Genomic DNA, 52,662 nt, shown 5'->3' with positions numbered 1-52,662 from the left:
CTCTGATGTAGAAGTGTTCTTTCGCACGGTAACGGACGGGTCCGCGCGGGACGGTGGCGTCGACTTCTTTGGCAATAGCGGATCGATAAAGTTCAACCCCGGCGAAGTGCAAAAAATCATTACCATCACGCACACGGGTGATTTCCCTGATGAATCCGACGAGAATTACACACTGGAACTTCACAGCGCCGAGAATGCTGTTCTGGCGGGCGGCGAACCGACCCTGACCGCGATCGGCATCATTCGCGACGATCACGGCGGTGACAATGATCTGGCGCTCTTTGTTTCGGACCCGCGCATTCTGGAAGGCAACGGCGGGCGCAAACAGGCCGTCTTTCAGGTGGAACTGTCCGATCCCTCTACCGAAGATATTACGCTTGATTACACAACCATCGACGGCACCGCGACAGAAGGCGAGGACTATATCGGAGTAAGCGGTAAGGTCACATTCAAAGCTGGTCAGACCATCACATCGGTCGCGGTGGACATCCTTGGCGACAGAAAAATCGAAACCAGCGAGACCTTCTCGCTTTCCGTGACGCCCAACGGTTTTATCAAGAACGGGACGGAAGACTCCATTGGTGTGGCAACGATCACACCGGATGAAATTGTCGGTGGAAAAGGCAAGGACACGTTAACCGGCACGGACGACAAGGACGCGATGTACGGGTTTGGCGGCGCAGACAAAATCTTTGGCTACAGCGGGTCAGACTATCTGCATGGAGGTGCAGGGCGGGACCGGCTCTTTGGTGGCAACGGCAACGATAAAATGCTGGGCGGAGCGGGATTTGATGTGCTGGAAGGCGGCGCTGGCAAAAATATTCTGGTCGGAGGCGGAGGCTTTGACCGTGTTTCCTACTCCGGCAAAGAGGGTGTCACCGTCTCGCTGTCTGCAAAAGGATTTCAAGACACGGGCGTATCCAGGGACAAGCTGAAGTCGGTTGAAGGAATAATTGGCGGTCGGGGTGACGACCATCTGTTCGGAGACAAGGGCGCCAACCATCTGGCCGGCGGTGGCGGCGGCGATGAGTTGGTCGGACGGGGCGGTGCGGACACTCTCAACGGCGGCGCAAAGAACGACGTGCTTTCGGGTGGGAATGGCAATGACCGCCTGATCGGTGGCAACGGCAAGGATATGCTGAACGGCGGAAGCGGGAAGGATGTCCTCATCGCGGGTAAAGGTCGCGACGAAATGTCTGGCGGCGGCGGAGCTGATAGCTTCCTGTTTAAGGGTTCGGTCAACGAAGGGGTAAATGTCATCGTTGATTTTGAGGATGGCAGAGACGAAATTGTCGTCGAGAACGCAGCCTTCAGGGATGTGACGATCAAAAGTGCAAATGGCGGGGAGGACACCCGTATCATCTTCGACGATGGCACGAAAATTATTCTGGAAGACGTTGAAAGTGCGCTCATCAGCAGGGCGGATTTTGATTTTATTTAGGGCAACCGGACCGGCGGCTGATGGTTCGGCGGTCGCCGGTTGGTCCGTTTCTAAAAACACTGGCGGAATGTCGGTCGGACACGCTCGCTTAACTATTAGTAATGCCAGCTTTTTGGAGGACTTCTTTTGCCGTTATCAACCTTTGGACTTGAAACATACACGCAATCGCAATTCACGACCGGCCCTTTTCACTTTTACATTTCGATCGACCTTGGTGTTGTTTCAGCGACAGAGCTGGACGGCGCGACGATTGTTTTAGTCAACGGAAGCGAAATGGAGCAGGCAGTGTCTGCCTATTTCCGGCGAGAAGGAATGCGTTACGAGCCTATTCCCGCTTTTGACGTCGAAGAAGCTGTTTCGCTGTTTGAAGGAGGGGCAAGTGATATACTGGTGGTCCCGACCTCGGCCATAGCTGATACGGATGCACTCGCCGTTGCGGGGTATACTATGCTGCCCGAACGGATCAGTCCGGAGCCTTCGACAGACAACACGCTTTACGTTTTTGCCTATGATGAAATTTTCGACCTCAGCGGCGTCAAACTGGTTCAGGCCGGTGGGATCGAGTTGGAAACGATCTCTGAACTGGGCGCTCATCCGGTCAAGGTTTCCCTGCCCGAATGGTACGCGGCGCTTCAAACCGGGGTCGTAGACGGGATCATTGTCCAAGGCGCGGCAGATCGCGACACGGTGCGCGCTGCCTTGGGGGATGAATTCAGCTTTTTTGCTGTCGGAGAGGCAGAACCGGTCGGACCAACCTCAGGGGATGATGATCTGACAGGCAGCCGCGGTGATGACACGATCAGATTACTGGGTGGAGATGATGTCTACAGCGCTGGCAAAGGCGCGGACACGGTTTGGGGCGGCGGCGGAGACGACGGACTCCACGGCGGTAAGGGTAAGGATGTTATAAAAGGCGGCAAAGGCGCGGACACGGTTTGGGGCGACGGCGGCCGCGACAAGATATTCGGCAATGGTGGCAACGACATCGTGCGCGGTGGTGCCGGAGGCGACGTGATGAAAGGGGGCGGCGGTAAGGATGTGCTTGAAGGGGGCAGGGGCGCAGACAGGCTCTTTGGCGGAGGCGGTTCCGACACCCTGAACGGTGGCAAGGGCAATGACGTTATGACCGGAGGCGCAGGCGCCGATGTGTTCGTCTATGCGTTTTCAGGTGGCAAGAACCGCGATACAATCAACGATTATCGGCAGGGCGTCGACGAAATCCTGGTGGAAAGCCTCGACTATACGGCGCGGGTTGTCGACGGGGACACTGTGTTGAAATTCGGATCCGGCCAGACGCTTACCCTTAAAGGGATTACCGACAAAAAGGCGTTGAAAGATGACATCAGCCTGATCGAAGAACCTGCCCCTGAAAGCGAGCCTTTTCTGGCTTTCGGACTGGGCGGTATTTTTGACAAGGGGATCAACGAGTCAGCCTATCTTGGCGCAGAGCGTTGGGCAGCAAAAACCGGAGAGTCCTTTCGTCAGATTGAAGCTGTGTCACAAGCGCAATACGAACCAATTTTACGCCGCGGTGCAGAGTTGGGAAACGACCCCATCGTTGCCGTGGGTGCGGGCTATGCTGATGCGATGGATCGGGTGGCGATCGGCGCGCCGGACACTTCATTCGCCATAATCGACGCGATTGTGGATCAGCCCAATGTGACGTCTTACACCTTTGCTGTGCATGAAGGGGCCTATTTGATGGGCATGTTCGCCGCCCTTGCCAGCGAAGCGCAGACTGTAGGGTTTGTTGGTGGAATGGACATTCCGCTTACCCGTCGCTACGCGACCGCATTTGAAGCCGGCGTTGAAGCGATCGACGACGAAATCGCCGTTTACGTCAATATGATCGGCACAACGCCAGCCGCTTGGAATGATCCGGTTAAAGGGGCAGAATTGGCCAAAGCACAAATCACCTTGGGCGCAGATGTGATATACGCAGTCGCCGGAGGCAGCAGCACCGGCGTGCTTCAGGCTGTCGCTGACGGGGATATTCTGGGTATTGGAAACGGCTATAATCTGAATTATTTACACCCCGGTAATATGTTGACGTCCATGTTGAAAAAAGTCGATGTGGTGGTCGAGGATGTGTTTGATCAGGGCAATTCCCTTGCACCGGGATTTCACGAAGTCGGTCTGTCAGAAGGCGCCATCGGCTATGCGATTGATGAATTCAATGAAACGCACCTGACAATCGAAATGCGCAACGTCGTTGATGACGCGATTGCCGATATCATCGCGGGCGCACTGACTGTTCCCGACTATCTGGACGGTGTCGTATAAGACGGGGAGTGCTCGGTTCGGGAGATGGATGATGCTTGAATGCGAGTTACTGTCCGCAAGTATCGAAGCATCGTATGGTGTCGTGGCTGACCGCCGCGGGTAAGGTAAAAATGGTGCCCGGGGGCGGAATCGAACCACCGACACGAGGATTTTCAATCCACTGCTCTACCCCTGAGCTACCCGGGCACGGGTTCCGAAAGGGTGCTTAGCCTTTCGTGGGTCGGGGCGTTTTAGGATAGGCTGGCAGGGGTGGCAAGTGCTTTCTTGCACCTTAATGAATTTTTGGGTCTTCCGCCGCAATATCCGAAGAGAAACCGTCTTCCTCATCAGTGTTTCCACCCGGAATCGCGTAGCTGCCGTTGAGCCATTTTGCCAGATCCACATCTGCGCAGCGTTTGGAGCAGAAGGGACGGTATTTCGGGTCGGTTTCCTTATCGCAGATCGGGCAGTTACTCATCAGGACAGCACCTCTTTCAGCGGCAAGCGTTCGCGTTTGCGTTGGAGTTCGAAATGGCCGAGTCCGGTCCAGCCCACCAGTGCGGTTTCAATGCCGTCGGCGCGGAATCCGGCGCGCAGGGCCTGTTCAACCTGGCGCTGGTCTTTGCGGGGCATGGGGGCGAAATCAACCACGATTTGCCCGCCAAGTCCGCGCAGACGCAACTGGCGTGGCAGATCCCTCGCAGCAGCGAGATTTGCCTTCAGGCCAGCAGCAAAGGAGGTATCCGCACCGGTGTTCACATCCACGGCGACAAGGGCGCTGGTGGGCTCTATGGCCATCCACGCCCCCCCTGACAGACGTGCAGGCGGGGCCAGCAGATCGTCAACCGCATCGCGAAATCCGAGCAATTCCAGCCCGCCGTGTTCTTGCATCACTTCGTCGGGATCGGGATCGACCCATTCGCGCCACGCCACCTGATGCGCTGTTTGTGCAGGGCGGATCAGGGCAGGGGGGCCGCCGGCTTCGCTTAAGACCGATTGGGCCGCTTCGCGCATGGCGCTGATGTCTTCAAAGATAGCATCATCCACAACACCTTCGGCCACGGACCGTACAATCAGGCCGAGACTTTCATCCGCACCATCAAGCGCGTCATGGGCAATTTCCAACAGGCGATCCCGTTCGTCCTCGTCGCGGATCTTGCGGGCGATGTTCAACCCGGGCGCGTCCGGTGTGACGATGCAATACCGGCTTTTAAACAACAGCTTGGGAGAGACCGGCGCGGCTTTGCCGCCCTCGGCATGGGTAGAGACCTGAACCAGCATGGTCTGGCCCGGAGGGATGCCTTTGGCCTGCCGCAGATAGCCCGTCTGCCCGTTGCCAAGATCCAGCATCATGCCGCTTTGCCCCTTCATCGGGCGTTGGGTCACGGCGCGGTAAATGGCGCCGGGGCGGGGGGCTGTAGCCTTCGCCGGATCGACCAGTAGATCGGTTAAAATGCCATCGTCGATCAGGGCGGCGCAATCGCGGCCCTCGATCTGGTCCAGAATAACTAGCCGGCCTTTTCTCATCGTATTCCAAATCCTGATAGCATGGCGGCGGTTTCCGCCAGAGGCAGCCCGACCACGTTTGAGTAAGAGCCGTTGATCGCAGGAATCAGGGCGGCGGCGCGGCCCTGAATGCCATAGCCTCCGGCCTTGCCCTGCCATTCGTCACTGTCGAGATATGCGGTCATTTCGCTGTCCGAAATCCGCTTGAAGCTAACGCGGGTCATAACCGCGCGGAGGATCAGACGTTCGCTGGATCGCACAGCAACGCCGGTGATCACCTGATGGCGGCGGCCCGACAGCAGGGACAGGAATCGCTCTGCCTCGGCGCGGTCACGGGGTTTTTCCATGATGCGGCGGCCAAGGGCAACGGTGGTATCAGCGCAGAGCACGACCTCGCCATTTTGCAGGGCAATCGCCTCGGCCTTGGCCACAGCAAGCCTGCGGACGTAGGCACGGGGCGTTTCATCCTTGAGCGGAGTTTCGTCAATGTCAGCGGGGCGTACTTCTGCCGGCGCGATGGAAATCTGCGCCAGCAGGTCCAGCCTGCGCGGGCTGGCGGATCCGAGTATCAGCCTCATGCGGTCAAACGCACGGCGGATTACTTGTAGCGATAGTTGATACGCCCTTTGGTCAGGTCATAGGGGGTCATTTCCACCTGTACCTTATCCCCTGCCAGAACACGGATGCGGTTCTTGCGCATCTTGCCAGCAGTGTGAGCAATAATTTCATGGCCGTTTTCCAGCTCTACCCGAAATGTCGCATTCGGCAGAAGCTCGACAACGACACCATCGAATTCGAGAAGTTCTTCTTTAGCCATGTTTTCTCCAGTATTGGTGGCCGGTTGTTTGGCCACCATTCATGCGGGGGTACATGATCCTAAAGCGGCAAAATATCAAGCGAAAAGGCCCCTGCGGGGCGAAGACTCCGCCGCTCGGTGCCATAAACCGCACAGTTGTAAAGATTTTTCGCAAAAACGCTGGGAAAAAATATGTTTCAGCGCCTTGTGTACCTGTGCTTTCAGGCGAATCTTATAGCATGCGGAGAGCCCGAGGCTCTCCGCAAGTGTGTTGGTTCAGGACAACAGCGAGAGCAAACGCTCGGCTGCTTCTTCAGAGGATGCGGGGTTCTGGCCTGTGACCAGCTTGCCCTCGGTGACAACGAAAGAGGCCCAATCCTCCCCTTTGTGATATTCGCCGCCATTGGATTTCAGCATGTCTTCCACAAGGAACGGAACCACGTCGGTCAGGCCAACACCCTCTTCTTCGGTATTGGTAAAGCCGGTGACTTTGCGCCCTGACACCAGCGGATTGCCGTCTACACCTTTGGTGTGTTTGAACACGGCAGGTGCATGACATACGGCCCCGATGGGGCGGTCGTTGGCAGCGAATGCCTCGATCAGGCGGGCGCTGTCGCTGTCTTCAGCCAGATCCCACAACGGACCGTGACCGCCCGGATAAAAGATCGCGTCAAAATCTTCGGCCGAAACGTCTGCTAGGACCTTGGTGTTGGCGAGGTCTTCTTGCGCAGCATCGTCCCCCTTGAATCGTTTGGTCGCGTCTGTTTGCGCATCCTCTGCATCGCTGGTGGGATCCAGCGGAGGCTGGCCGCCTTTGGGGGATGCGAGGGTCACGTCTGCGCCGGCGTCTTTAAAAACGTAATAGGGGGCAGCAAATTCCTCCAGCCAGAAGCCGGTTTTATTGCCTGTGTCGCCAAGTTCGTCGTGAGAGGTGAGTACCATTAGGATTTTCATAACATATCGCCTTTTGTGCGTGTGTTTTCATGGGATGGATAAGCCAGCGGTGCCGCCGGAGATTCCATCAATCCTAGGGTAACGGGTGAACGGGGGAATAGGTTCCGCATCGCCTCTCAAGAAAACGTGAGAGTTGCCGATGCGGGAAAGAGGCAAGCCGCAACAGGGTGCGGCTTGTCAGGGTTTGGCATCAGAAATCCAGATTTTCCACGCTCAGGGCGTTTTGCTGGATAAAGTCGCGGCGGGGTTCGACCACGTCGCCCATCAGTTTGGTAAACAGGTCGTCTGCATCCGCGATGTCTTCGACACGGACCTGCAACAGGGTGCGGGCTTCGGGATCGAGCGTGGTCTCCCAGAGCTGGTCGGGGTTCATCTCTCCCAGACCTTTGTAGCGTTGCAGGGACAGGCCCTTTTCGCCTTCTTCCATAACCAGAGACAACAGGTCGGTCGCGCCAAAGACGGGTTGGGATTTGTCCTTGCGGGTGAAGGTCGCGATGGAGCCGTAAACCTCTTGCAGGCTTTCGGTCAGGCCGCCGAGTTTACGTGCCTCGCTGCTGCGCAGGCATTTCCCGTCGAGCGTGTGGCTTTCTTCAACACCCCGCAGGATTCGGGCGAAACGCAGACCGTGGTCTTGGGTGATCCGGCCGGTCCAGCCCTGTTCGTATTCCAGCGAAACCTTATTCAGCCGTGCCGCCACAGCATCGGCAACGCCTTGGGCGTTTTCATCCACGCGGCCCGGCACCAGACCACCGGCAATGGCGGCCTGTTCCAGCACGTGACGGTTGTAATGGGTCGGAAAGGCGTTCAGCAGGAACTTCACCTTGCGGGACTCTTCAACCACGCGGGCCAGATCGGCGCCGGTGATGACTGTGCCGTCGGCCAGCCGCAGGGAGCTGCCTTCAACACCTTGATTTACAAGGTAATCTTCAAGGGATTGCTGGTCCTTCAGATAAACTTCGGACCGGCCCCGTGCCACTTTGTAAAGGGGCGGTTGGGCGATGTAGAGATAGCCGCCTTCGATCAGTTCGGGCATCTGGCGGAAGAAGAATGTCAGCAGCAATGTGCGAATGTGCGCACCGTCCACGTCCGCATCGGTCATGATGATGACCTTGTGATAGCGCAGCTTTTCGATGTTGAATTCGTCGCGTCCGATGCCGGTGCCAAGGGCGGTGATCAGGTTTGTGATCTGCTCGGACGACAGCATTTTGTCAAAGCGTGCCCGCTCAATATTCAGGATTTTACCCCGCAGCGGCAGGACCGCCTGATTTTCGCGGGAGCGTCCCTGTTTGGCGGAACCACCCGCGGAATCACCCTCCACGATGAAGACTTCGGATTTGGCCGGGTCCCGTTCCTGACAGTCAGCCAGCTTGCCGGGCAGTCCGGTGCCGCCAAAGGCAGTCTTGCGCCGTGTCAACTCGCGGGCTTTGCGGGCTGCTTCGCGGGCCAGTGCGGCCTCTACGATTTTGGAAACGATGTTCTTGGCCTCAACAGGGTTTTCTTCAAACCACTCGGCCAGTTTTTCGTTCATCAGACCCTCTACCGCAGGGCGGACTTCGGAGCTAACCAGCTTGTCTTTGGTCTGGCTGGAGAATTTCGGGTCCGGCACCTTTACCGACAGAACGCAGGTCAGACCCTCGCGGGCATCGTCACCGGAGAAGGAAATCTTCTCTTTCTTGGCAATGCCGCTGGACTGGGCGTAGTTGTTGATGGTGCGGGTCAGCGCGCCACGGAAACCGGCCATATGGGTGCCCCCATCCCGCTGGGGGATGTTGTTGGTGAAGGGCAGCACCATTTCGTTGTAGCTGTCGTTCCACCACATAGCGACTTCGACGCCGATGTCGTCTTTTTCACCAACCACATAGATCGGCTCGGACAGCAGGCCGGTTTTGGAACGGTCGAGGAATTTTACAAACTCCTTAACGCCGCCTTCATATTGCAGAATGCTTTCCAAATGCTCGGCAGGGCGTTCGTCCCGCAGGATGATTTTCACGCCGGAGTTCAGAAAGGCCAGTTCGCGCAGACGGTTTTCAAGGGTCTTGAAGCTGTAATCGCGGTTGGAGAATGTCTCGGTAGAGGCCATGAAACGCACTTCGGTGCCGGTCTCGCCGTTGGCATCCCCGACCACAGCCAGAGAGCGTGCTGTGTCGCCGTGTTCAAACCGTGCAGTGTGTTCCTTGCCATCCCGCCAGATGCGCAGTTCCAGCCAGTCCGACAGGGCATTCACAACCGAAACACCAACGCCGTGCAGACCGCCCGACACCTTGTAGGAGTTGCTGTCGAATTTGCCGCCCGCGTGCAGCTGGGTCATGATGACCTCGGCTGCGGAAACGCCTTCTTCTTCGTGAATGCCAACCGGAATGCCGCGACCGTTATCGCGCACGGAAACGCTTTCATCTGCGTGGATTGTGACCGAAACAAAGTCCGCATGTTTGGCAAGCGCCTCGTCGATGCCGTTGTCCACGACCTCGTAAACCATGTGGTGCAAACCCGAACCGTCGTCGGTGTCACCAATATACATGCCGGGCCGCTTGCGAACAGCCTCCAAGCCCTTGAGAACCTTAATGGAATCGGCACCGTACTCTTCCGGTAAAATTTGCTCTTCTGACATGGATACGCCTTCTGGGATTTTTCCCAATTTATAGCGGTTTACAGAAGGATTGTCACGCATATGCCACAAGATTTTGTGGTATTTGTCAGTTTCCGGCGGCCAGAGAAAAAGGCGCGTGGATGACGCGCCTTTTGTTATTGAAATGAAGGCTGCCGTTACTCCGCAATGGCGCTGTTGGTCAGTTTGTCAAGCGCGCCTGACATCTTGGAAATTACCTCCATGTCGCTATCCGCCCCGTGGGATTTAGCCATATCTGCGGGGTTTTCATAGGTCAGCAAAACGCTGCCGTCCTCTGTCTGATAGGCAAGCACGCGCAGGGGCAGGTCAAGCCCGATGGTCTGCTGCGCTTGCATCGCGGGGGTGCCGAGTTTGGGGTTGCCGAACATCAGCATCTGGGTCGGCCGCAGCTCCATATCGACGGATTTTGCACCCTCTGCGTGATCCACGCGGGCGAAAATCTTGGCACCGGCCCCTTCAACCGCTGTGGCCAGCCGGTCGATGGTCTCAGCGACGGAATGGGGTGAAGTTTTGGTAATCATCGGGTCTGCAACCGCGGCGCCGGCCAAAGGGGTTGCTGCAAGTGTAGCGGCGAGAACGAGATTTTTCATGATCAAACCTTTCTGTGTAAAGACCTGTCAAAATCTAGCGCGGAGGCCGGCAAAGCAAACTCACGCTTGCGCTAGGTCAGCGCAATCAGAACCCCGACACCGACCAGTGCCCCGCCGGACAGTTGGTTCAACCGCCGCACCGCCCGTGGAGAGGACAGGAACCGGCGCATCCGGTCCACCATCAGCGCCAGCACCAGATTTCCCAGTAAGGGCACCACCAGAGAAATCAGGCAGATCGCGACAATATCCAGCCCGGTTATGGTGCGGAAATCAAAGAAACCCGGCAACACGCCCATATAGAACAGGATCGCTTTGGGGTTGGAGAGGATCACCAGAATACCTGCAATGAACCCCGCCCACATGCCCGGACGGGTCAGGCGGGTGTTGCCTTCTTCCAGTGTCTGCATCGGTTTGCGCAGCAGGCTGATCCCCATGATCACGAACATCACAGCGCCGATATATTTCAGCACGATCATGAAATCCGCATAAATTGCGACCAGATAGCTGACGCCGAATACGGCCACCAGCGGCCAGAGCACATCGCCCACCACCACCCCCAGCGCAAGAGGCCATGCGCTGTGAAAACCGCCACTGATCGCGCGTGCAATCAACGCGACCCAGACAGGTCCGGGGGTCAGGAAAAGAAGGAAAATAGCGCCTGCGTATAACAGCAGGTCAATCGCGGAAATACTCAAGCCTCGCCCACCAGATAGCCGTCTACGTCAAAGGACCAAAACGGATTATGGGCATATTCCCACAGGTGGCCGTCCGGATCGGCAAACATGCCGGAGTAGCCGCCCCAAGCTGTTTTTATCGGGCGGGTCACTTCGACTGCGCCGGATTCAAGGGCTATGTCATAGGCGGAATCGACCGCAGCAGGGCTGTCGTAGTTGGTGGCCAGCGTAATTGCCCCCGTCGTGCGTGAGGCGATGGGCATCCCGATGTCACTGGTCAACGCATCGCGGTTGTAAAGCGACAGGAGCAATCCGCGCAATTTGAAAAACGCGATTGTGTCATTTCCGCCCGATGCTTCCTCCCAGCCGAGGGCGGAATAGAATGCGCGAGAGGCCGTGATATTCACGACAGAGAGGGTAATCATCGTTACACGCTGTGGAGTCATCAGTCGGCCTTTCGGGCAGGAGATAATAGGCGCCTCTGCGATCGCGAGGCGTGTTTGTCCGCCCCCGTGCCGCTGCTGCGCTGTTTCGGGTATCCCATCAGAGTCTCAATTATCAGTTAATGCGCTTCCACCACAGAAAGCCCGTTTTCTTCGCGCACTGCAAGACGCATTGCGCGGGTGCCGAAATCAGTGAACAACTCCGGCCCTGTTCCTGTCATCCAGGCCTGCGCACCAAGGGCGCAGATCTCGTCGAACAGGGCGGCGCGGCGGCTGGCGTCAAGATGGGCGGCGACTTCGTCCAGCAGCAGGATCGGCGGGGCCCCGAATTCCTGCGCCAGCGCACGGCTGTTGGCCAGAATAAGCGAGATCAGCAGGGCTTTTTGCTCTCCGGTAGAGCAATTACGCGCGGCAATGCCCTTGGCCACATAGACTGCTGCCAGATCGGCGCGGTGGGGGCCAATCAGGGTGCGTCCGGCCATCAGATCCCGATTGCGGTTCGCGGCAAAGGCCGTCGCCAAATCTGCGTCGGTTTCGGGCAGGGCGATCCCGTCGGCGTGGATCAGGGTGCAATGGGCTGCAGGAAAGGCAGAATCGGCCTTGTCTTGGGCGGCTTGCAGCAGGCTCAGGGCCTCGGTCCGGTTGGCGTGAATTTGTGCGCCGGCACGGGCCATCTGGGATTCGATCGCGCTGTACCATGCCGGATCGCGCACCTGATCCTTCAGCATCCGGTTGCGTTCGCGCATGGCTTTTTCATAGGTCAGGCTGGCCTCTGCATGGCCGGGATGAAAGCTAAGCGCGAGCCGGTCGAGAAACCGCCTGCGCCCTTCCGCCCCTTCCACCCAAAGCCGGTCCATCACCGGCACCAGCCAGACAACCCGCCCGACACGCCCCAGTGCGGCCTGTGATGTGGTCTTGTCGTCAATCCGCACCACCCGCGATCCGCTGCCTGTGAAAGTGGTTTCGATTTCGTGTGTCTGGTTGAGGCTCTGAAGCACGCCCGAGATTTTCCAGCCCACCGATTCCGGTGCGCGGGCCAGTTCATCCACCTTGGCAGCCCGCAGGCCACGCCCCGGCGAAAGCAGCGAGATCGCTTCAAGGATATTGGTCTTACCCGCCCCGTTCGCCCCGTAAATCGCAATCGGACGCCCGTCTGTTTCCAGACGGGTCATCTTGTGGGATCGGAAATGGGAAAGCGTCAGGCTTTGCAGCGCGAGTGTCGGGGCTGCGGGCAACTTACACCCGCATCGGCATCACGACATAGACCGCAGTTTCGTCGTTGCCTTCGCGCATCAGGGTCGGATCACCGGAAGAGTTGAACATGAACACGGCGTTTTCGCGGTCTACCTGGCCGGCAATTTCCAGCAGGTATTTGGCGTTAAAGCCGATTTCCAGACGTTCGTCGCCATAGGCCACGGCCAGTTCTTCTTCGGCGGCCCCGCTGTCCGGCGCATTGACCGAAAGGATCAGGCGGTCTTCGTCCAGTGCCAGTTTAACCGCGCGGGAACGCTCGCTCGACACGGTTGAAACACGATCTACCGCTTTGGCAAATTCTGCGGCGTCCACTTCCAGACGGCGTGTGTTGCCTTGGGGAATTACCCGCGTGTAATCGGGGAAGGACCCGTCGATCACTTTGGAGGTCAGGGTGATTTCCGGTGTGGCAAAGCGCACTTTGGTCTCGGAAACCGAAACGGCAATATCCGCATCGTCGTCTTCGAGAAGTTTGCGCAGTTCTCCCACGGTTTTGCGCGGGACAATCACACCGGGCAGACCGCTTGCATTTTCGGGCAGGGGCGCATCAATCCGCGCCAGACGGTGGCCGTCTGTAGCAACGCAGCGCAAGACTTTCTCGCCGTCCCGATCTGCGGCGTGCATGTACACACCGTTTAGATAGTAGCGGGTTTCTTCGGTCGAGATAGCGAATTTGGATTTGTCGAACAGACGCCGCAACACAGCCGCATTCGCTGTGAAATTGCAGTCGTAATCCGAGGTGGCCATAACCGGAAAATCTTCCTTTGGCAGTGTAGCAAGAGAGAAGTTCGAACGCCCCGCGCTAACCTCTAGCCGACCGGAAGCGCCATCGTCCATCAGGTCAACCATTGCACCGTCTGGCAGTTTGCGCACAATTTCATGCAGCGTGTGGGCACCCACAGTGGTCGAACCCGACCGTTCCACCATCGCAGGCGTCTTGTCCACGACCTCGATATCCAGATCTGTGGCGCGGAAGCTGGCAGTGTTGCCCTCGGCTTCGATCAGCACATTGGCCAGAATAGGGATCGTATTGCGACGCTCCACCACGGATTGCGCTTGTGACATCGCTTTTAGCAAAGCGCTGCGTTCAATACTGACCTTCATGTCCCGCTCCTCAGATTGCGTGGGTCGCAAACTCTACGCCAAATGGCTTCGATTTCAAGCTCTGTTTCACAAAGCACGGGATAGCGCAAAGGGTCAAGCGGAAGGCGAATCGGAAGGGCAAAAAACCCTGTAATCTTACGGGGATGCAACAGACGCACCAGCACTGGGGCGGATCGGGGCATACAGGCTTTGATATTTCCCTTTCAGCGCCACAAAATCTTCATAAGTTTTACGGTAAATCGACCGCAGCCCATTGGCCATGAGTATAGACCTGAACCGAACGGACCCCATTGATCCATGAAATTTTCTGCTTCCTGTTTTGCCGCGTTGTGCCTGTTTCTGTCCGGTTGCACCGAATCCGTTTCGCGGGATTCTTCTGCCGATATTCTTGCGATGGGTGATTCCCTGCTGGCCTCTCACGGGTTAAGCGGGAACGCCGTGTCCGATGTGCTGGAACGGGCGCTGGGCCGCGCTGTGATCGACCGCTCTGTGATGGGGGCGCGGATCATCTACCATTTGCCGGTTTCCGGCAGCGCGGGGCTGAATATCGGCAAGCAGTTTCGCGCGGGCGATTGGGACTGGGTGATTCTGAACGGGGGTGGCAACGACCTGTGGCTAGGCTGTGGCTGTGTGGTTTGTAAGGGCAAGCTGGACAAACTTGCGCGCAAGGACGGAAAGGGTGGCCGGATACCCTCCCTTATCGCTGATATTCGCAAGACCGGCGCCAAGGTGGTGTATGTCGGCTATCTGCGCAGTCCGGGGCTTGGCTCTCCGATCGAGCATTGCCGTGATGAAGGCGACGAGCTGGAGCGCCGGATCGCCCGCTTTGCTACCTTTGATGACGGGGTGCATATGGTCTCGCTCAAAGATCTGGTGCCCTTTGGCGACCGCAGTTTTCATGCGGCCGATATGATCCATCCCTCCCGCAAGGGCAGTGCCGCCATTGCCGCCCGAGTTGCCGCAGTGATCCGCAAAGACGGCTGAAACCACATGCCCTGAAACGACAACGGGCCGCCCGAAGGCCGCCCGTCTCAAAATTAACCACGATTTTCGCGTTGCGTCAGGCTTCGAGCATCCGGCGCAGCATTTCCACGTCCTCTGCGATCTGGCTGTCTACAGCCCGCAGTTCCTCGATCTTTTTCACCGCGTGAATCACGGTGGTGTGGTCACGACCGCCGAACCTGCGCCCGATTTCGGGCAGGGATTTCGACGTGAGGGTTTTGGCCAGAAACATGCCAACCTGACGGGGACGGGCCACCGCGCGGGCGCGTTTCGGGCTGAGGATGTCCGTCATGCGAATGTTATAATGGTCCGCAACCTTGCGGATGATTTCATCAATTGTGACCTTGCGATCGGTTGCCCGCAAAATATCCGCGAGACATTCCTGAGCCACATCCAGCGTTACTTCGCGGCCCACCAATGAGGCAAAGGCGTACAGTCGTGTCAGCGCCCCTTCGAGAACCCGCACGTTGGTGGAAATCCGGTGGGCCAGAAACTCCAGAACGCCAGAGGCGATGCTGACCTCGGGATAGTGCTGGGCTTGGGATTCCGCCTTGGTTTGCAGGATGCCCAACCGCAATTCGTAATCTGTCGGATGCAGGTCAACAACCAGACCCCATTGCAGGCGGGATTTGATGCGTTCTTCCAGACCGTCAATTTCCCCCGGCGCACGGTCGGCCGAGATCACGATCTGTTTGTTCTGATCCACAAGCGCGTTGAACGTGTGGAAGAATTCATCCTGTGTGCTGTCCTTGCCGGCGATAAACTGAACGTCATCCACCATCAGAATATCTACCGAGCGGAACAATTCTTTAAAGCTCATCGTGTCCTTGAACCGCAGCGCCTGAACGAATCGGTACATAAACTGTTCGGCCGACAGATAAAGCACACGGGCGTCGGGATTGCGGTTGCGGGCTTCCCAGGCGATGGCGTGCATCAGATGGGTTTTACCAAGGCCAACGCCCCCGTAAAGGAACAGCGGATTAAAGGTGACAGGTCCGCCTTCGGCCACACGACGGGCGGCGGCATGGGCCAGCTCGTTCGGTTTGCCGACAACGAAAGCGTCAAAGGTGAAGCGTGCGTCCAGAGGGGCGCCCGGCAGTTCGGGAGATCCGGTTGCGCGGGATTGGACCACAGGTTCTGCAACCTTTGGCGCCTTGGCAGCGGTGCTCGTTTGGGTGGCGGCCTTCTTTGCAACACCTGTTGCAAATTCAACGCGCGCCACATCGGCACCATGCTCTGAAAAGAGCATTTGTATTTTATCGGAATAGTTCCGCGATACCCAATTACCCAGAAATCCGGTGGGCGCTTTGAAACGGGCAATATTTGCTTCGAATCCTTCAAAAACCAGTGGTTCTATCCAGTTCTTATAAGCATCTGCCCCTAAATCATCGCGCAGCCGGTCCTGTACTGAGCCCCAAACATCAGTTTTCATTCTGTCCCCAAAAGTATTCAAGATTGCCGCCAGGCCAATCCTCTTGCCTTCCAGCCGTTCAGATCCCCGCGGTGACGGTTTTCATTCAGATCTCCTTCAAACCCTTCGGCAATATTCACACATTCCACTGTCTTGCCTTGCGCAGCAAAGGCCTCAGCGGTGAGTGATGCAGCAGCCATAGAACGGGCACCTGATCGGCACAGAAAAAGAATCCGGGACGGCGCAGCACCGTCCAACTGGTTTAAGAGCCCGTCCAGAAAGTCCGGGTTCTGTTGCATAGCGGGCAAGGTCATCCATTGAATCAGCAGCGGTTGTTTGCCCAGCTCAGAAAGATCGGGGAGACCCACAAAGGACCATTCGGCCTGCGTGCGCACATCCACCAATACGGAATCTTCGTGATCGCGCAGCATTTCCCAAGCCAGCATAGGTTCAACTTCTGAAACCTTGTTTGTCATGATGTGCCTGCCCCGATTCAAAGACTATTCTGTTCTTCGATTCTCCGCTGTGCGGTGAATCACTCGTCGTTGATAGCAACTGCGATGCGGAGCGGACAATGACTCTTCTCTGTTGACTCGCAAATTGATTTCCGAATCTGCACTTATGTAACATCCTGAAATAATTGGAAAAATTTCGATTTCGCACGCGAAAACACACCACTGGCGGGTGGCGTTTTTCATGTTTTCCCATCTCAGAAATGCCCCGGGTGCGAAGTCCGTGACTGTTAGATCAATCTAGTTGGCGTTACCGATTCCGGCAACGGGACCAAAAGCGGAACATCCGTGATAACACAGGGGGGGGGGAGGTGTGATCGAAATACACAGCAGAACCGCAACAGGGCGGTTCCTGTCGATCAGGCACAAAAAAACAGGGCCCAGAAGCCCTGCATCTTTTGTGTACGCCGATGGCAGCCCGGTTTAGGCGGCCATTGCTTTCACGCGTGCGGACAGGCGCGAAATTTTACGGCTGGCTGTGTTCTTGTGCAGAACACCCTTTGTGACACCGCGCATTACTTCAGGCTGAACAGCCTTCAGAGCAGCAGCGGCAGCAGCCTGATCGCCACCAGTGATCGCTTCTTCTACTTTACGCAGAAAAGTGCGGATCCGCGAGCGGCGGGCTTTGTTTACTTCGGTGCGGCGTTCGATTTGACGCGCACGTTTTTTCGCTTGTGGCGAGTTAGCCATTATAAATATCCTGATCTTACGGAGTCGAAAGATGAAACGCGCTTCTAGGACCAGTTTGCCAATAAGTCAACGGTCTGAAGCGCGAAAGTTTGCGGGTTACTTGCCTCGGAACTTCGCGGAGCGTTTTTCCATGAAGGCAGACATGCCTTCGGCTTGGTCTTCTGTGGCAAAAAGTGAATGAAACAAGCGGCGTTCAAACAAAATGCCTTCGCGCAGCGTGGTTTCATAAGAGCGGTCAACAGCCTCTTTTACGGCCATTGTTGCCAGTGTGGATTTCTCGGCAATCTTGGCAGCGGTGGCCATTGCGTCTTCCATCAGCTTCTTGGCCGGAACGATTCGACTCACCAGACCGGAGCGTTCAGCCTCTTCTGCGTCCATGAAACGGCCTGTCAGGTGCATTTCCATAGACTTTGATTTACCGACAAAACGGGTCAGCCGCTGGGAGCCGCCAATACCGGCAATAACCCCAAGGTTGATTTCGGGCTGGCCGAATTTGGCCGTGTCCGAGCAGATGATAAAGTCACACATCATCGCCAGTTCACAGCCCCCGCCAAGCGCATAGCCCGAAACGGCTGCGATGATCGGCTTGCGGCAGCGCAGGATCGCCTCTGTTTCGGCGGTGAAATAGTCTGACGAGAACATATCGACGAAAGACTGTTCGGACATTTCCTTGATGTCGGCACCGGCTGCGAAGGCTTTCTCGCTTCCGGTCAGAACGATGCAGCGCACTTTCTCGTTCTCTTGCATTACGCCAAGGGCAGCAGACAGCTCTTTGAGCAGTTGCTGGTTCAGGGCGTTCAAGGCATCCGGCCGGTTGAGGGTGATCACACCCACGTGGTCGTCGATGTCTACAATCAGGGTTTCATAGCCCATTAGAGCACTCACTTGCTGTTTCTCAGGCGCCCAGCCTTATCACGCCCAGCACGGGTTTCAAGCCTGCGGCCAAATCAGCGCTGGCAAGTGTTACAGTAGAAGCTCGACCGCCCCGACTGGACCACCCGTTTGATATTGCCCGCGCAATCGGGCGTCTTGCAGGGTTCGCCCTCGCGTCCGTAGACCGCAAAGCTGTGTTGGAAATACCCCAATTCTCCGTCTGTCTGCCGGTAATCCTTCAGGGAAGAGCCACCTGATTCGATGGCCTCGGCCAGCACCTGACGAATCGCTGGCACCAGAGAGGCCAGTCGCGCACTACTGATACCACCTGCTTTGCGCAGGGGGGAAATGCCCGTGCGCCACAACGCTTCGCAGACATAGATGTTGCCCAGCCCCGAAACGATGCGCTGATCCAGAAGGGCGGATTTGATCGGTGTGTTCTTCCCTTTTAACGCGGCTTTGAAATAGGCCTCGTCAAAACTGTTGCCCAAAGGTTCCGGCCCGAGCACGGCGAGCAGTTTATGTGCCTCGCCCAATTCGGTTGCAAACAGGTCCATCGCGCCGAACCTGCGGGCATCGTTAAAGGTGATCCGCGTGCCGTCTTCCATATCGAGCACGACATGATCGTGTTTTTCGGGGGCAGGGTGCAGGTGGTGGAATTCCCCCAGCATATCGCGCCCGTTGTCTGTGTTTGGCGGGGCAATCAGCATCCGGCCTGACATGCCCAGATGGATCAGAAGGGTTTCGCCCGTATCAAGATCCCCAAGAATGTATTTGCTGCGGCGGCGCAACCGTTCGATCCGCGCCCCCGTCAGACGGTCTGCCATACGTTCAGGAAAAGGCCAGCGCAGGTCGGGACGGCGCACGTCAGCCAGTGCAATGCGCTTGCCCACCATTGCAGGCTCCAGCCCGCGCCGCACTGTTTCTACCTCTGGAAGTTCGGGCATCGGCCTCTCCGTATTCGGTGGATAAACTGCGACAAACAACCATGCCGCATTTCCTCTGTTTCAATCACCCTATATATAGTCCGAACACAAGACCCGAGGGCCAGACCATGACCGAATCGCAAAAGACCACCCATTTCGGGTTTCAGACCGTAGATGAAGACGCCAAAGCGGGCATGGTACACGGGGTGTTTTCCAATGTGGCGTCAAAATACGATATTATGAATGACGCTATGTCTATGGGCATCCACCGGATCTGGAAGGATGCGATGATGGACTGGCTGGCACCGCGGGGTCCGCAAAAGCTGCTGGATGTGGCGGGGGGGACGGGGGATATTTCCTTCCGGTTCCTGAAACGCGCACCGCAGGCCCACGCAACCGTGTTTGATATGACACAAGGCATGCTTGATGCGGGGCGCCTTAGGGCCGAGGCCGAGGATATGGCCGATCATCTGGACTGGGTTTGCGGCGATGCGATGGCGCTGCCTTTTGCGGATAACAGTTTTGATGTTTACACGATTTCTTTTGGTATCCGGAATGTCACCCGCCCGCAGGAAGCCTTGAACGAGGCTTACCGCGTGTTGCGTCCGGGGGGGCGGTTGATGGTGCTGGAGTTCTCGCAGATACCGAATCCCGCGCTGCAATGGGCCTATGACCGCTACTCTTTCAATATCATCCCGCCGATGGGCAAGATCATCGCCAATGACGCGGACAGCTATCGGTATCTGGTGGAATCAATCCGCAAATTCCCTGATCAGGACAGGTTTCTGCAGATGGTAAAGGATGCGGGGTTTGAAAATGCCAAGTACCGCAACCTGACGATGGGTATCGCCGCGCTGCACAGCGGGTGGAAAATCTAATATGCGCGGACCTCATAATATCTGGCGGTTGATCCGCACAGGCGCCACGTTTGAACGCTCCGGCGCGATGAAAATGGCGCTTGAGGCGGTGGACGCTCCCGCACCCGTGCGCTTTGCCGCACGTATTCTCGGCTGGCCGTTTGCATGGCTTGGCCTGAAAGGGGATCCGGCCCAGCCGCCGATGCTGCGGGCGATTACAGCACTTGGTCCGGCCTACATCAAATTCGGCCAGTTGATGTCCACACGCCCCGATGTGGTCGGGGCTGAAATGGCGCGGGAGTTACAGGTCTTGCAGGACAAGATCGCCCCTTTTCCGATGGATGAGGCCCGTAACGAGATCGAACACGCGCTGGGCGCCCCCGTCGAGCAGGTATTTTCCGAATTTTCCGAACCAGTCGCTGCGGCCTCTATCGCGCAGGTGCATCATGCGCGTTTGCGTGACAGCGGGCAGGATGTTGCGGTGAAAATCCTGCGCCCCGGGATCGAGCGGGCCTTCCGCAAGGACATCGACGCCTTTCATTTCGCCGCCCAGATGATAGAGTTGCTGTCCCCCTCCAGTCGTCGTTTGCATCCGACAGAGGTGATCAACCATTTTGAATCCGTGGTGAAGGGCGAATTGGACCTGCGGATGGAGGCCAGTGCCGCCGACCAGTTCCACGCCAATACCGAAGGCGATGACGGTTTTCGCGTGCCCCGCGTGGTCTGGCAGCATTCTGCCCGTTCCGTGATGACGCTGGAATGGGTCGAAGGCATCGGCCTGAGCAATGTAGATGCGCTGCGAGCGGCGGGATATGACATGCCAGCGCTCGGCGCGCGGATTGTGCAGGTCTTTCTTAGCCACGCGCTGCGGGACGGTTTCTTTCATGCGGATATGCATCAGGGCAACCTGAAGGTGGGGCCGGACGGTGATCTCGTCGCGCTTGATTTCGGGATCATGGGGCAGATAGACGAATACACCCGCCGCGTTTATGCGGAAATCCTGATCGGTTTCATCCGCAAGGATTACCGCCGCGTGGCCGAAGTGCATTTTGAGGCCGGATATGTGCCTGCCCATCAGGACGTCGAAGCCTTTGCCCTTGCCCTGCGTGCAGTCGGGGAGCCGATTTTCGGTCAGGATGCCACTAAAATTTCAATGGCGCGGCTGCTGGCGCATCTGTTTGACGTGACAGAACGCTTTGGCATGGAAACCCGGACCGAACTGATCCTGTTGCAACGCACGATGGTGGTTGTCGAAGGGGTGGGGCGGTCGCTCGACCCGTCGCTGAACATCTGGGAAGTGGCAAAACCTGTTGTTGAAACCTACATCACCGACAATCTGGGGCCAAAGGCGATTGTCCGCGATCTGGGCCGGACCATGCGCACCTTGTCGCGGTTTGGACCGCAACTGCCGCAACTGGTGGAAAACGCCCTGTTGCGCACGGCCGCCCCGCCAGAGCCCCGCCGCCCTGTTTCGCGGTGGCGACAGATGGCGTGGTTTGTGCTGGGCGGCGCATTTGTGGCAATTCTTGTGGCGGCACTGGACTAGACCCGATTTGCATTTGCGGCGGCGGCTTCACCTGTGCAACACTCGCACGGGAATGCCCCAACTTGCGGAGAATTGCAGATGGCCTATCCGGTAAATATGGACGTCAAACCAGAGGTTTCCGCCCATTTCGATGAAGAGTCCAACACGGTCAGCTATATCGTCAAGGACCCGAACAGCGATCACTGTGCGATTATCGACAGCGTTATGGACATTGATTACGCCGCCGGACGGATAACCTATGACCATGCGGACGGGCTGATCTCTGAAATTACCCGCCGCGGGCTAACGCTTGACTGGATCATCGAGACCCACGTCCACGCCGACCACCTGAGTGCTGCGCCTTATATTCAGGAAAAACTCGGCGGTAAGATTGGCGTTGGTGAAAAAATCATGGAGGTGCAGGAAACCTTCGGAAAAATTTTCAACGAAGGCACCGCATTCCAGCGGGACGGATCGCAGTTTGATGCCCTATTTAAGGACGGGGACACTTATCAAATCGGCACGATGGAGGCTTTTGCCATCTACACCCCCGGCCACACCCCTGCTTGTATGGTGCATGTGATCGGCAATGCTACCTTTACAGGGGATACGCTGTTTATGCCGGATGGTGGCTCGGCGCGGGCGGATTTTCCGGGTGGTGATGCAGGCCAGCTTTACGACAGTATCCAAAAGGTATTGGCCCTGCCGGACGACATGCGCCTGTTTATTTGTCATGATTACGGACCCAACGGACGGGACATCAAATGGGAAACCACCGTGGGGGAGGAGAAGCGCCACAACATCCATGTGGGCAACGGCAAAACGCGCGAGGAATTCATCAAATTCCGCACCGAACGGGATGCGCAACTGGCGATGCCCAAGCTGATCATTCCCTCTTTGCAAGTGAACATGCGTGCGGGGGTCATGCCGACCGATGACGACGGAAACCCGATGCTGAGGGTTCCGGTGAACGGGTTGTAAGTTATTGTCCTACAATAATTTTACGGAAATCGGCGGGTGTTAAATCTGCGCCTCGAAATGTGTTAATTTTGGCCGGTTAATTAAAACAAACTCGTTGACTCCGGACCGACAGTTAACGCTAAGGTAGGCGGTGGACGGCGCCAACTGGGGCCGTTTGGAAGAACACCGCTCCAGCCAAGTAGCAGAGGCACAATGATTGAAATTTCCGGTCTGTCGAAAACCTTCGGGTCAGGCGCCAATGCTTTCACCGCCCTTGACGACATCAACGTAGAGATACGTCAAAACGAATTTTTTACCCTTCTCGGTCCGTCAGGTTGTGGCAAGACCACCTTGCTGCGCTCTATCGCGGGGTTTGTCGATCCCACCAGCGGGTCGCTGACCATCGAAGGGCAGGATGTGCTGCCGCTGCCGCCCTATGCGCGGCCTGTGAATACGGTGTTTCAGAATTACGCGCTGTTCCCGCATATGACCGTGGCCCAGAATATAGGGTTTGGTCTGGAAATGCAGGATCGCCCCAAGGCAGAGATCAAACAGGTCGTTGGCGAGATGCTGGAACTGGTGCAGATGACACCAATGGCCGACCGGATGACCAGCCAGATTTCCGGTGGCCAGCAACAGCGGGTGGCGCTGGCGCGCGCATTGGCCCCGCGCCCGAAAGTCCTGCTGCTGGACGAACCGCTGTCGGCGCTGGATTTCAAGCTGCGCAAGGAAATGCAGATCGAACTGAAACGCCTGCAATCGGAAACCGGCATCACATTTGTTTTTGTCACGCACGATCAGGAAGAGGCCCTGACCATGTCCGACCGCATCGCAGTGATGAGCACGGGCCGGATTTTGCAGATTGGCGGGCCGAAAGACATTTACGATCACCCCGCCGAACGCTTTGTTGCGGATTTTATCGGGGATACGAATTTTCTCGATGCGACGCTTCAGTCTGTTGACGGAGAGGTCGCAACCGTAACCCTGCCATCGGGCAAGTCTGTTGCGGCGCGGGCCGTGCAGGGCGGCAACCAGTCCGGTGCGGTTACTTTGGCGGTGCGTCCCGAACACGCCACACTGACCAAAGAGAGCGGTCTGCTCGACGGGGTTTTGCAAAATATCGTCTATTTTGGCACGGACACCCACTATCACGTAACGCTTGATGCGGGTTCGGCCTTTGTGGTGCGCAAGCAGAACCAGCCAAACGCGGGCGAGCGTTTTGAAGTGGGTGAAAAGGTCGGCATCAGTTTCGATGCGGGCGTCGGTCAGGTTCTGAGGGACTGATGGCACAGGCATCCGACACCCAAGCCACCCGCCGCCGCTGGCTCTTGCTGTCTCCGGCGCTGCTGATCCTTCTGTTCGCAGCCTCCGGACCGTTGCTGATCGTGGTAATCTATTCCTTCCTGACCCCGGGTGATTACGGCGGTGTCATCTGGAAGTTCTCTACCGATGCATGGTTCAATGTGGTGGTAGAGCGTGACTTTTTTGATGACACTTTATCTTTTTCAGACGCCCATCTGTCGATTTTCTGGCGGTCTGTGAAACTGTCTCTGATGACAACCTTGGTGGCCTTTATTGTCGGCTTTCCAACGGCTTATTTCATTGCGACACGGCCCAAAGACAAGCGCGACATCTGGATGTTGCTGATCATGATCCCCTTCTGGACGAACCTGCTGATCCGCACCTTCGCGGTGATGGAGATTATACGCAACGAAGGGGTGGTCAATTCGCTGCTGATCGGGCTGGGGATTATCGACCAGCCGATCCAGATGCTGTTTACGGAATTTGCGATCACCTTGGGCATGTTCTACGTCTATCTGCCGCTGATGGTGCTGCCGATTTATGCCGCGATGGAACGGTTCGACTTTTCATTGGTAGAGGCGGCTTATGATCTTTACGCCTCGCGCTGGCGGGTGTTGCGGCGGGTGATTTTCCCAATCGTGAAACCCGGTGTGATAGCGGGGTCGATCCTTGTGTTTGTGCCATCCCTTGGGGCCTATGTCACGCCCCGTGTGCTGGGCGGGGGCAAGCAGTTGATGCTGGGCAACCTGATAGAATTGCAGTTCGGGCAGGGGCGGAACTGGCCCCTTGGCGCAGCACTGTCGATCACCTTGCTGGCGATTGTGATGATCGCACTGATTATCTACGTCCGCGCCGCCGGTCGTGAGGAGATGTCCCATGGCTAAATCCCGCGCGTTTGATGTCCGTCGCCAGACCGGATTTGTGCCCATTGCGCTGTTGTGCTTTCTCGTGCTTTACCTGCCGATCATCCTGCTGGTGGTCTATTCCTTTAATGCAGGCCAAAGCATCGCGATCTGGGAAGGCTTTTCGTGGCAGTGGTATGTGAAGGCATGGCAGAATGAAAAAGTGCAGGACGCAACAATCCTGTCGCTGATCATCGCCACCAGCGCCTCTGTGATTGCCACCAGTGCAGCAGTGATGGCGGCACTGGCCACAACCCGCACCAGAGGGTTTCGTGGCTACACCTTTGTCTTTGCGCTGATCAACCAGCCGCTGATGATCCCCGAGATCGTTACAGCGGTGGCGCTGCTGATCTTCTTTGCCATGATCAAAGTGGCGACAGGCTACACCGGATTGATGTATCTGATTATCGCCCATTCCGCCTTTTGCATTCCTTTTGCCTATATGCCGATCCGCGCACGGCTTCAGGGGATGGACCTGAACCTCGAACAGGCGGGGGCGGACCTATACGGCACGCCTTGGCGGGTGTTCCGCCGTGTGACGCTGCCCCAATTGTGGCCGGGCGTTCTGGCGGGCAGTATGCTGGCCTTTGTCATATCGCTGGACGATGTGGTGATTACCGAATTTGTGAAATCCGCAGGGCAGGATACGCTGCCGACCTATATGCTCGGTCAAATGCGCCGTGTGATTTCACCCGAAGTAAACGCTATTTCGACAGCTTTGCTCGCGATTTCAGTCGCTCTTGTGATCGCGTTCTATCTACTTTCCAAGGGCGGACCACAAAAGAACAGGGAGTAACTGCCATGAAAACGTTGGTAACGACTATCGGAATTGCGGCTGCGCTGGGCGTGCCTGCTTTTGCAGATGGCGAGCTGAACATCTATAACTGGGGCAACTATACAAACCCCGATCTGATCAGCAAATTTGAAGAAGAGACCGGCATCAAGGTGACGGTGACGGATTACGACAGCAACGATACGGCGCTGGCAAAGATCAAGGCGGGCGGTCACGGGTTTGATATTGTGGTGCCTTCCGGCACATACGTTCCGATCTGGATCAACGAAGGGCTGCTGATGGAAGCCAAGCCCAACGAGATGGAAAACTTCAAAAACATGGACCCGCAATGGGTGGATGTCGCCTTTGATGCGGGCCGCAATTACACGGTGCCGTGGCAATGGGGCACTGTGGGCGTGACGGTGAACACCTCGGTTTATGACGGCGATCCGAACACTTCGGCCATCATTCTCGACCCGCCGGAGGAGCTGAAAGGCAAGATCAACGTTGTTCCCGAAATGAACGATGTGATGGGTATGGCGATTAAATATGTTGGCGGCGAACAATGTACCGCTGACAAGGACGTGCTGAAAAAAGTGCGCGATACGCTGATGGCGGCGAAACCGCACTGGCTGTCAATTGACTACGGTGCGATTGAGAAATACGCCAAGGGCGACCTGTCAGCCGGTGTGAACTGGAACGGCGCATCCTTCCGCGCCCGCCTGCAAAATGAGGACATCGTCTTTGGTTATCCGCAGGAAGGTTTCCCCGTCTGGATGGACAATGTGGCTATTCTGGCCGATGCGCAGAACCCCGATAATGCCAAAACCTTCATGAACTTTATTATGGCCCCAGAAAATGCGGCGCTGATTTCCGAGTTTGCCCGCTATGCAAACGGGATCAAAGGCTCCCAAGAGTTCATGCCCGCTGATATGGCAGATGCGCCGGAGGTGAACATCCCCGAGGATCTGAAAGGTGCGGCCTATGTCGCAGAGGTATGTCCGCCGGAAGCGACCAAGATTTACACTAAAATCTGGACCGAGCTGCAAAAATAAGACCCCGTTTCGGCGCATCCTGTGACGGGGTGCGCCGTTTTTTATTCAAAGGACCGATAGAATGGATCTGGTAATCCTGAATGGCCGCGTCATCACGTTTGACGGGCCGGACGCCGAAGCGCTGGCTATCAAGGACGGTGTGATTGCCGCTGTGGGCAGTACCGTTGAAATCAAGGAAATCGCGGGCACGGCCAAAGTGATCGACGCAGCGGGTGGCACGGTGTTGCCCGGCTTTATCGACAGCCATGTGCATCTGTTTCAGGGCGCGGCAGAACTGGATTATCTGAACCTTTACGGCGCTGAAGGCGTGGATGAAATCGCGGCGGCCGTGCGACCCTATGCGCAAGCCCGACCCGATGATCCGCTGCTCTTTGCCAGCGCCATAGACTATCACGCGATGGGCGACCGCCCGATCACCCGTCAGGATCTGGATGCGGCGATGCCGGACCGCCCGTTTGCGGCAATGGCCTCGGATCATCACACGGTTTGGGCCAATACCAAGGCGTTGGAAATGGCGGGTCTGTTGCACGGCGCAGAGGTGGATGAAGGGTCCGAAGTCGTGATGGCCAAGGACGGCACCGCCGCTGGCGAATTGCGCGAACCCGGTGCTTATAAGGCGGTCCTCGATTGCACCGCGCTGGGCGGACGAGAGATGCTGGGCCTGATGACCGGCGCGGACCCCGAACCTGCGGTAACGGCAAAAGAGCGGGCAGGGGACAAGGCGGTCATGCGGCGGGGGCTAGAGCATTGCGCCTCTCACGGGATCACCGGCCTGCACAATATGGACGGTAATTTTTACCAACTTGAACTGCTGGCCGCATTAGAGGAAGACGGGGATCTTTTGTGCCGGACCGAAGTGCCGATGCACCTGAAACACACCGACCCGCTGGACCGGATCGCAGAAGCCGCTGAAATGCGTGCGCGGTATAATGGCGACATGGTCTGGTCCTCGCGGGTCAAGATGTTCATGGACGGGGTGATCGACAGCCGCACTGCCTATATGTTGCAGCCCTATCCGGGCACTGACAGTTGCAGTGCGCCCCTGTTTTCGCCCGAACACTTTGACGAAGCTTGTATTCGCATTGACGCGATGGGGCTGCAAATCGCGGTGCATGCCATCGGGGATGCTGCCGTGCGCCAGACGCTTGACGGATATGAGGCGGCCCGCCGCGCCAATGGCCCGCGCGACAGCCGCCACCGGATCGAACATATCGAAACCGTGCATCCCGACGATATTCCGCGCTTTGCCGAACTTGGCGTGGTGGCGTCGATCCAGCCGCTACACTCTCCGCTTGGCGGGTTCTTTCCGCCTTATGAGAAGGGCAGTTTGCTGCATGATTTCCAGTATCAACACGCCTTTGCATGGCAGACTATTCGCAACAGCGGCGCCAAGGTGATATTCTCGACCGACTGGCCGGTGGTGCCGGTGGACGTGATGCCGACCATCCAGGGGGCTGTTGCCGGTGTGGATCTGCCCGATCACTGGCCCGATCAGCGCCAGAGCCTGCGGGACACGCTGGCGTCTTATACCCGCGATAACGCTTGGGTGGAGTTCAACGAGAACCGCAAGGGCCGCTTGCGGGCCGGTATGATGGCAGATGTGGTGGTGATGGACACCGATCTTGAAAGTGTGGCGCCGGAGGAACTGGGCAAAGCCCGTCCGGTTGCAACCATTTGCGGCGGGCGGATCACCTACCGCGCGTAACAGGCAGGGCCGGCGCTATTCCACCGTCTCAACGGGACCGCCGGCCTTGACCCATGCGCCGAAACCGCCTTCGATGTGGGCAACAGGCTTTAATCCCATTTCCTGTGCGACCCGCGCGCTTAGCGCAGAGCGCCATGCGCTGGCGCAATAAAACACGTAGGTTTTGTCCTGATTGAACACGTCCTTATGATACGGGCTGTCCGGATCAATCCAGAATTCCAGCATCCCGCGCGGGCAAGAAAATGCGCCCGGAATCTTGCCGCCCCGCTTTAGCTCTCGGTAGTCCCGCAGGTCCACCAGCACATGATCGGGGCTGTTCACCAGATCAAAGGCTTTGCGCGTGGGAATCGTGGTCACTTGGGTATTCGCCTCTGCGACCATATCCTTGACGTGTTTTGTGATGGTTTGAGGCATCTTAAACTCTTTCATCTGTCGGGCGATCCAGCCCTATTTGTTTACCGCAGGTTAACGGGTGGCGTGTCGCTGGCAAGCCCCGCTTTCACCGCTGTTTCGCGCTGCTGCGCGTGCCGGTGGGCCGTGCGCCTGACCTTGCGCTCCCGCCACATGGCAAAAACTCCGGACCCGAAAATAATCGCCATACCAAGGATCGACCAACCGTCCGGAATGTCTCCGAACAGCAACCAGCCAAGCGCAATTGCCCAGAGCAGGATCGAATACCGAAACGGCGTCACCACCGCGACTTCGCCCACCCGCATGGTCGCAACCGAGCAATAATATCCTACAAACAGAAAACAGGCCGCCAGTGCGAGCACCCCGAGCTCTGCCGGTTCTGTGGGCGTCCAGCTTTGCGTGACCAGCACGCCCACGGCCCCCGTCACCGTGATGACGCAGGCCGCCACGAAGGCCACGAAAAGGCTGGAAACCCCGATGCCAAGTTGTCGGGCCGACAGGTCGCGCAGGGTCACAAAACCGACCGCCAAAAGTCCGAGCAGCGCGTAGGCGTTAAAGTCCGACGTGCCCGGCCGGATGATGATCAGCACCCCGAGAAAACCAGCAAGGATTGCAAGAACCCGCTTACCGCCTATCGGCTCTTTCAGGAAGACCGCAGCGGCCAGTGTGATCGTCAGCGGCAGAATCTGCAAGATTGCCGTGACATTGGCCAGTGGCATATGGAACAGGGCCGTCAGAAAGCTGAGCGTCGCGCCGATTTCAGCCAGAGAGCGTATGGTGATCCAGCGCAGATCCCGCCGTGCTGGCAGGGCCGCCAGCGCCCCGCGCATATAGGCGAAACTGCCGATCAGAAGAATGGCAAAAATTCCGCGCAGGAAAATTGCCTGAAACAGCCCGATCTCGCTTCCTCCGAATTTCAGCGCCGCATCGTTGAGCGCAAACCCCGCCATAGACGCCGTCATCAGCGCCGCGCCTTGCATGTTTTCCGAGAGTTTCATCGCATTAACCTGTGAGTAGAAAAGGGCTTGGGGCTGTATCCGGCCGACCCTACCGGTAAATATTTTTCTTTCAAGCGGGGAGATGTGATAGACTGGAAAACGCAGGTTGTGTCAGGGCCAGCCGCCCGCGGATTTTGCACGGCGTTTCAGAAGGCCGGTCCGCGGAACGCAAGTTTCAGATTTCGCGCAGGTCAATTTCATTAAACCCCAACTGGAGGATAACATGCCCAATTTTCTTTTTGTATTTCACGGCGGCAAAATGCCCGACACCCCCGAAGAAGGCGCGCGCGAAATGGAGGCCTGGCAGAAATGGTACGCCGATATGGGCGACGCTGTGGTGGACGGCGGTGCGCCGGTCGGCAAAAGCAAGACTGTCAGTGCGAATGGCGTTGCCGACGACGGAGGATCGAATCCCGCTTCGGGCTATGCAATCGTTTCAGCAGACTCGATTGATGCTGCGGTGGAACTGGCCAAAGGCTGCCCTATTCTCAAAAGCGGCAGTGTCGAAGTCGCGGGATGCATTGATATGTGATCAGGGGCGTGGTCGCGCCGTTAGGCAACGCCAAGTGAAAGCAGCTGGATCAGGGTGACGACCCCGACAGGCTTGCCGTTTTCAATCACGAAGGCTGCGGAAATTTTGTTGCTTTGGAGAACGTGCAAGGCGCGCGCACAGGAACGTTGCGGCTCCAAATGGACTGATCCGGGTGTCATAAGGGCCGCCGCAAGCTTTTCCCACATCGCTTCTTTCATAGAGCCGGAGGAATTTGCTTCCAGATACCGACGAATATCTCCGTCGGTGATCACCCCTTTCAACACACCATTTGCATCAAGAACGCCGACGATGCCCAGTGTCTTGCGAGAGATTTCGCCAAGAACCTCAATAATCGGTGCGTCTTCCCGCACTGTGGGAAGGTCCGCTTCCTTAAACATAATGTCCTGCACCGGCGTCAGTGCCGCGCCCAGTTTGCCGCCTGGATGGAAGTCACGGAAGCTTTCCTCTGAAAAACCCTTCATCTTGAGCACGGTGACGGCCAAAGCATCCCCGATGGCCAGTTGCAACAGGGTCGAAGTGGTCGGAGCGAGGTTATGCGGACATGCCTCCGGTGCTTTGGGCAGGACCAGTGCTGCATCGGCAGAACGGGCCAGCGTGCTGTTTGCGCTGCCGGTTATGGCGATCACCGGAACACCGAAGCGGCGCGTGTACGCCAGCAGATCCGACAGTTCCCGTGTTTCGCCAGACCAGCTGAGCAACATCACCACATCATCCGACTGGATCATCCCCAAATCGCCGTGGCTGGCCTCGACCGGATGAACAAAATAGGCAGGCGTGCCGGTCGAAGAAAACGTGGCAGCCAGCTTTCGCCCGATCAAACCGCTTTTACCGACACCGGCAACAATCAGACGGCCCTTCATCGCAAACAGCAGTTCCAGCGCGGTATCCAACGCCGCCGATAATTCGGAAGAGCCGAGCTGGTCTTCCAGAGCCCGCAGCCCCACCAGATTGGTTTTAATCGCGTCTTTGATTGATACCGCTTTGTCCATTGGTCCACCCAAGCTGTGTTTGGAACTGTGGTTAGTGCTAATCAGTGTGGTGCACAACCCTCTGATCCTGCGCGATCAGAGTCCCGGTGAACAGTTTTTCAGCCGCAAAGTCATGGGGAACCTGCGCGGCGGTACGGCGACCGGACAGGGACAGACTGGTAAAGAAATCAAATCCGAAGAGATGAATTTCAGCAGCTTCTGAATGCGCGACAAGATCAATCAGCATGATACCGGTCGTAGGAGGCGCCTGTAACGTGGCGGCCATGCGATCCCATTCCTCCTTGGGGTGAAGATAAAATCCTTTCCGTTTTGCAAACCGCGCCCGAAGACGTTTGCGTTTCTTTGCCATCCACAACAAACGGTCCGGATTGCGTGCCTCAATAACGTCCTGCGCCACTGGCATTCCCAAAGCCAGCCAGTTGGTGCGCGACCCGTGACTGTCCGCTTGGGGCAGTGGGGCTGCATGCATGCGAATGACCAGATCGCAGCGATCGATGTTTTCTCCGTTGGATTGATTGCTCAGGCTACGGGCATTGCCGACAATCGCCACGGTCTTCCCGGCTAACTCTGCCTGCAAATCGTTAATACTACATGAATATTGCGCCAGAAATTTCTCGCCCGAAAAGATACGTTTTAACGCAAATGCAATCTGAGAGATCATAAAAGCCCGACCTTCTGCGCGATGTCATTAAAAAGCACCGTCGGATCAGCGGCAGAGGGATAAACCTGCTGTGCTGTCGTTGCCATGTCGTCTCCCCGTGCCAATGCAGCGGCAAGCGCCTCTGCCAAACCGTCTTTATCAGCGACTATACAGGACTCTTTCTCGGAGAGGGTTTCATATTCTTGCTTAAAATTTGAATGATATGGCCCGCTCAGAATGGCGCTGCCAGCTCGCAGAGGCTCGTAGGGTGTGTGCCCCCCGATGCCCTGCACCAGAGAACCGCCAACGAACGTTATTTTTGCAAGGGGATAAATCCGCTGCAGGCTCCCAAGTGAATCCACCACAGTGACTTGTTCCGGCTCGATATTCTCGCCGTAAATTCCAACCATCAACGCCCGGTCCCTGGCCGCTTTCATAACAACCGGGACGCGGTTTGGATGTCTTGGAACCAGTATTAAGCGTAAATTAGGATTTTGCGCGCAGAGTGTTTTGAAGGCGTCGAGAATCACAGGTTCCTCTCCCTCATGGGTAGAGGCCGCCAGCACAGTATTGTCACGATCATACCGCGTTTTCATACGCGGATCAGGAGGAGGAAGTGTAACCAGAGATTTGAAATTCGGAATGGTCCGGATGCGTTCCTGAGGGACGCCCAGCTTTGCAAAATTATCGGCTGTGCCGGCATCCTGCGCATAAATCTGATTGAAATGCCTCAACCCCAGTGGTTGTGCGCCAAACTTGGACAGTCTTTCTGCTGAACGGTCTGAAAGACGTGCGTTCAACATAATGGAGGGAATATTCTTTTTAGCCAGAGATGCGAAACGGTTCGGCCAAATCTCGCTTTCGATATTAACAAACCCCACAGGCGACCAATAAGCTAGAAAGCGGTTGATCGCGAAAGGAAGATCCAGCGGAGCCGACTGCAAAACCGTGGGAAGATCTGCCCAAGCCCGCGCGGCTTTTAAGGCTGCTGGATTGTTCGTGGTTATCAGCAGAGCGTGATCCGGAAAATCCCGCGCGAGGTAAAGCAGGAACGGCTTGATCGACGTTAACTCCCCCAGCGACGCCGCATGGAGCCAGATCACGGGTTTGCCGGACGCCTTTACAGTAGCAAAACCAAGACGGTTCTTCGCAGTTTCCACACTGCTTTGGCGGAGCAGAACTTGAAGAGCTACCCAAACCAGCAAGGGTAGAATGGCCACATATGTAAGAAGTTTGATCACAGCGTAAGGCACCGGTTTCTTTCAAGACAGTTCTGGCCGAATACGACGGGCGGTAGTGACGGTGTTACAGGTTTTTCCAACGACGATGCAACCAGTACCACTGGCCGGGGTTGGCATGTATCCGCGCAGCAATGCGTTCGTTGAACTCTGTCATCATCGTAACGGCGTCGGTGTGGGCAATCGGTTCTTCAAAAGTTATATGGATCGTGCGGCCGTCCCCATCCCGCAATCCAAATGCGGGCACCAGCGGCAGATCATATTTTAACGCCAGTTCGGCTGGAGAGGTCGTTGTAGAGGTCTTATGCCCTAAAAACGGGATTTTTTCAGCCCATTGCACGTATTGGTCTGCAAGAATTGCAAAGAAACCGCCCTTGCGGATGTGACGGACCATTTGAAGCGTGCCGGCATTGCTGCGCGGAACAATCGGTGCGCCGCCTTCGCGGATACCGCCAAGGAAGTGCGGCTCATACCAAGGGTTGGAATTGGGCCGGTAAACAGCTCCAGTCTCGAGTCCTTCAGACTTGAGGTAATGCCGGATTGCCTCCCACTGGCCGAAATGTCCCGAAACGATCAAGGCGCCCTTGCCCTCTGCGCGGGCCTGATGCAGCGCGGCCAGTCCGGGGCCGCTTGCGATAAAGCGGCCGGTTTTTGTCGCAAATTCCGAATTGTGCAGGATTTCGGTCAGGGTGCGCCCCATATTCCATCCGACCGCGCTTGCGATGCGGTTCCGTTCGGATCGTGGCATGTCCGGGTACACGCGGCATAATCCCTCTTCCACCCGCCTGCGGAAAGGTGGCAACCAGCGCACTGCAAAGCTGACAACGGACCCTGCAAGGGCACCGCGGGCGTCAAATGGCAAGAGTTTGGAGATGGCCAATAATGCGGCAACCGGCAAATATTGCAGGAAGTAGAACAGGGATTTCGGTTTTTCTGACGCCATGATACCGCGCCTTCTAATGGATGAAACGGCCCTTGGGAATGGGCATTCCCCCGGTTGGTTGCGGGTTGTTAAGCGTTTATCAACCTGTCAAAACTATAGTCGAACGAGCAGACGAAAAACAAACATGTTAGACCGACAGGCGAAAGCCCAAGATTTACTGGCGGAAATTTTCGGTTTCACCGATTTCCGCGATGGCCAGAAAGAAGTGGTGGACGCGGTTCTTGCCGGTGAAAACGTGTTGGCGATCATGCCGACAGGGGGCGGGAAATCCCTGTGTTTCCAATTGCCCGCGCTTTGTCTGGACGGGGTAACGGTCGTGATCTCGCCTTTGATCGCGTTGATGCGGGATCAGGTACGTGCGCTCAATGCGGTGGGTGTAGGTGCCGGGTCACTGACCTCGGGCAATAGTGAGGAAGAAACGGAGGAGGTGTTTCAGGCGCTGGAAGATGGCGCAATAAAATTGCTTTATATCGCGCCGGAACGGCTGGCCAATCCGGGCACGGTGATGCTGCTGCGCAAAATTAACACGCGACTGATCGCTGTGGATGAGGCCCATTGTGTGAGTCAGTGGGGCCATGATTTCCGTCCGGATTACTTGCGGATCGGCGCATTGCGAAACGAACTGGACGTGCCGCTGGCGGCATTTACGGCCACCGCTGACGCGCAATCGCGCGATGAAATTGTGAACCGGCTGTTTGACGGTGAGACGCCATCGACCTTTTTGCGCGGGTTTGATCGGCCGAACATCAACCTGGCGTTTCAGCCCAAAAACAGCCCGCGCCGTCAGCTGCTGGACTTCATCAGCGCGCGGAAGGGTCAGTCGGGCATCGTGTACTGTTCGTCGCGGAACAAGTGTGAAACTCTCGCGACAGCACTGCGGGCAGAAGGCCATTCGGCGCTGCACTATCACGCGGGGATGGAGCGTGAGGACCGGCGGCTGGCCGAAACCCGTTTCCAGCGGGAGGACGGGTTGATCGTCGTCGCCACGGTGGCCTTTGGCATGGGCATCGACAAACCGGACATTCGCTGGGTGGCCCATGCAGATTTGCCCAAGTCTATGGAATCCTATTATCAGGAGATCGGCCGCGCCGGTCGGGACGGGGCGCCGGCGGATACTTTGACGCTTTACGGTGCGGATGACGTCCGGTTGCGCCGCGCCCAGATTGATGAAGGGCTCGCCCCGCCGGACCGAAAGGAAGCGGATCATGGCCGTTTGAATGCGCTGCTTGGTCTGGCCGAGGCACGGCGCTGTCGTCGCCGCGTGCTTTTGCGCTATTTCGGAGATGAGATCGACGGCTGCGGAAATTGCGACCTTTGCGCCAATCCGCCAGAGATTTTTGACGGAACAGACGCGGTGCGCAAGGCGTTGTCGGCGGTGCTGCGCACGGGGGAATCCTTTGGGGCAGGGCATCTGATTGACATTTTGCGCGGTGTCACCACCGATAAAATCCGCCAGCGCGGTCATGACGCCCTGCCAACCTTTGGCGTCGGGACAGAGTATGACAAAGGGCAATGGCAGGCGATTTTCCGGCAGATGATGGGGTATGATCTGATCCGCCCCGATATGGAGCGTCACGGCGCCTTTCGCATGACACAGCGGGCGCGTCCAATCCTTAAGGGCGAGGAAAACATCGAGCTGCGCCGCGATACGATCCAGCGCCAGAACCGCAAAACCGGCAAGGTGCGGGCAATGGTTTCGGAAGAGGATGAACCGCTACTCTCGGCGCTCAAAGCGAAGCGCCGTGCTTTGGCAGAGGCTATTCAGGCACCGGCCTATGTGGTTTTTCCGGATGCCACCCTGATCAATATGGTAGAGGCCCGCCCTGCCACACTGGACGATTTTTCAAAAATTGCGGGGGTCGGTGCGGTTAAACTGGAACGGTACGGCGCGGCATTCCTAGAGGTGATGAACGGCGCGGCAGAGCAGGTCCATCCCGCACGTCGCAAACTGGCGGGACGGGACGCTGGTGATCTGTTCGACCGTTTGCAAGCGGCGCAATTGCGATTGGCGCGGGGTGAAAGCGGGATGGATACATACCTCAATTGTAGCAATTCGACACTGTCTAAAATTGCGCAGGCCCGTCCCGGCGATCTGGCTGCACTTGAAAGAATATCCGGTGTCGGCGCGGCCAAGGCCGAACGGTTTGGCGCGGCTTTTCTGGACGAAATTCATGCCGACAAAGCCGCTTAATTAGGCACAACCGGAATAAACTGCCCAAGCCTCGCAGGATCGAGGCACATCGCCGGTTTTTGACCATTCAGGGTTGGTCTTCCGGACGCATTTCCTGTAATAGCGGCCCATCAAATTTTGGAGACCCGATATGTTGGCCGTGCTCTCGCCCGCAAAAAAGCTCAACTTTGACCGGCCTGCAGAGCCGATGCCGGAAACCTATCCGGAGTTTCAGGAAGACGCCAACCGGCTGGCGGCGATCGCGCAACGGCTGAGCGTCAGCGATTTGCGCAGTTTGATGCACATCAGCGAGGATCTGGCCAAATTGAACAAGGCGCGGTTCGACGGGTTTGCGGCGCAATCCTCAGTGGAAAACGCAAAGCAGGCGATGTTTGCCTTTGCCGGAGACACCTATACGGGGCTCGAAGCCACAGGATTTGATCCGTCCGATTGTCTCTATGCGCAGGACCATCTGCGCATTCTGAGCGGTCTTTACGGCCTTCTGCGTCCTATGGATTTGATCCAGCCCTATCGCCTCGAGATGGGCAGCCGTTTGAATAATGACGCGGGGACAACGCTTTACGCCTATTGGGGTGAGAGGCTTTGCACGGCGCTGGACGCGGCTTCCAATGGTGCGCCTGTGGTTAATCTGGCCAGCAACGAATATTTCAAGGCGGCCAAGGAAAAGAAGATGACTTCGCCGGTGATCACGCCGTCTTTCAAAGAAGACCGCAATGGTGAACTGAAAATGATCGGTTTCTTCGCCAAACGTGCGCGCGGGGCGATGGCCCGATATATCATTAAAAATCGTGTTAAAACGGTGGATGGTTTGAAGGATTTCGATCTCGACGGGTATAAATTCCAACCGTCGCTTTCCACTGAAAACGCACTTACCTTTACCCGTAGCGCCGCCTGATCGGGTCTGGCAGACAGGCTTTGGCCGTCTGCTTATGGCTGGGATAAAGGTTATGTTTCCGAGCCTTAAGGGGGATAGCCAATATCATTCAACCTTAGCGGGAGTTATGCTCAGGACGCGTAGCGCCTGACCGCCTGTCGGTGTGTGCAACACCTTTTTAACCTTTTCGCAACAGCCGCAGGGTTCTGTGGTGTCTTCTACTTGGGGTAGTTGACTTTGAAACGGAAAGGCAAGACAAAATAATTAATGTCTTTATTATATTCTAATCGAAATTACCGGCTGCTTTTTTCGGCCTCTGCAATTTCTAATCTTGGGGACGGGGTTTCCGCACTGGCCTTTCCCTGGTTAGCCACCCTGATCACGCGGGATCCGGTTTTGATCGGTTACGTCGCTTTTGCGACCCGATTGCCTTGGCTGCTGTTTTCCCTGCCCGCCGGTGTCATGACCGATCGGGGGGACCGGCAACGGCTGATGGTTATGGCTGATCTGCTGCGGCTTTTGCTGACCTCCGGGGTGATTGCCCTGATCGCATTTTTGCCGGACCTGCCGCCAGACGATAAGGTGAACCTTTATATTATGGCGCTCTGCGGTCTGGCCTTCCTGCTTGGCTCGGCCGAGGTGGTGCGGGACAATGCGGCGCAGACGGCCTTGCCGTCCGTGGTGGCCCCCGGTGATCTGGAGCGGGCAAACGGCCAGATCTGGAGCGTCGAGCAGATCATGGGCAGCTTTATCGGCCCGCCGCTGGCGGGGCTGCTGATTGCCTATGCGGTGCCAGCGCCATTTGCGCTGGATGCGGTGACATTTGCAGTGGCGGCATGGGTTGTCTGGCTGATTGTGGTGCCGTCGCGGGTGAAACCTGTCAAACGCAGCATGGGCGTCGAGGCTTTGGAAGGTTTTAGATGGCTGGTGCAGCATCCCAAACTCATGCGGCTTGCCCTGATGTTGGGCGTGTCCAATATGCTGGCGGTGTTGGCCCTGACTGTGCTGGTGTTGTTCTCGCAGGAAATCCTTGGGCTGAGCGGTGTCGGACACGGTTTTTTGCTGACAGCCGGGGCTGCGGGCGGTGTTGTGGGCGGCATTGTCTGCCCTTCCATCGCGGCGCGTTTGGGGGCAGAGCGCAGCTTGCAAGTGGTGCTTTGCCTGTTTCCGCTCATGTTCATTCTGATCTATGTGACCTCTAATCCCTGGGTGGTTGCCCTTGCGTTGTTCATCGAAATGTTTGCCGCGCTGTTGTGGAATGTGGTGACGGTGTCCTATCGCCAGCGTTTGATTCCCGACGGTTTGCTGGGGCGCGTGAACAGTATTTACCGTTTTTTCGGCTGGGGCATGATGCCGGTGGGCGCGTTGTTGGCCGGATGGGTGGTTTCTGCGGCAGAGCCTGAATTCGGGCGAGAGATGGCTCTGCGGATGCCCTACGCTTTGGCGAGCTGCATTGCCATTACGCTGGCGGTCTACGGATTGTTGCGTTTGCGGCTTTGACAAAAGGGGGCGGCCTAGCCGAAATCCCCCTGACAGAACCAGTCCCCTGAACGGGTGCGCGTCTTTGTTTCAAACAACCAGAGCCGTTCGCCCGTGCGGGTTTCCACCTGCCAGTAATCCCGTGTGCCGCTGCGCCAGTTGGGATCGTCCAGCCACCATTCGGGGGAGATCCGTTCGGGGCCGCTGACGCTGCGGATGTGAAATTCGCGCCGGCGCCAGCGAAAGCAGGGCGGCGGTGGCATCGGACCGGAGGCTGGCGGAACAGTCGCAACAGCAGGTGGCGCGGCTTGTTCCTCCACAGGGGTGACGATTTCCGGCGGGAAAAGCGTCACGGGGCGGTGCAAATAGGTTTCGGGCCAGTCTTTAGCCGGTGCGCAATAGGCTGCGGCCATGCGGGTGGCGGTCTTTTCGGGAATGTGGCTGTCGGCGGGATGCAGGCGGGTCAGGCTGTCCAACCCGATCCGCGCGCCAAGCCGCCCCAGCAGATCGCTCATCGTGTCGGTATTGTCGCGGCGTTCGCGGGCGGCGGCCACCGCATCTGCATGACCTTTGTGCTGGATATTGGACAAAGGTTCAGTGACGAAAGCTTCGAGTCGCAGGGTGTCGATGCCAAAACCGGCCTCTATATCGGGCAGGCGCAGCAGCAGAAGCGGGCGGATGCGGTCGGAATCGTGGTTCGGTCGGGCCAGTCCGATTTCGATGATCTGGACCGTGTGATCCGTGCGAAAACACCACAGCCGCAACTGGCGTGCGCCCCGTCCGGCCTTGCGCAGCCGCTCACACAGGGGCGGCAGCAGGCGGTCCACTCCGGCGGTGATGTCGTCTTGCAGGCCGATCGGGTCCGGCAGGGACAGGCGGGTGGCAAAATGATGGGTCCGTTTCGCCGGAGAGACCGGTTCGGGATCCACCCCGAGCGCCTGATCCAGCCGCATCACCACATCACGGCCAAAACGGCGCACAAGGGCGGCGCGGGGCAGGCCGATCAGATCCGCGATGATGCGCACCCCCAGACGGTTGAGGTTGGTGCAATCCTCCTGTGACAGGCGCAGGGCCGCCACTGGCAACCGCGAGATCGCCGCGCGGGTTTCCCCCGGCTGCGCGATGTTGGGGGCGTCAGGATTGACGGGAATATGGGCTGGCGCAGCACCGCCCCGTTCCCAGTTGCGCCGCTTGAAGGCGCGGGAACGGGTGGCGCGGGCTTCCTGATCAATGGCATCACCGGAACGATGGGCAGCGGCGGATTCTCCGGCATAGCGGGCCAGCGCCCAGGCCGCCCCTGGCGTATCGGCAATCCCGAACCGTCCTGTCAGCCGCAGGCGGGCCAGATCCTGCGTGATGCTTTCGGCCATGCCGCTTTCGCCGCCAAACAGATGGGCGCAGCCGGTGATGTCCAGCAACAGGGACGCGGGCGGCTCACTCGCCACCCAAGGGGTGTATTTCCCCGCCCAGCGGCGCAAACCGGCCAGAAAAGCAGCCTCTTGTAGCGGGTTTTCCGGCGCGGTCTGCAACTCGGGGCAGAAGGCCCGCGCATCCGAGAGAGCTTGCCCCAGCTGCAGCCCTTCGGCAGCCGCCTCTGGCGAGAGACTGGAAAGCGACAGGGCATTGCCCTGTTGGGTCACAATCGCAAACGGGTGCAGCAAAGCCCCGCGATGGCTGCGCAGCACCCTTTCGGCGGCAAGATGGGGAAACCAGATGGACAGGATACGACGGATCGGCATGGGGCTAACAGAGTTATGTTCCTGATTTGTTCCTATCAAATTTCACAAAGAAGAGTCGAGATGATTCCTTTACAAAAACGGGAAGCAGCCTGTCGGGGAACGGTGTGTCAGGGCGCGGCGTCTTCTACATAGTCGCGCAGTTTTGCCACGCTCGGGATATGCAGGCTGCGTTTGACCCGCAACAGAACACCGGCTTTGCGCATCCGGCCCATTTCACGGGCGACGCTCTCGCGGGAGGAAAACACCACGGCGGCCAGTTCCGATTGGGTCGGGGGGCGGTCGATCAGAACGGAATCCCCGCTGCCGACCCGTTTTTCCACCAGATCAAGGATCGCATCCCGCAGTCGTTCGTCTGCGGATTTCGCGTTGAAGTCGATCACCCGTTTAGACAGGCGCCGCAAATGCCCGACCAGCAGCATCAGCAGTGTATAACTAAGGTCGGGGTTCTTGCGCACCAATGTCCTGAATTTTTCAGGCGAGATCCGTGCAATGATGCTGTCCCGCTCTGCGATGGCATCGCTGGAACGGGGGGCCTCGTCCAATGCGGAAAACTCTCCGATGCAGTCCCCGTTCGAGAATGTCAGCAACGAGACCTCCCGTCCGGCATCGGTGTAAACGGTGGCGCGGATAGAACCGTCGATGACGAAATAGACATCCATACTGTCCTTGTCGTCGGCGGAAATCAGAAAGTGGCGGGCACGGTACATTTTGACCGTCCACAGGGACGACAGCTCGTTCCATGATTCATCGCTTAAGCGGCCCAAGAAAGACGTGCTTGGAAATGTCAGCTCGTTTCGCTGCATGGTTCTCCCCAGTATTCCCGTCACTATGGCGTGGCTTTGGATTCGGGAATAGCACCCAATTGGTCAAAAACGTCTTAAAATTCAGGAAATGTCGCAATTAGACTTGCGGGGATGAAAAATGTGGTGAAATTTTCATGTATTATTTCACGCGGGGGGAATCATGCCGGATACGTCAGCACAGCTTTCTGCATCGCTCGGGGCCGATCTGCGGGCCTTGCGCAAATTGCGCAACGTGACCCTGACCGCGCTGGCAGAGGCTTCGGGGAAGTCCGTCGGCTGGCTCAGTCAGGTAGAGCGGGATATTTCCCATCCTTCCATCGAAGAACTTAAAATTCTTGCGCAGGCGCTGGATGTGTCCGTTTCGCTGTTTTTCGGGCAGGCGCCCGCCATTCCGGGGGAAGAAGGTTACGTTGTGCGCAAGGGCGCGCGGCGCCGGATCGGGACGACCAATAACGGTTTGGTCGAAGAGCTACTGTCCCCCGACCTGACGGATGATTTCGAGATGTTCCATTCCACATTCGAGGCTGGCGCGCAGATGGACCATTTTGAAAGCCGCCCCACCCAAGAGGTCGGTTATCTGATTTCCGGCCGGCTGCGGCTTTGGGTCGGGGCGCATCAGTTCGATTTGCAACCCGGTGACAGTTTTCGCATCCGCGGAGAGCCCTACCGCTGGGCCAATCCGTGGGATCAGGACGCGGTAGCAGTCTGGGCCATTGCGCCGCCGGTGTATTAATGCGCGTTCAGGGGAGGAACAGATGAAAACCGGATCATGCCTGTGTGGTGCTGTCACCTTTGAAGTCAGCGGGGATATGCGCCCATCGGTTGCCTGCCACTGCACCCAATGCCGCAAAACCAGCGGCCATTACTGGAGCGCAACACAGGTGCCGAGCGACAAGCTGACCCTGACCAGAGACGACAGTCTGCAATGGTATCAATCCTCGCCCACAGCGCGGCGCGGATTTTGTTCGGTCTGTGGATCGTCACTGTTCTGGGAAATGGACGGCGAAGGGGCAACATCCATCGGCACCGGCACCCTTGACGGGCAGACCGGCCTGCGCACGGAGAAACATATCTATGTTTCGGATAAAGGCGACTATTACGAGATTGCCGACGGTCTGCCCCGAAAGGATCAGGGCTGATGTGGGAGGTGCTGACCGGATTTGACCCTGCGGTGATGCTGGCCTTCATCGGGGCAGGGCTGTTGTTGAACCTCACCCCCGGAGCGGATTTCGTCTTTGTGTCTGCCTCGGGGATGTCCGGTGGTCCGCGCATCGGTATGGCGGCGGCGGTCGGGGTCAACATCGGGATCGCTGTGCATATTCTAATGGCAGCAGCGGGGTTGTCTGCCCTGCTGCTGGCCCATCCCGCCGCCTATAGCGCGATCCGCTATGCGGGGGCGGCCTATCTGCTGGTGCTGGCGGTACAGGCATGGCGGGCGGACGGGGACGTGGGGCGAGGTCGCGCCGCGCAGAGCGTTACAGCCGCAATCCGGCGCGGCTTTGTGACCAACGTGTTGAACCCGAAAACCGCCTTGTTCATCTTTGCCTTCATCCCGCAATTCACCGACCCGACAATCGGCCCGATCTGGATGCAGATCCTCGTGCTCGGGGCGGTGTTCCAGTTCTTCGGCTTACTTTTCTGTCTCTGCCTTGGGGCGGCGGCAGGGGCATTTTCGGCGGTCCTGCGCAAGCGGGTCGCAATCCTCAACAAGATAACAGCAATCCTGTTTGGCGGTCTCGCTGCCAGACTGGTGATCGACTAAGGAGTTCAACATGGCTGATTTTCCAACGACTGCACGGGTAGTCATCATCGGCGGCGGGGCTGTCGGGGCCTCTGCGCTTTACCATCTGGCCAAGGCGGGCTGGACCGATTGTGTCCTGCTGGAAAAGAACGAACTGACCGCTGGGTCTACATGGCATGCGGCAGGGAATATTCCGACGTTTTCCACCAGTTGGTCGATCATGAACATGCAGCGCTATTCCACCGAACTGTACCGGCGTTTGGGCGAAGAGGTGGATTACCCGATGAACTACAATGTCACAGGTTCGATCCGGCTGGCCCACTCCAAAGAGCGCATGCAGGAGTTCGAGCGGGCTGCAGGCATGGGGCGCTATCAGGGGATGGACATCACCATCGAAACCCCGAAAGAGGCGCAAGAGCGGTATCCTTTTCTTGAAATCCACGATCTCGAAGGGACGCTGTATGACCCTTATGACGGGGATATGGACCCGTCCCAACTGACCCAAGCGCTGGCCAAAGGCGCGCGGGATATGGGAGCGCAAATCCTGCGGTTTACCCCCGCGACTGGTGTGCGCCGTGAAGGGGATGAATGGATCGTTGAAACCGAAAAGGGCGAAATCCGCTGCGAATTTGTGGTGAATGCCGCCGGCTATTACGCGCAACGCGTGGGCGAGTGGTTCAAACCCTACGGCGGACGCACGGTGCCTATGATGGTTATGAGCCATCAGTATATGCTGACCGAGGAAATCCCCGAAATCGAAGCCTTTACCAAGGAGCACGGCAAGCTGCCTTTGCTGCGCGACGTGGATACTTCCTATTATTTGCGGCAGGAAAAAACCGGACTCAACCTTGGCCCGTATGAACGCAACTGCAAGGCCCATTGGGTGACGCCCGAAGATCCGATGCCCGAAGATTTCAGCTTTCAGCTTTATCCCGATGATCTGGAACGTCTGGAATGGTATATGGAGGACGCGATGGCCCGTGTGCCGCTGCTGGGGCAGAGCGGGATCAACAAAGTTATCAACGGCCCGATTCCCTATGCACCGGACGGTTTGCCGCTGATCGGGCCGATGCCCGGCGTGAAAAACGCGTTTGAGGCTTGTGTCTTTACCTTCGGCATCGCGCAGGCGGGGGGTGCTGGCAAGGTACTGGCGGAGTGGATCACCGAAGGTGAAACCGAGTGGGATATGTGGGCTGTCGATCCGCGCCGCTATACCGATTACACGGATGAGGATTACTGCATCCAGAAAGGGATGGAGGTTTACGGCCACGAATACGCAATGCACTTCCCCCACCACGAATGGCCTGCCGGTCGGGACAAGAAACTGTCCCCGAACCACGACAAGGTTGTCGAACTCGGCGGTGTGATGGGGGCTTATAACGGGTGGGAGCGGGCCAACTGGTTTGCCAAAGACGGGGATGACACATCCGAGGAAGCCACCCACACATGGAACCGTCAGGGGCCGTGGACCCAGCGGGTGAAAGAGGAATGCGAAGCGGTGCGCGATCACTGCGGTGTGCTCGATTTGCCCGGCTTCTCGCGGTTCTGGGTGCAGGGCGAAGGGGCCGATGACTGGTTACGCGGCTTTTGTGCCGGCGGCATCCCCAAGGCGGGCCGGATGAACCTGATCTACGTATCGGACAGCCGCGGGCGTATCCTGACAGAAATGTCCTGCATTCGGCTGGAGGAAAACAACTTCATCCTGATCACCGCTGCCACCGCCCAGTGGCATGACGGAGAGCTGATCCGCAGTTCAATCCCCGAAGGCGTGACGGTTCGCGAAACCACCACCGAGCGGGATACGCTGATCGTGACAGGCCCGAAATCCCGCGAGATTCTGTCGGGCATCACCGATGCGGATCTGGAACAGGGCTGGCTGACCCATCAATGGGCCACCGTCGCAGGGCAAAAAGCGTTCCTGATCCGTGTGTCTTTTGCGGGGGAGTTGGGCTGGGAAATCCACGCCGAAAATGCCGATATGCCACCGATCTATCAGGCAGTGCTCGACGCGGGGGCCAAACCCTTTGGCATGTATGCCCTGAACTCCTTGCGGATCGAAAAGGGCTATCGTGCGTGGAAAGGCGATCTGTCCACCGATTACACCCTGCTGGAAGGCGGGCTGGAACGCTTTGTGAAGCTGGACAAGCCGTTCGATTTCACCGGCAAGGCTGCAATCCAGAGTGAAAAGCAGCAGGGGCGCAAGAAGGCTTTTGTTACCCTGATTGTGGAGGCCGGAGAGGCAGATGCGCCTTATATGTCAACGCTCTGGCATGACGGGCAGGTTGTGGGGGAAACCACCTCCGGGGATTGGGGCTACCGTGTAAATGCCTCGGTAGCGCTGGGCATGGTGCGGGCGGATCTGGCCGAACCGGGCACCGAACTGGAAGTGGAAATCTACGGCGAGCGGTTCAAAGCCCTGGTGCAGAAAGATGCGCCGCTTTGGGATCCGCAAAACGAACGTCTGCGGGCCTGATTGAGGGGAGATTGCGATGACGGTTACAATTCTGGATGGCGGCATGGGGCAGGAACTGCTGCGCCGTTCTGCCCATCCGGCCCATCCGATGTGGTCTGCAAAGGTGCTGATGGACGAACCTGAAATCGTGCAAGGACTGCACGAGGATTTCATCAGGGCCGGGGCGCAGGTGATCACGCTTAACAGCTATTCCGCCACGCCCGAACGGCTGGCGCGGGATGGCAAGCCGGACTGGTTCGAACCCTTGCAGAAACGCGCCATTGCGCTGGCCAAAGCAGCGCGGGACGGGGTTGATCCTTTGGTCAAGATCGGCGGTTGCCTGCCACCCCTGCGGGCGTCCTATCGTCCCGATCTGTCGCCTGATTTTGAGGACAACCTGCGCCGCTATCGTGAAATCGTGGCGGTGCAGAAGGATCATGTGGACCTGATGCAATGCGAAACCATGTCGTCCATTGCCGAAGCCACGGCGGCCTGCACGGCTGCGGTGGAAACCGGCCTTCCGGTCTGGCTGGGCCTGTCGGTGTCTGATGATGCCGGCAACACCCTGCGTTCGGGCGAGCCGTTGGAACAGGCGCTCGACGCGGTGGCGGATCTGGGGGCGGCGGCGGTTCTGTTGAACTGCTCCATCCCCGAAGCGATCAGCGCAGCCCTGCCTTTGGTGGCGCAACGGGGCCTGCGGTTCGGGGCTTACGCCAACGGCTTTACCTCTATCAAAGCCCTGCAGCCGGGGGGAACTGTGGACGGATTGCAAGCCCGCACCGATCTTGGCCCGCAGGAATATGCGGATTTCGCGGCGGACTGGATCGCGCTTGGTGCAACGATTTTCGGTGGCTGCTGCGAGGTAGGACCGGATCACATTGCCGAACTCAGCCGGAGGTTTGCAGGATGAAACTGCCAAAATCAGCCATTGAAACCATCGAGATGTGGCGGCTCGGCTTTGTAGCCACCGTGACAGCAGGCGGGCGGCCCAATGTTTCGCCCAAGGGAACCTTTGTGGTGCTGGATGATCAGAACATTGCCTTTGGTGAAATCCGCTCGCCCCAGACCATCACCAACCTGACAAATATGCCGGAACTGGAAGTGAACTTTGTGGACCAGTTCACCCGCAAGGGCGTGCGGGTCCGGGGCGATGCACAGATGGTGCGCCGCGGGACGGAAGAGTTCGACAGGCTGATCGGCCACTGGGAAACCATTTGGGGTGATCTGGCCGCACGGATCAATGTGATCGTGAAGATTCCCGTTTCCGAAGCCAAGCCGCTCAGCACGCCGCCCTATGACGATGGTGCAACCGAAGAAGACATGATCGCCACCTATAAGGCCAAATTCGCGGAGTTTTACCCATGAGCAATCTACCGGATCAGGCCCGCGTGGTCATTATCGGCGGCGGTGTGATCGGCTGTTCGGTCGCCTATCATCTGACCAAACTGGGCTGGAAGGACGTTGTCTTGCTGGAGCGCAAGCAGTTGACCAGCGGCACCACATGGCATGCAGCAGGATTGATTGCCCAGCTTCGCGCGACCGCCAATATGACAAAACTGGCGAAATATTCGCAGGAACTCTACGGCAATCTGGAAGCGGAAACAGGCGTGGCCACCGGCTTCAAACGCTGTGGGTCGATCACCGTTGCCCTTACGGATGAACGGCGCGAGGAGATCTTCCGTCAGGCCAGCATGGCACGGGCCTTCGGGGTAGAGGTTGAAGAAATATCGCCCGCCGAGGTGAAAGCCAAATACGAACATCTCAACATTGACGACGTAAAGGCGGGGGTCTGGCTGCCGCTGGACGGGCAGGGCGATCCGGCCAATATCGCACTGGCACTGGCCAAAGGTGCGCGCAATCGCGGTGCCCGCGTGATCGAACGTACCAAAGTCACAGGAATGACCAAACAGGGCCGCAAGATCACCGGTGTGGACTGGGTTGCAGAGGACGGCAGTCACGGCCATATCAAGGCGGATATGGTGGTGAACTGCGGTGGCATGTGGGGGCATGAACTGGGCCGTATGGCAGGGGTGAACGTACCGCTGCACGCTTGCGAGCATTTCTACATCGTAACCGAAGCCATCCCCGGTTTGACCCAGATGCCGGTGCTGCGGGTGCCAGATGAATGCGCCTATTACAAGGAGGACGCAGGGAAATATCTGCTTGGCGCGTTTGAGCCGAATTCCAAGCCTTGGGGGATGAACGGCATTCCCGAGAATTTCGAGTTTGACCAGCTGCCAGAGGATTTCGACCATTTCGAGCCGATTCTAGAGGCCGCCTGCGAACGCCTGCCGCTGCTGGCCGAAGCGGGAATTCACACATTCTTTAACGGCCCCGAAAGCTTTACCCCTGATGATGCCTATCATCTGGGGCTGGCACCGGAGATGGACAATGTCTGGGTCGCGGCAGGGTTTAATTCCATCGGTATCCAGTCGGCGGGTGGCGCGGGCATGGCGCTGGCGCAATGGATGGATGAAGGGCAGAAACCCTTTGATCTGGGGGATGTGGACATCAGCCGGATGCAGCCGTTTCAGGGCAACAAACATTACCTGTTTGAACGCTCCAAGGAAACGCTGGGGCTGCTTTATGCAGATCATTTCCCCTATCGCCAGAAGGCCACGGCGCGGGGGGTGCGGCGCACACCTTTCCACCATCACCTGCTGGAGAACGGTGCAGTTATGGGGGAAATCGCCGGTTGGGAACGGGCCAACTGGTTTGCGAATGAAGGGCAGAAGGCGGAGTATGAATATTCATGGAAGCGGCAGAACTGGTTTGAAAATTCCGCCGCCGAACACCGCGCCATCCGCGAAAACGTGGGCATGTATGATATGTCTTCCTTCGGGAAAATCCGTGTCGAAGGACCGGATGCAGAGGCTTTCCTGAACTATGTCGGGGGAGGGGATTATTCGGTGCCTGCGGGTAAGATCGTCTACACCCAGTTCCTAAACAGCCGTGCAGGGATCGAAGCGGATGTCACTGTCACCCGCCTGTCCGAAACCGCCTATCTGGTGGTGACACCGGCGGCGACGCGACTGGCGGACCAGACGTGGATGCAACGCCATGTCGGGGATTTCCGCGTGGTGATCACAGATGTGACCGCAGGCGAGGGCGTGCTGGCGGTGATGGGACCGAACAGCCGTGCGCTGCTGGAAAAAGTCTCTCCCAACGATTTCTCCAACGCTGTGAACCCCTTCGGCACAGCTCAGTACATCGAACTGGGCATGGGGCTGGCGCGGGTGCACCGTGTCACCTACGTGGGGGAGCTCGGCTGGGAGATCTATGTGTCTGCGGATATGGCAGGCCATGCCTTTGAAACGCTGCATGCGGCGGGGCAGGGCATGGGGCTAAAGCTGTGCGGGATGCATATGATGGACAGTTGCCGTCTGGAAAAAGGCTTTCGACACTTTGGCCATGACATCACCTGCGAGGATCACGTGCTTGAGGCAGGATTGGGCTTTGCGGTGAAAACCTCCAAACCCGATTTCATCGGCCGTGAAGCGGTTCTGGCCAAGAAAGAGTCAGGATTAAATGCGCGCATGGTGCAGTTCCGCCTGAAAGACCCCGAACCCCTGCTCTATCATAACGAGCCAATCGTGCGGGACGGCGAAATCGTCGGTTATCTGTCGTCCGGCAACTACGGGCATATGCTCGGCGCGGCGATCGGGATGGGCTATGTGCCCTGCAAAGGCGAGACGCTGGAACAGCTTTTGGCATCCAGTTTCGAAATCGAAGTCGCCGGTGTGCGTTTCCCAGCCGAGGCGCAAACCCGCCCTTGGTACGATCCAAAGGGCGAGCGGGCCAAGGCGTAACCGGATCACAGCAGGCATCCCGCAAACGGGATGCCTGGCGCATAGTTTCAGACGATCAGGTCATCCCCCAGTGCATCCAGAGTGGTGTCTTTCACCGTCAGCACAGTGCGGGCGGGGAATTTGATCACCACGTCATCGCCCTGCTGACTGGCGCGGGCCAACGCCTCTGCCACGGAGTCAAAGCCAAAGCCGGACAGGTCGATGCTGTCTTTGCCGTCTTCAAAGTCCAGTATAACATCCTTGCCAAAATCCGCCGCAAAGACAAAAACATCCGCGCCTTTGCCGCCTTCCAGTTTGTCTTTGCCCCCGTCCCCAGACAGCCGGTCCTTGCCGGCCCCGCCAATCAGCTTGTCGTGGCCGGAGCCGCCGAACAAACGGTCCGCGCCATTGCCCCCGTCAAGTTTGTCGCGCCCGCCAAGGCCGAACAGTTTATCATTACCGCCGTTCCCTTTAAGCGTGTTCTTCCCGTCCGTGCCGGTCAGTTTGTCCTTGCCCTTGGCAGAGCCTTCCAGCTTTTCAAACCCTGTGATGCTGTCGCCTTTCGCACCGCGCCCTGTATCCCCTGTTGTCAGGTTCACCATCACGCCGCGGGCGGTTTCATAGGACAGGGTGTCAAAACCGTCACCGCCGTCAAAACTGTCTTTGCCAGCACCTGCAAAGACGATGTCCTTCCCAGCCCCTGCCTCTACAGTGTCATTGCCAAATCCGTCATAGATGCGGTCGTTGCCTTCTTTGGTCCGGATCACATCATCCCCGCCTTTTGCGATTACGATGTCGTTGATATCGCGCCCCAACAGCCACTCGCCACTGCTGGTGCCGGACTGTTCCACCGCTTTGTATTTGCCGACCCAGCGGGCCTCCAGATCAGCGGTGCCATAGACCAGTTGCGTGGCTTCGATGTCGAAAATTCCAAGCGCCGTGGTGGAATGGGGGCGGTTGTAGGACATCACCGTGTAATATCCGCTGTCGTAGGCGTCATCAATTACGGGAACGCGCTCAAACGGGTGTTTCAACCCGATGGCATGGCCGATTTCATGGATCATGATAGAATAGCCGCGAATGCCCGGCGCTATAGAATTGGCATCTGCCTGATAGAAATTGGCGTTCATGAAGATATCGCCGCCCATATTGTGATGGGTGTTCTCCAAAAGCCATTCGCCGTCCACGAACTCTGCGTACTTGTATTGCGGATAATACCCCCAGCCGGACACCTGATTGCCGACAGAGTTCAGCTTCCCTGTCATATCAAACATCGCCATCTGTATATCGCCGCCGATCTTTTCGGGCACGCGGACGAAATCAATCCCCGAAGCATCGCCCCAAGTGGTCAGCGCCTGCTCGATATGGGCGATGTGGCTTTCCGTGAAGCCTGTAAAACCGGGCCTCTCGTCAGTGTCATAGGCGTTTTGATTTTCCGGAAAGCTGTAGGTCACAACCACCGGTGTTCCCAGCGGCGCCTCGATGTTCCAGCGCCGGTTGATGTCTGTGCCAAGAAGGGAAAGGACTTCGTCTGAAATTTCCATAACAATACCTGTGTTTTATCAAAGACGGTGCAGGCGCTGCACCGCCGTTGGCAACTTTATAAGACAGCTTTTGCCCGTCTGTCACCTGTTCGCGGAGTGGTTAAATTGAATTCAGCTCAGCGCGTTGCGGAACTCTAGAAAGCGGGCGTCGGTTTGCACGCGCGCCATCATCGCGTCTTTCAGCGCCCCGATGGATTTATAGGGCCGCATGACCACCTCGAAATTGATGATCTTTCCCTCATCATCCAGCGTCAGCAGATCCACACCGACCGCGTCGAGATCCCCGATCTTGCACTGGAACTCCAGCGCCCAGTCCTTGCCGTCCCCCATGACGCGGCGGTATTTGAAATCCTCAAACACCTGCCCCACATGGCCAAGCACGGCGGCCACAGGTTCCTTTCCGGTCCATGTGGCGAAGTAGGTGGGCGGACGAAATTCCACCTGATCGGCCAGGATGGTTAACATTCCGGCCTCATCGCCCTTGCTGGCGATTTCCTTGAACTTCTCGATTGTCGGGTGCATGGGTGTCCTCCTTGGTTGCGGGCAGCTTAGGGGGGCGGTGCGATTTCGGGCAAGGCTGACCTTGCGCAACTTTCCCTTTGGCGGCGTTGGGTATATGGCGGAGCAATGAAACCGCCGTTCCTCTATCTTCCGCCCACCGACCCTGTAACGGTGCTCTACCGCGACGATGATCTGCTGTTTGTGGACAAACCTGCGGGCCTGCTGTCTGTGCCCGGACGCCTGCCGGAACATAAGGACAGTCTGCTTAACCGCTTGCAGGCTGATGATCCCGAAGTGCGGCTGGTGCATCGACTTGATATGGATACCTCTGGCGTGATGGTGTTTGCGCGTACAGCGGCGGCGCAGCGGGCGTTGAACCGTCATTTTGAAACGCGACAGGCAGCGAAAACCTATATCGCGGAGATCGCGGGCCACCCGAAGGCAGAGTTTGGCACGATTGACGCGCCGCTTATGAAGGATTGGCCGAACCGCCCGCTGCAAAAGATTGATCCTGCGGGGAAACCTTCGCGCACGGACTGGCGGGTGTTGCGGCGGCTGGACAGAACAACGCTGGTAGAGCTGACGCCCCTCACAGGGCGCAGCCACCAGTTGCGTCTGCATATGGCCCATATGGGGCATGCGATTGTGGGCGACAGGTTCTACGCAGTGCCCGATCTGGCCGAAAGCAGCCCGCGCCTGCATCTTCACGCCTCTCTACTGACCTGTGACCTTCCCAGCAGCGGAACGCCCTATACCGCGACGGCCCCTTGCACCTTTGCACGGGAATTCACGTACCCCTGACTTGATGCTGCGCCGTGGCGGGGGTAGGTCTGTGCGCAAAGGAGAAGACCCGATGACCCATGAACCGATTGATCCCGTGAAACTGACCGCTGACCTTGTGAAATGCGCTTCCGTTACCCCCGAGGAAGGCGGCGCATTGGTGCTGCTGGACACGCTGCTGTCGGGCGCGGGGTTTACCTGCACGCGGGTGGATCGGGGGGGCGTGTCCAACCTGTTTGCCCGCTGGGGGCAGGGGGCGAACGGCCGGACCTTCGGGTTTAACGGCCATACGGATGTGGTGCCAGTCGGGGATGCAGATGCCTGGACGGTTGACCCGTTCGGTGGGGAAATCAAGGACGGTATTCTTTACGGGCGCGGGTCTACCGATATGAAATCCGGCGTGGCCGCCTTTGCCGCCGCTGCAATTGACTTTGTGCGCAACAGCCCGCCGGACGGGTCCGTTGTTCTGGCAATTACGGGCGACGAGGAAGGTGATGCGCTGGACGGGACAACTGCGCTTCTGGACTGGATGGAGGCGCAAGGGGAACGGATCGACCATTGCCTTGTGGGGGAACCCACTTGCCCGAACGAAATGGGCGAGATGATGAAAATCGGGCGGCGCGGGTCGATGACGGCGTTTTTCACAGCGACGGGCGTTCAGGGCCATTCCGCCTATCCGCACCGCGCCAAAAACCCGCTGCCCGCTATGGCGCAACTGATGGCGACACTCGCCGCCCATACACTGGATGAAGGGACCGAGCATTTTGACCCGACCACCCTTGCCGTGACCACGATCGACACTGGAAATCCGGCCAATAACGTTATTCCGGCCCAATGCCGCGCCACCGTTAACATCCGG

The 52,662-nt window shown here is 57.7% G+C and carries 50 protein-coding genes and 1 tRNA gene (1 of these 51 cut by a window edge); 24 read left to right on the top strand and 27 right to left on the bottom strand.

Translation table 11 applies throughout. From position 1 onward, the window contains the following. Both BFV97_RS15315 and BFV97_RS18650 read left to right on the top strand, forming a co-directional pair. Positions 1-1,441, top strand: a 1,441-nt coding sequence (locus tag BFV97_RS15315; protein WP_281200959.1) for a Calx-beta domain-containing protein, incomplete at its 5' end; no start/stop codon positions are given. 273 nt (positions 1,442-1,714) lie between these two features. Beyond that, a complete protein-coding gene (locus BFV97_RS18650) occupies positions 1,715-3,724 on the top strand; it encodes a BMP family ABC transporter substrate-binding protein (protein ID WP_157888344.1) in 2,010 nt (669 codons plus the stop codon). A 111-nt stretch (positions 3,725-3,835) separates the two neighbouring features. Here BFV97_RS18650 and BFV97_RS15305 read toward each other — a convergent pair. The 12 genes from BFV97_RS15305 to dnaN all read right to left on the bottom strand — a co-directional run bounded on the left by BFV97_RS15305 (position 3,836) and on the right by dnaN (position 13,647). Continuing rightward, positions 3,836-3,910: transfer RNA gene (locus BFV97_RS15305), tRNA-Phe, on the bottom strand. A gap of 85 nt (positions 3,911-3,995) precedes the next feature. Further along, positions 3,996-4,181: a DNA gyrase inhibitor YacG gene (locus BFV97_RS15300; RefSeq protein ID WP_069301257.1), complete on the bottom strand. Its 186-nt coding sequence runs from the start codon at positions 4,179-4,181 to the stop codon at positions 3,996-3,998. After that, positions 4,181-5,230, bottom strand: a complete 1,050-nt coding sequence (locus tag BFV97_RS15295; RefSeq protein WP_069301256.1) for a ribonuclease E/G — start codon at positions 5,228-5,230, stop codon at positions 4,181-4,183. Before BFV97_RS15295 ends, BFV97_RS15300 begins: the two co-directional genes overlap by 1 nt. Further along, positions 5,227-5,787 (bottom strand): Maf family protein, encoded by a 561-nt coding sequence (locus BFV97_RS15290; protein WP_069301255.1) that lies wholly within the window; start codon positions 5,785-5,787, stop codon positions 5,227-5,229. The genes BFV97_RS15295 and BFV97_RS15290 overlap by 4 nt, the downstream gene beginning before the upstream one ends. Before the next feature lie 20 nt (positions 5,788-5,807). After that, on the bottom strand, positions 5,808-6,026 hold the full coding sequence (gene infA, locus BFV97_RS15285) for a translation initiation factor IF-1 (RefSeq protein ID WP_069301276.1): 219 nt from the start codon (positions 6,024-6,026) through the stop codon (positions 5,808-5,810). Between the two features lie 255 nt (positions 6,027-6,281). Next, a complete protein-coding gene (locus BFV97_RS15280) occupies positions 6,282-6,959 on the bottom strand; it encodes a type 1 glutamine amidotransferase domain-containing protein (protein WP_069301254.1) in 678 nt (225 codons plus the stop codon). Between the two features lie 190 nt (positions 6,960-7,149). Further along, complete coding sequence (gene gyrB / locus BFV97_RS15275) at positions 7,150-9,567, bottom strand: DNA topoisomerase (ATP-hydrolyzing) subunit B (RefSeq protein ID WP_069301275.1); 2,418 nt, start codon at positions 9,565-9,567, stop codon at positions 7,150-7,152. Positions 9,568-9,722: 155 nt separating this feature from the next. After that, positions 9,723-10,175 (bottom strand): DUF302 domain-containing protein, encoded by a 453-nt coding sequence (locus BFV97_RS15270; RefSeq protein WP_216635968.1) that lies wholly within the window; start codon positions 10,173-10,175, stop codon positions 9,723-9,725. 71 nt (positions 10,176-10,246) lie between these two features. Then, positions 10,247-10,870: a LysE family translocator gene (locus BFV97_RS15265; RefSeq protein ID WP_069301253.1), complete on the bottom strand. Its 624-nt coding sequence runs from the start codon at positions 10,868-10,870 to the stop codon at positions 10,247-10,249. After that, positions 10,867-11,295, bottom strand: coding sequence for a VOC family protein (locus BFV97_RS15260; protein ID WP_069301252.1), 429 nt, complete (start codon positions 11,293-11,295; stop codon positions 10,867-10,869). Before BFV97_RS15260 ends, BFV97_RS15265 begins: the two co-directional genes overlap by 4 nt. A gap of 116 nt (positions 11,296-11,411) precedes the next feature. Next, entirely contained in the window at positions 11,412-12,527 is a 1,116-nt protein-coding gene (gene recF, locus BFV97_RS15255; protein WP_083225677.1) for a DNA replication/repair protein RecF, read from the bottom strand. Position 12,528: 1 nt separating this feature from the next. Beyond that, positions 12,529-13,647, bottom strand: coding sequence for a DNA polymerase III subunit beta (gene dnaN / locus BFV97_RS15250; protein ID WP_069301251.1), 1,119 nt, complete (start codon positions 13,645-13,647; stop codon positions 12,529-12,531). A 297-nt stretch (positions 13,648-13,944) separates the two neighbouring features. Here dnaN and BFV97_RS15245 point away from each other — a divergent pair, with 297 nt between their 5' ends. Beyond that, the gene (locus tag BFV97_RS15245; protein WP_069301250.1) at positions 13,945-14,631 is read left to right on the top strand and encodes an SGNH/GDSL hydrolase family protein; all 687 of its coding nucleotides are present in this window, start codon (positions 13,945-13,947) and stop codon (positions 14,629-14,631) included. Between the two features lie 76 nt (positions 14,632-14,707). Here the strand turns inward: BFV97_RS15245 and dnaA are convergent, their stop codons facing one another. From dnaA to mutM, 5 genes are all read right to left on the bottom strand, one after another. Beyond that, positions 14,708-16,081 carry a chromosomal replication initiator protein DnaA gene (dnaA, locus tag BFV97_RS15240; RefSeq protein ID WP_069301249.1) on the bottom strand — a complete coding sequence of 458 codons (1,374 nt, stop codon included), beginning with the start codon at positions 16,079-16,081 and terminating at the stop codon, positions 14,708-14,710. Between the two features lie 17 nt (positions 16,082-16,098). Continuing rightward, positions 16,099-16,536, bottom strand: a complete 438-nt coding sequence (locus BFV97_RS15235; protein WP_069301248.1) for a rhodanese-like domain-containing protein — start codon at positions 16,534-16,536, stop codon at positions 16,099-16,101. 459 nt (positions 16,537-16,995) lie between these two features. Continuing rightward, positions 16,996-17,262: a 30S ribosomal protein S20 gene (gene rpsT / locus BFV97_RS15230; protein WP_069301247.1), complete on the bottom strand. Its 267-nt coding sequence runs from the start codon at positions 17,260-17,262 to the stop codon at positions 16,996-16,998. 96 nt (positions 17,263-17,358) lie between these two features. Continuing rightward, complete coding sequence (locus BFV97_RS15225) at positions 17,359-18,135, bottom strand: enoyl-CoA hydratase (protein ID WP_069301246.1); 777 nt, start codon at positions 18,133-18,135, stop codon at positions 17,359-17,361. Positions 18,136-18,209: 74 nt separating this feature from the next. After that, the gene (gene mutM / locus BFV97_RS15220; protein WP_069301245.1) at positions 18,210-19,082 is read right to left on the bottom strand and encodes a bifunctional DNA-formamidopyrimidine glycosylase/DNA-(apurinic or apyrimidinic site) lyase; all 873 of its coding nucleotides are present in this window, start codon (positions 19,080-19,082) and stop codon (positions 18,210-18,212) included. A gap of 107 nt (positions 19,083-19,189) precedes the next feature. On the opposite strand from mutM, the gene ubiE reads away from it, so the two are divergent. The 8 genes from ubiE to BFV97_RS15180 all read left to right on the top strand — a co-directional run bounded on the left by ubiE (position 19,190) and on the right by BFV97_RS15180 (position 28,139). Further along, positions 19,190-19,939: a bifunctional demethylmenaquinone methyltransferase/2-methoxy-6-polyprenyl-1,4-benzoquinol methylase UbiE gene (gene ubiE / locus BFV97_RS15215; RefSeq protein WP_069301244.1), complete on the top strand. Its 750-nt coding sequence runs from the start codon at positions 19,190-19,192 to the stop codon at positions 19,937-19,939. Position 19,940: 1 nt separating this feature from the next. Then, the gene (ubiB, locus tag BFV97_RS15210; RefSeq protein ID WP_069301243.1) at positions 19,941-21,464 is read left to right on the top strand and encodes a 2-polyprenylphenol 6-hydroxylase; all 1,524 of its coding nucleotides are present in this window, start codon (positions 19,941-19,943) and stop codon (positions 21,462-21,464) included. Between the two features lie 78 nt (positions 21,465-21,542). Further along, positions 21,543-22,424 (top strand): MBL fold metallo-hydrolase, encoded by an 882-nt coding sequence (locus BFV97_RS15205; protein ID WP_069301242.1) that lies wholly within the window; start codon positions 21,543-21,545, stop codon positions 22,422-22,424. 192 nt (positions 22,425-22,616) lie between these two features. Then, entirely contained in the window at positions 22,617-23,687 is a 1,071-nt protein-coding gene (locus BFV97_RS15200; protein ID WP_069301241.1) for an ABC transporter ATP-binding protein, read from the top strand. Beyond that, positions 23,687-24,589 carry an ABC transporter permease gene (locus tag BFV97_RS15195; protein WP_069301240.1) on the top strand — a complete coding sequence of 301 codons (903 nt, stop codon included), beginning with the start codon at positions 23,687-23,689 and terminating at the stop codon, positions 24,587-24,589. Before BFV97_RS15200 ends, BFV97_RS15195 begins: the two co-directional genes overlap by 1 nt. Beyond that, positions 24,582-25,403 carry an ABC transporter permease gene (locus tag BFV97_RS15190; protein WP_069301239.1) on the top strand — a complete coding sequence of 274 codons (822 nt, stop codon included), beginning with the start codon at positions 24,582-24,584 and terminating at the stop codon, positions 25,401-25,403. Before BFV97_RS15195 ends, BFV97_RS15190 begins: the two co-directional genes overlap by 8 nt. A gap of 5 nt (positions 25,404-25,408) precedes the next feature. Beyond that, positions 25,409-26,434: an ABC transporter substrate-binding protein gene (locus tag BFV97_RS15185; protein ID WP_069301238.1), complete on the top strand. Its 1,026-nt coding sequence runs from the start codon at positions 25,409-25,411 to the stop codon at positions 26,432-26,434. 61 nt (positions 26,435-26,495) lie between these two features. Continuing rightward, entirely contained in the window at positions 26,496-28,139 is a 1,644-nt protein-coding gene (locus BFV97_RS15180) for an amidohydrolase (RefSeq protein WP_069301237.1), read from the top strand. A gap of 15 nt (positions 28,140-28,154) precedes the next feature. Here BFV97_RS15180 and BFV97_RS15175 read toward each other — a convergent pair whose 3' ends face one another. Both BFV97_RS15175 and BFV97_RS15170 read right to left on the bottom strand, forming a co-directional pair. Further along, the gene (locus BFV97_RS15175; protein WP_069301272.1) at positions 28,155-28,553 is read right to left on the bottom strand and encodes a rhodanese-like domain-containing protein; all 399 of its coding nucleotides are present in this window, start codon (positions 28,551-28,553) and stop codon (positions 28,155-28,157) included. Positions 28,554-28,594: 41 nt separating this feature from the next. Then, positions 28,595-29,548 (bottom strand): DMT family transporter, encoded by a 954-nt coding sequence (locus BFV97_RS15170; RefSeq protein WP_069301236.1) that lies wholly within the window; start codon positions 29,546-29,548, stop codon positions 28,595-28,597. 223 nt (positions 29,549-29,771) lie between these two features. Here BFV97_RS15170 and BFV97_RS15165 point away from each other — a divergent pair, with 223 nt between their 5' ends. Beyond that, positions 29,772-30,080, top strand: a complete 309-nt coding sequence (locus BFV97_RS15165; RefSeq protein ID WP_069301271.1) for a YciI family protein — start codon at positions 29,772-29,774, stop codon at positions 30,078-30,080. Positions 30,081-30,100: 20 nt separating this feature from the next. Here the strand turns inward: BFV97_RS15165 and BFV97_RS15160 are convergent, their stop codons facing one another. From BFV97_RS15160 to BFV97_RS15145, 4 genes are all read right to left on the bottom strand, one after another. Further along, a complete protein-coding gene (locus tag BFV97_RS15160) occupies positions 30,101-31,090 on the bottom strand; it encodes a KpsF/GutQ family sugar-phosphate isomerase (protein WP_069301235.1) in 990 nt (329 codons plus the stop codon). Between the two features lie 37 nt (positions 31,091-31,127). Beyond that, the gene (locus BFV97_RS15155) at positions 31,128-31,751 is read right to left on the bottom strand and encodes a glycosyltransferase family 29 protein (protein ID WP_108721699.1); all 624 of its coding nucleotides are present in this window, start codon (positions 31,749-31,751) and stop codon (positions 31,128-31,130) included. Next, a complete protein-coding gene (locus BFV97_RS15150; protein WP_157888343.1) occupies positions 31,748-32,971 on the bottom strand; it encodes a 3-deoxy-D-manno-octulosonic acid transferase in 1,224 nt (407 codons plus the stop codon). Before BFV97_RS15150 ends, BFV97_RS15155 begins: the two co-directional genes overlap by 4 nt. 64 nt (positions 32,972-33,035) lie before the next feature. Beyond that, positions 33,036-33,911, bottom strand: a complete 876-nt coding sequence (locus BFV97_RS15145) for a lysophospholipid acyltransferase family protein (protein ID WP_069301233.1) — start codon at positions 33,909-33,911, stop codon at positions 33,036-33,038. Between the two features lie 124 nt (positions 33,912-34,035). Between BFV97_RS15145 and recQ the strand changes: the two genes are divergently transcribed. From recQ to BFV97_RS15130, 3 genes are all read left to right on the top strand, one after another. Beyond that, on the top strand, positions 34,036-36,102 hold the full coding sequence (gene recQ, locus BFV97_RS15140; protein WP_069301232.1) for a DNA helicase RecQ: 2,067 nt from the start codon (positions 34,036-34,038) through the stop codon (positions 36,100-36,102). Positions 36,103-36,232: 130 nt separating this feature from the next. Continuing rightward, positions 36,233-36,997, top strand: a complete 765-nt coding sequence (yaaA, locus tag BFV97_RS15135) for a peroxide stress protein YaaA (RefSeq protein WP_069301231.1) — start codon at positions 36,233-36,235, stop codon at positions 36,995-36,997. A 246-nt stretch (positions 36,998-37,243) separates the two neighbouring features. Next, positions 37,244-38,476, top strand: a complete 1,233-nt coding sequence (locus tag BFV97_RS15130; protein WP_069301230.1) for an MFS transporter — start codon at positions 37,244-37,246, stop codon at positions 38,474-38,476. Positions 38,477-38,490: 14 nt separating this feature from the next. On the opposite strand, the gene BFV97_RS15125 is transcribed toward BFV97_RS15130, so the two are convergent. Both BFV97_RS15125 and BFV97_RS15120 read right to left on the bottom strand, forming a co-directional pair. Beyond that, on the bottom strand, positions 38,491-40,194 hold the full coding sequence (locus BFV97_RS15125; protein ID WP_069301229.1) for a Y-family DNA polymerase: 1,704 nt from the start codon (positions 40,192-40,194) through the stop codon (positions 38,491-38,493). A gap of 107 nt (positions 40,195-40,301) precedes the next feature. Then, a complete protein-coding gene (locus BFV97_RS15120; protein WP_083225676.1) occupies positions 40,302-40,997 on the bottom strand; it encodes a Crp/Fnr family transcriptional regulator in 696 nt (231 codons plus the stop codon). 160 nt (positions 40,998-41,157) lie between these two features. Here BFV97_RS15120 and BFV97_RS15115 point away from each other — a divergent pair, with 160 nt between their 5' ends. The 7 genes from BFV97_RS15115 to BFV97_RS15085 are packed head-to-tail and all read left to right on the top strand — an operon-like array spanning position 41,158 to position 48,999. Then, positions 41,158-41,730, top strand: coding sequence for a helix-turn-helix domain-containing protein (locus BFV97_RS15115; protein WP_069301227.1), 573 nt, complete (start codon positions 41,158-41,160; stop codon positions 41,728-41,730). 22 nt (positions 41,731-41,752) lie between these two features. Beyond that, positions 41,753-42,136 (top strand): GFA family protein, encoded by a 384-nt coding sequence (locus tag BFV97_RS15110; protein ID WP_069301226.1) that lies wholly within the window; start codon positions 41,753-41,755, stop codon positions 42,134-42,136. Next, positions 42,136-42,759, top strand: coding sequence for a LysE family translocator (locus BFV97_RS15105; protein ID WP_083225675.1), 624 nt, complete (start codon positions 42,136-42,138; stop codon positions 42,757-42,759). Before BFV97_RS15110 ends, BFV97_RS15105 begins: the two co-directional genes overlap by 1 nt. Before the next feature lie 10 nt (positions 42,760-42,769). Next, on the top strand, positions 42,770-45,211 hold the full coding sequence (locus tag BFV97_RS15100) for a GcvT family protein (protein ID WP_069301224.1): 2,442 nt from the start codon (positions 42,770-42,772) through the stop codon (positions 45,209-45,211). A gap of 16 nt (positions 45,212-45,227) precedes the next feature. Further along, the gene (locus tag BFV97_RS15095) at positions 45,228-46,100 is read left to right on the top strand and encodes a homocysteine S-methyltransferase family protein (protein ID WP_069301223.1); all 873 of its coding nucleotides are present in this window, start codon (positions 45,228-45,230) and stop codon (positions 46,098-46,100) included. Further along, entirely contained in the window at positions 46,097-46,555 is a 459-nt protein-coding gene (locus BFV97_RS15090; protein ID WP_069301222.1) for a pyridoxamine 5'-phosphate oxidase family protein, read from the top strand. Before BFV97_RS15095 ends, BFV97_RS15090 begins: the two co-directional genes overlap by 4 nt. After that, the gene (locus tag BFV97_RS15085) at positions 46,552-48,999 is read left to right on the top strand and encodes a GcvT family protein (protein ID WP_069301221.1); all 2,448 of its coding nucleotides are present in this window, start codon (positions 46,552-46,554) and stop codon (positions 48,997-48,999) included. The genes BFV97_RS15090 and BFV97_RS15085 overlap by 4 nt, the downstream gene beginning before the upstream one ends. A 47-nt stretch (positions 49,000-49,046) precedes the next feature. Here the strand turns inward: BFV97_RS15085 and BFV97_RS15080 are convergent, their stop codons facing one another. Both BFV97_RS15080 and BFV97_RS15075 read right to left on the bottom strand, forming a co-directional pair. Continuing rightward, complete coding sequence (locus BFV97_RS15080; protein WP_069301220.1) at positions 49,047-50,522, bottom strand: M10 family metallopeptidase C-terminal domain-containing protein; 1,476 nt, start codon at positions 50,520-50,522, stop codon at positions 49,047-49,049. Positions 50,523-50,633: 111 nt separating this feature from the next. Next, positions 50,634-51,044, bottom strand: a complete 411-nt coding sequence (locus BFV97_RS15075) for a nuclear transport factor 2 family protein (RefSeq protein ID WP_069301219.1) — start codon at positions 51,042-51,044, stop codon at positions 50,634-50,636. A gap of 105 nt (positions 51,045-51,149) precedes the next feature. Here BFV97_RS15075 and BFV97_RS15070 point away from each other — a divergent pair, with 105 nt between their 5' ends. Together BFV97_RS15070 and dapE are read left to right on the top strand one after the other, a co-directional pair. Beyond that, a complete protein-coding gene (locus BFV97_RS15070) occupies positions 51,150-51,824 on the top strand; it encodes a pseudouridine synthase (protein WP_069301218.1) in 675 nt (224 codons plus the stop codon). Positions 51,825-51,876: 52 nt separating this feature from the next. Continuing rightward, on the top strand, positions 51,877-52,662 hold the 5' portion of the coding sequence (gene dapE, locus BFV97_RS15065; RefSeq protein WP_069301217.1) for a succinyl-diaminopimelate desuccinylase. 366 nt of this gene lie beyond the right edge of the window; the window shows 786 of its 1,152 coding nt (coding positions 1-786); the start codon lies at positions 51,877-51,879; its stop codon lies off the right edge, out of view.

Source organism: Neptunicoccus sediminis (assembly GCF_001719615.1).
Lineage (GTDB): Bacteria > Pseudomonadota > Alphaproteobacteria > Rhodobacterales > Rhodobacteraceae > Amylibacter > Amylibacter sediminis.
This window is presented reverse-complemented; position numbering and strand designations above follow the sequence as displayed.

Excerpts from the sequence above, each read along its gene's own strand:
- BFV97_RS15225 (WP_069301246.1), bottom strand. The coding sequence starts at position 18,135 with ATGGGCTATGAAACCCTGATTGTAGACATCGACGACCACGTGGGTGTG.
- BFV97_RS15080 (WP_069301220.1), bottom strand. The coding sequence starts at position 50,522 with ATGGAAATTTCAGACGAAGTCCTTTCCCTTCTTGGCACAGACATCAAC.
- BFV97_RS15270 (WP_216635968.1), bottom strand. The coding sequence starts at position 10,175 with ATGAAAAATCTCGTTCTCGCCGCTACACTTGCAGCAACCCCTTTGGCC.
- BFV97_RS15260 (WP_069301252.1), bottom strand. The coding sequence starts at position 11,295 with ATGACTCCACAGCGTGTAACGATGATTACCCTCTCTGTCGTGAATATC.
- BFV97_RS15300 (WP_069301257.1), bottom strand. The coding sequence starts at position 4,181 with ATGAGTAACTGCCCGATCTGCGATAAGGAAACCGACCCGAAATACCGT.
- BFV97_RS15290 (WP_069301255.1), bottom strand. The coding sequence starts at position 5,787 with ATGAGGCTGATACTCGGATCCGCCAGCCCGCGCAGGCTGGACCTGCTG.
- BFV97_RS15075 (WP_069301219.1), bottom strand. The coding sequence starts at position 51,044 with ATGCACCCGACAATCGAGAAGTTCAAGGAAATCGCCAGCAAGGGCGAT.
- BFV97_RS15200 (WP_069301241.1), top strand. The coding sequence starts at position 22,617 with ATGATTGAAATTTCCGGTCTGTCGAAAACCTTCGGGTCAGGCGCCAAT.
- BFV97_RS15105 (WP_083225675.1), top strand. The coding sequence starts at position 42,136 with ATGTGGGAGGTGCTGACCGGATTTGACCCTGCGGTGATGCTGGCCTTC.
- ubiB (WP_069301243.1), top strand. The coding sequence starts at position 19,941 with ATGCGCGGACCTCATAATATCTGGCGGTTGATCCGCACAGGCGCCACG.
- BFV97_RS15245 (WP_069301250.1), top strand. The coding sequence starts at position 13,945 with ATGAAATTTTCTGCTTCCTGTTTTGCCGCGTTGTGCCTGTTTCTGTCC.
- BFV97_RS15180 (WP_069301237.1), top strand. The coding sequence starts at position 26,496 with ATGGATCTGGTAATCCTGAATGGCCGCGTCATCACGTTTGACGGGCCG.
- BFV97_RS15125 (WP_069301229.1), bottom strand. The coding sequence starts at position 40,194 with ATGCCGATCCGTCGTATCCTGTCCATCTGGTTTCCCCATCTTGCCGCC.
- BFV97_RS15160 (WP_069301235.1), bottom strand. The coding sequence starts at position 31,090 with ATGGACAAAGCGGTATCAATCAAAGACGCGATTAAAACCAATCTGGTG.
- BFV97_RS15120 (WP_083225676.1), bottom strand. The coding sequence starts at position 40,997 with ATGCAGCGAAACGAGCTGACATTTCCAAGCACGTCTTTCTTGGGCCGC.
- dnaN (WP_069301251.1), bottom strand. The coding sequence starts at position 13,647 with ATGAAGGTCAGTATTGAACGCAGCGCTTTGCTAAAAGCGATGTCACAA.
- BFV97_RS15070 (WP_069301218.1), top strand. The coding sequence starts at position 51,150 with ATGAAACCGCCGTTCCTCTATCTTCCGCCCACCGACCCTGTAACGGTG.
- BFV97_RS15170 (WP_069301236.1), bottom strand. The coding sequence starts at position 29,548 with ATGAAACTCTCGGAAAACATGCAAGGCGCGGCGCTGATGACGGCGTCT.
- infA (WP_069301276.1), bottom strand. The coding sequence starts at position 6,026 with ATGGCTAAAGAAGAACTTCTCGAATTCGATGGTGTCGTTGTCGAGCTT.
- rpsT (WP_069301247.1), bottom strand. The coding sequence starts at position 17,262 with ATGGCTAACTCGCCACAAGCGAAAAAACGTGCGCGTCAAATCGAACGC.
- BFV97_RS15100 (WP_069301224.1), top strand. The coding sequence starts at position 42,770 with ATGGCTGATTTTCCAACGACTGCACGGGTAGTCATCATCGGCGGCGGG.
- recQ (WP_069301232.1), top strand. The coding sequence starts at position 34,036 with ATGTTAGACCGACAGGCGAAAGCCCAAGATTTACTGGCGGAAATTTTC.
- BFV97_RS15175 (WP_069301272.1), bottom strand. The coding sequence starts at position 28,553 with ATGCCTCAAACCATCACAAAACACGTCAAGGATATGGTCGCAGAGGCG.
- dnaA (WP_069301249.1), bottom strand. The coding sequence starts at position 16,081 with ATGAAAACTGATGTTTGGGGCTCAGTACAGGACCGGCTGCGCGATGAT.
- BFV97_RS15295 (WP_069301256.1), bottom strand. The coding sequence starts at position 5,230 with ATGAGAAAAGGCCGGCTAGTTATTCTGGACCAGATCGAGGGCCGCGAT.
- BFV97_RS15090 (WP_069301222.1), top strand. The coding sequence starts at position 46,097 with ATGAAACTGCCAAAATCAGCCATTGAAACCATCGAGATGTGGCGGCTC.
- BFV97_RS15280 (WP_069301254.1), bottom strand. The coding sequence starts at position 6,959 with ATGAAAATCCTAATGGTACTCACCTCTCACGACGAACTTGGCGACACA.
- gyrB (WP_069301275.1), bottom strand. The coding sequence starts at position 9,567 with ATGTCAGAAGAGCAAATTTTACCGGAAGAGTACGGTGCCGATTCCATT.
- BFV97_RS15235 (WP_069301248.1), bottom strand. The coding sequence starts at position 16,536 with ATGACAAACAAGGTTTCAGAAGTTGAACCTATGCTGGCTTGGGAAATG.
- BFV97_RS15155 (WP_108721699.1), bottom strand. The coding sequence starts at position 31,751 with ATGATCTCTCAGATTGCATTTGCGTTAAAACGTATCTTTTCGGGCGAG.
- BFV97_RS15085 (WP_069301221.1), top strand. The coding sequence starts at position 46,552 with ATGAGCAATCTACCGGATCAGGCCCGCGTGGTCATTATCGGCGGCGGT.
- BFV97_RS15095 (WP_069301223.1), top strand. The coding sequence starts at position 45,228 with ATGACGGTTACAATTCTGGATGGCGGCATGGGGCAGGAACTGCTGCGC.
- BFV97_RS15110 (WP_069301226.1), top strand. The coding sequence starts at position 41,753 with ATGAAAACCGGATCATGCCTGTGTGGTGCTGTCACCTTTGAAGTCAGC.
- BFV97_RS15195 (WP_069301240.1), top strand. The coding sequence starts at position 23,687 with ATGGCACAGGCATCCGACACCCAAGCCACCCGCCGCCGCTGGCTCTTG.
- BFV97_RS15145 (WP_069301233.1), bottom strand. The coding sequence starts at position 33,911 with ATGGCGTCAGAAAAACCGAAATCCCTGTTCTACTTCCTGCAATATTTG.
- BFV97_RS15190 (WP_069301239.1), top strand. The coding sequence starts at position 24,582 with ATGGCTAAATCCCGCGCGTTTGATGTCCGTCGCCAGACCGGATTTGTG.
- ubiE (WP_069301244.1), top strand. The coding sequence starts at position 19,190 with ATGACCGAATCGCAAAAGACCACCCATTTCGGGTTTCAGACCGTAGAT.
- BFV97_RS15165 (WP_069301271.1), top strand. The coding sequence starts at position 29,772 with ATGCCCAATTTTCTTTTTGTATTTCACGGCGGCAAAATGCCCGACACC.
- mutM (WP_069301245.1), bottom strand. The coding sequence starts at position 19,082 with ATGCCCGAACTTCCAGAGGTAGAAACAGTGCGGCGCGGGCTGGAGCCT.
- BFV97_RS15185 (WP_069301238.1), top strand. The coding sequence starts at position 25,409 with ATGAAAACGTTGGTAACGACTATCGGAATTGCGGCTGCGCTGGGCGTG.
- BFV97_RS15115 (WP_069301227.1), top strand. The coding sequence starts at position 41,158 with ATGCCGGATACGTCAGCACAGCTTTCTGCATCGCTCGGGGCCGATCTG.
- BFV97_RS18650 (WP_157888344.1), top strand. The coding sequence starts at position 1,715 with ATGGAGCAGGCAGTGTCTGCCTATTTCCGGCGAGAAGGAATGCGTTAC.
- BFV97_RS15205 (WP_069301242.1), top strand. The coding sequence starts at position 21,543 with ATGGCCTATCCGGTAAATATGGACGTCAAACCAGAGGTTTCCGCCCAT.
- yaaA (WP_069301231.1), top strand. The coding sequence starts at position 36,233 with ATGTTGGCCGTGCTCTCGCCCGCAAAAAAGCTCAACTTTGACCGGCCT.
- BFV97_RS15130 (WP_069301230.1), top strand. The coding sequence starts at position 37,244 with ATGTCTTTATTATATTCTAATCGAAATTACCGGCTGCTTTTTTCGGCC.